This window comes from Methylocella silvestris (genome assembly GCF_002891535.1).
Taxonomy (GTDB): Bacteria; Pseudomonadota; Alphaproteobacteria; order Rhizobiales; family Beijerinckiaceae; genus Methylocapsa; species Methylocapsa silvestris_A.
The window spans coordinates 115344-164683 of the sequence record NZ_PDZR01000007.1; the positions used below are offsets into that span (position 1 = coordinate 115344).

Sequence of the window (49340 nt, forward strand, 5' to 3'; positions counted from 1 at the left end):
GATAAAAGGCCATCGCCGCAGGCAGGCCGATGACGCCGAGCGGCATCGCCCAGACAAACTGGTCGGCCTCGACGAGAAAGGCCGCCCCGAGCCACCAGAGGCTGGCGAGGAAATAGCCAAATCCCCACCACCAGCCAGCAGCGAATGCGCGCCGCGCCGCGGCCGGAATCAGGCGCGAGACGCGCGATTTCCCATGCCCTTCGGCGGCCGGCTTGGCGTCAGCTCGAGAGACCGAGGCATCGATCAGCCATATCGCCCCTGTCATGGCGATCGCGAGCGCTGGCATAAGGCCGAAGGGCGCCATCGCCAGCGCGCCGACGGCGCCCGTGAGGAGCGCGATCAGGCGGCGGCGCCAGCGCGGGGCGGCGGCGATCGAGGCGGCGGGGGAAAACATCAGCGGGCGGCCGGCGAGATGGGAGATGCGTTGCGGAGCGGCGCGCCGCCGCCCGAAACCGCCAAAACTCAGGAGCGTCCCTCGGCAGCGTCGGCGCCGCCGGTTTTCGGCGACATTGGCGCGCCGGCGCGAATCCGCACCCGTTTCACGCGCCTTGGATCGGCGTCGAGAATTTCGAATTCGATGTCGCCCTCGACGATGATCTCGCCGCGAACCGGCACATGACCAGCCAGCGTCGAGATAAGGCCTCCGACGGTTTCGACCTCCTCGGCGTCGCTGATCGCGGTGAGGTCCGCCTTGATCGCCGCGGAGACGTCTTCGAGCCCGGCCCTGGCGTCGACGATGAAGCTGCCGTCGGGCGCCTCCTCTATCTTCGGGCTCTCGTCGAAATCATGTTCGTCCTCGATGTCGCCGACGATGATTTCGACAATGTCCTCGATCGAGGCGAGGCCGTCGGTGCCGCCATATTCGTCGATGACAAGGGCCATATGGGTCCGCGTCGCCTGCATGCGGACGAGAAGATCGAGCGCTGGCATCGAGGGCGGCACGAACAGCACGGGGCGCAGGAGATTGGCCTGCGACAGCGGAATGTCGAGATCGGGAAAGGCCCAGAGATTTGCCGCCGCCACGCCGGATCGGGACGCGAGCTCGCGCGTCTGCGCTGCGCCGGATGGGGTCCCTCCGGACGCGGCCTCGCTAAAATCCTGTTCGCCGCGGTGGGCGGGCTCGGGAAGGCCGGCGGCGAAATAGGCGACAAGGTCGCGGATATGGATCATGCCGCGCGGGTCGTCCAGCGTGTCGCCATGCACCGGCAGCCGGGAATGGCCGGCGGTGCGGAAGGTCGACAGAACATCGGCGAGACTCATGTCGAGCGGCACGGCGACGATATCCGCTCGCGGCACCATGACGTCCTCGACCTGCACTTCATGCAGGCCGAGCACGTTTTTCAGCATCGCGCGCTCCTGCGGCGAGACGTCGACCGCCGTCGAGGAATCGGCGAGGGCGTCCTGAATGTCGTCGCGGATCGAGGGGCCGCCGACCCCGAAGACGGAGCGCAGCCGGTCGAACAGATTTGGCTTGCTGGGTTGGGGTCGGTCGGATCCGGCGTCGGCCGCCGGACTGTCGCGTTCGGTCATGATCGTCATTGTCACTCTTTGACTGAGGTCAGAGGACCCTCAACAGGGGGCAGACCCTCCTCCAACGACGCCAGCGGTTGCTGATAGGGGTCGTCGATCCCGAGCCGGGCAAGCACGGAGCGTTCCAGCGCCTCCATCGCCTCGGCCTCGGCCCCGACGATATGATCATAGCCGATCAGATGCAAAAATCCGTGCGCGATGAGATGGGCGACGTGGTCGCGAAACGGCTTTCCCGCCTCTTGCGCCTCACGCTCCGTGGTCTCATAGGCGATCACAATGTCGCCGAGGACGGGCGTCGCCGCGATCGGGCCGCCGCTCGGAAAAGACAGGACATTTGTCGGTTTGTCGACGCCGCGCCATTTGCGGTTGAGGTCGGCGATGAAGGCGTCGTCGCAGAGGACGATGCTGATTTCAGTCTCGGCGGCGAGCTTTGCGCCGCTCTGGTTGATCGTTTGCACGATCACGGTTTCGGCAAGGGCTGCCGCATCCTCAAAGGAATCCCAGGCTTCCGCCTCGACGGCGATATCGATGACCGGCTTCATCGCCGCGCCTTTTCGTCCTGCGTCCGGTGTGCGCTTTCATAGGCGCCGACGATACGGCGCACGAGATCGTGCCGCACGACATCGCCTTCCTTGAACACAACATGGCCGACGCCCTCGACGCCGGCAAGAAGCTGGATCGCTTCGGCGAGACCGGATTTCTGGCCCGGCGGCAGATCGGTCTGCGTCGGGTCGCCGGTGACGATCATGCGCGAGCCCTCGCCGAGCCGGGTCAAAAACATCTTCATCTGGATCGAGGTCGCGTTCTGCGCCTCGTCGAGCAGGACGCAGGCGTTGCTCAAGGTGCGCCCGCGCATGAAGGCGAGCGGGGCGACTTCGATCATGCCCGTCTGCATGCCGCGTTCGAGCATGCGCGGGTCCATGAAATCGTTAAGGGCGTCGAAGATCGGCCGCAGATAGGGATCGACCTTTTCGCGCATGTCGCCCGGAAGGAACCCCAGCCGCTCGCCGGCCTCGACGGCCGGACGCGAGAGAATAAGCCGCTCGACCGCGCCCTGTTCGAGCAGCAGCACCGCATAGCCGACCGCGAGCCAGGTCTTGCCGGTGCCGGCGGGCCCCTCTGCGAAGACGAGTTCGTGGCGTTTCAGCGTGCGCAGATAATGGTCCTGCGCAGCGTTGCGGGCGCGCACGGGCCCCTTGCGGCGGGTGCCGATCTGCTCGAAGGCGATGCGGCCGGCTTCGGCGTCCTTCGGAAACAGCGTGCCTTGCAGCGCGCCTTCCTGGATCGCGCCGTCGACGTCGCCAAGCGTCACGGCATGGCCGGTCCGCACGCGCTGATAGAGATTTTCGAGCACGAGACGGGCGTGTTCACAGGCCTCGGGCGGGCCCTTGATGGTCACGAGATTGCCATTGGCGATGGCGGCGATCCCGAGCCTTCGTTCGAGCTTGGCGAGATTTTGATCGTAATGGCCGAAGACGAGCGAGGCCAGCCTGTTGTCTTCGAAGGCGAGGTTGACTTCGGCGGCCTCCGCATCGGGCGCGGCGCGCTTGCCCTCCGTGCGGGGGGGAGGGCTGGCGAGCGGAGTTGAACGATCGGATGGTTTCAAACGAGCCCTCGCGCGCTCTGTTCGGCCGCGGCCGGAGGCCGCGCCGTCGTTTCGGATGCGAGCCTGCCGAACAAGGAGTTCGGGCCTGTCGCCACAATCTCGACTGCGACGCTCTCGCCAATCAATTGATCGCCGCCCTCTAGCTGGACGGCTTGAAGATAGGGGGATTTGCCGGCGATCTGACCGGAATGGCGCCCCCGCCTTTCGATCAGCACCTCGACCGTGCGCCCGACCATGGCGCGGTTGAAGGCCTGCCGCTGGCTCTCGATCAGCGCCTGCAGCCGCGCCAGCCGCTCTGATTTCACATCCTCGGCGATCTGATCGGTCCGCTCGGCGCCCGGCGTGCCGGGACGGGGCGAATATTTGAAAGAAAAGGCGCTGGCGAAGCCGACGCTTTCAATCAGGCGCAGCGTCGCCTCGAAATCCGCGTCCGTCTCGCCTGGAAAACCGACGATGAAATCGGAGGAGAGCGCGATATCAGGTCGAGCCGCCCGGATGCGCCGGCAGAGCGCGATATAGCCGGCGCTCGTATGCCTCCGGTTCATCGCAGCAAGCACGGCGTCTGATCCCGATTGCACAGGAAGATGCAGAAAGGGCATCAGTTTCGGCTGGGCGCGATGCGCCTCGATCAGCGCCTCGTCCATATCGTTCGGGTGGCTCGTCGTATAACGGATGCGCTTGACGCCGCTTGCGCGCGCAAGCTCGGCGCAAAGGCCGGCGAGATTCGCCTCGCCGCCGCGTGCGTCCGCGCCGTGATAGGCGTTGACGTTCTGGCCGATCAGGGTCAGTTCGCGAACGCCCGCGGCCGTGAGCGCAGCCGCCTCTTCGAGAATGGCGGCCACGGGCCGCGAAAATTCCGCGCCACGCGTATAGGGCACGACGCAAAAGGTGCAGAATTTGTCGCAGCCTTCCTGCACCGTGAGAAAGGCCGAAACGCCGCGCTTGCGCGTCTCGGCCGGCTCGGACTGCGCCAGAAAGCCGAATTTGTCCGCGACCGGAAAATCCGTATCGACGACATGCTTTTCGCTCTCGGCCCGGTGCAAAAGCTCCGGCAGCCGGTGATAGCTTTGCGGACCGACGACGACGTCGACGGCGCTCTGGCGGCGATGGATCTCGGCGCCCTCTGCCTGCGCCACGCAGCCTGCGACGACGATCTTCGTTTTGCGCCCTTCGGCCGCGCGAAGCGCCTTCAGCTCGCGCAGGCGCCCAAGCTCCGAAAAAATCTTCTCCGAGGCGCGTTCGCGGATATGGCAGGTGTTGAGGATGACAAGATCGGCGTCTTCGGCACCTTCGGCCGCGCCATAACCTTCGGCGCCGAGCAGATCGACCATCTTCTGCGAATCATAGACGTTCATCTGGCAGCCGAACGACTGCACGAACAGCTTTCGCTCCTGCGGCGGGCTGCCTTCGGCTGCGGGCGCATCTCGCGCCTCGTCCGGCCGTACCCTCAGATCGCCAATGTCGGACATCATCCCCTGAACTTAAAAGCCTGATCGCGCTTCATGCCCGCGCCTCGTTCCCGCGCATTCATGATCTCGCATCTTTACTCTAAAGCGTTGTGACGTTCAGCGAAACAGCGGTGTTTATCAGATTACGGGGCGAGGTCGAGCCGCATCAGCAAGGCGCTCGCCGGGGTTGAATCCTCTTTGCGGTAATAGGCTTTGCGTTCGCCGACCTCATGAAACCCGTTCGACGCATAGAGCGCGCGGGCCGGGACGTTGCCGGTTTCGACCTCGAGAAACAGCCGGGCGACGCCGCGCGCGCCGAGGCGGGGCAGATGCGCGGCGATCAGCGTCGCGGCGACCCCGGCGCGGCGATGCTCGGGCGCGACCGCGATGGTCAGGATTTCCGCTTCATCCGCTGCGGCGCGCGAGAGGATCATGCCGCAAAGCGCCTCATCGGAGTCGATCGCGCCGTCGGCGACGACCTCCGCGGCGACGAGCAATTGCTCGAAGTCGGATTCGGTCCAGGGATAGGCGAAGCTTTCGTTGTGGATCGCCGCGCATTCGAGGCTGCGCTCCGCGCCGATCGGCCGATAGGCGGGCGGCTTGACAAACATTCGGAAGACCGACTGGCGGGTCATGGCGCGGCCTCGGCGAGAACGCTTCCGCTCTGCGGCCTGGCGTCGGCGGCTTTGAGATAGAGCGGACGCGGCGGCGCAAGATCGGGATCACCGAGCAAGCCGAGCCGCGCAACGAAGATAATGTCCGGAACGAAGCTCTCCGCCGTGGCCTCGACCGCGAGGCCCAGCTTTTCCGCCTCGATCGCGACAAGCGCTGCGCCCGATCCAACGAGTTGCGTCGTCTCGCGCCGCCTCTCCTCCTGCCGCAAAGCCTCGGCCGCCTCGCGCGCGGAGGCGATTCGCGGCGTCACCAGCGCGCGGCCGTCCGATTCGAACGCCGCGAAGTAGACATTGCCGTGTCTTGCGTCGATCGCGACGGCGACGGGGCCGGGATTTTGATGAATGATGAGGGGCGCGGCGAGGGCGGCGAGCGTTGAGACGCCGACGACCGGGATCTCGCAGGCGAGCCCGATGGCGCGGGCGGCGGCGAGGCCGACGCGCAATCCGGTGAAGGAGCCGGGGCCGACCGTCACAGCGACGCGGCCAAGCTCCGAAAACCCGCCCTCGACCTGCGCCATGACGCGGTCGATGAGCGGCAGCAGCGCCTCGGCGTGGCCACGCTCCATCGCAATCGTCTCGCGTGTTTCGAAATCCAGGTCCTCGTCATCGACCACGCAGGCGGAGACCGCCTGCAACGCCGTATCGATCGCGAGAATCTTCATCGCCGCCTGCCCTTCCGGGAAGGACGCGGCGTATTTTCGTCAGATGGATTCGACCGACTGCACATCCGGCACATAATGCTTGAGAAGATTCTGTATGCCATGCTTCAGCGTGGCCGTGGAAGACGGGCAGCCGGAGCAGGACCCTTTCATCGCCAGATAGACGATGCCGTCGCGGTAGCCGCGGAATTTGATGTCGCCGCCATCATTGGCGACCGCGGGGCGAACATGGGTTTCTATCAGCTGCTTGATCGCGGTGACGGTTTCCGCGTCGCTTTCTTCGAAAAATTCCGGCTCGCCGGCGTCGGGCGAAACATGCGCATGCTCATTGAGAAGCGGGTCGCCGGACAGGAAATGTTCCATGATCGCGCCGAGCACCGTCGGCTTCAGCTCCTGCCAATCCTCGTTGGCGTTGGTGACGGTGATGAAGTCGGAGCCGAAGAAAACGCCTTTGACGCCCTCGAGCTCAAACAGCGCCTCGGCCAGCGGCGATTGACGCGCGTCCTGAGGCTCCTTGATATCGAGCGTGCCGGCGCTCATCACGGGGCGGCCGGGCAGAAATTTCAGCGTCTTCGGGTTCGGGGTCGTCTCAGTTTCGATGAACATGGCTCTCTCCAGAACGTCCGGTTCAAGGCCGGAGCTCCCTGCGGCCGCGCGACGCGTCAAAGCGCGCGCAAGCTCGCCTCAATAAATAAGCATGTGGATAAAAGAAAGCGAGCCTGATCTCGCGCGGCTTCGAGCGGGGAGACGCTGAGCCCGCTAGCGCGCGATCGTTGCGGCGGAGGCGCCTTCGTTGAGGCGCAACCGTCCGGTCGTGGCGCGCGCGGCGCCGTCGCCGGCGTTGACGCGAACCGGACCGCCGCTATTGGCCCAGCCATTGTCCGGCGAATCGCAGCGCGGCCCAAAGCCGACCCGCACATGGCCGCCGACCCAGATGCAGGTCGAGCTATTGGCGACCGCGGAAAAGCCCGGACCATATTCAGCCTCGCACCGCGCCTGCGCCACGCGCTCGGCCTTGCCGGAGGGAAGACCCTGGGCCTGCGCGGCGGCGCCAAGAGCAATCACGCCGCAGCCGACGCTGGAAGCCAGCAGGAGGCCATTTTTCAGCAAAATCATATCGATTCCAAAAGCCTTGGTTTGCCACTGAGTCGGCTTTTATGTGTCTTTATAATGGGGCGATTTGATGATCCCTTAACGTTGGCTTGGCCAATCGCCTATGCTCGCCTGCACCAGCGCGAGGGCGGCGACCGCCGCCGTGTCGGCGCGCAGCACGCGCGGGCCGAGCGACAGACGGACCGTGCGTGGGACGGCGAGCAGCGCTTTTCGCTCGTCTTCATCAAAGCCGCCTTCGGGGCCGATCAGCACGGCAAGGCCGCCGCCACGGTTTGATTCGCGCGCCGCCCGCAACGCCGCGAGCGCGTCTTGTTCCGGCGCATCCTCATCGCAAAACACCAGCAGCCGGTCGCCGCTCCATTGTTCCAGCGCGGCGCCGAGGCGGATCGGCGCAAAAACCTCGGCGACGGACAGGACGCCGCATTGCTCCGCCGCCTCAATGGCATTGGCTCTCATCCGGTCGAGATTGATCCGCTCGGCTTGGGTGCGCCTTGTCAGCACCGGGCGCAGCTGTCCGGCCCCCATTTCGACAGCTTTCTGCACCATATAGTCGAGCCGGGCATGTTTCAGCGGCGCGAACATATAATGCAGATCGAAGGGCGGCGGCTGAGGGCGTAGCTGATCATGGGCGGCAAGGATGGTCGACCGGCGGCCTTCCGTCTCGATTTTGGCGCGCCATTCGCCGTCGCGGCCGTTGAACGTGAGGATGTCCGCGCCATCCTTGAGGCGAAGCGCGTTGCGCAAGTAATTGACCTGCGAGGCGCCTAGAGAAACGCGGGCCTGCGGCGCGAGCGGCGCGTCGACGTAAAGCCGCGGGGAAGCAAAATCATAGCGCGCCATCACGAAATCCGGGTCAAGACATAAGGATCTGTACAATCGGCGGCGCGCGCGCCAAAATTCGGGGCTTGCTTGCTAGGACGCGCCGGTCTTTGCTATGGACATTGCAGTCGAAGCGCGAAGGCCGCGCGGCTCAAAAGGCGGCGGCGTGCCGCCCGTGAACAAGCGCCGCCTTTTCGAACTCATGCGCCGACCCGCGCGCCAAACCTTGCGCCAGGGCAGAATCAGAAGGCTCAAAACCATGCTTGCGCCTAGCCTCCTCCGTCCCGTCCGTAAAGCGACGGCGTTTCTTGTCCTCTCGATCGGCCTTGCCGGGGGCGGAGCCGCGTGGGCTGGCGACTGCAACCAGGACATTGCCACGCTGACGCAGAAACGCCAGGGCATCATCGACCAGTTGAACAGCCTCGCCAAGGGATCGAAGACCCATCAGCTCGATCCGGCTTCTTCCTGCCCAAAGCTTAAGGCGCTGGCCGGCGCCGAGCGTCAACTCGTCGATTATTTCACCAAGAACAAGGAATGGTGCAACGTTCCTGACACGGCGATCGAGAACATCACCGCCAGCTCGCAGAAGACCGGCGCCGTCGCGACCCAGGCCTGCAAAATCGCCGAACAGATGAAGAAGGCGCAGGAGCAGCAGGCGACCGGAGGCGGATTGCCGCAGGGTCAGAAACTGCCAACCGGCCCGCTTTGACCAAACCCGCGCCGGCAGGGCCGGGCGGAGAGCCTGTTGACGGCGTGACGCATCTACCCGACGCCGTCAGGAACTCGCTCATCGCGCGGCTCGCGCCAAAATCCTTTGCGCCCTTCCTTCAGCTCGCGCGCATCGACCGGCCGATCGGCTGGTGGCTGCTGCTGCTGCCATGCTGGCAATCGAGCGCGCTCGCGAGCGCGCATCAGGGCGCGGCCCCGCGTCTTGGCGATCTGGCCCTGTTTCTGATCGGCGCGATTGCGATGCGCGGCGCGGGCTCGACCTATAATGACATCGTCGACCGCGACATTGACGCCAAGGTCGAACGCACGCGTTTGCGCCCGATTCCGGCCGGGCGCGTCAGCGTCGCCGCCGCCGCCGCCTTTCTTGCCGCGCAATGCTTTGTCGGCCTCGTCGTGCTGCTAAGCCTCAACCGTTTCGCCATTGCGCTCGGCTTTGCCTCGCTGGGCTTCGTCGCGATCTACCCTTTCATGAAGCGCGTCACCTCCTGGCCGCAGGCGGTGCTTGGCGCGGCCTTCGCCTGGGGCGCCCTGATGGGCTGGGCGGCGGCGGAAGGATCGCTCGGCCTCGCGCCCGTGCTGCTCTATTGCGGCGCGATCGCCTGGACGATCGGCTATGACACAATTTACGCGCTGCAGGACGTCAAGGACGACGCGATCATCGGCATAGGCTCGACGGCGCGGTTCTTCGGCGCGCATGTCGGCGCGGGCGTCGCCTGTTTCTACGCTGCCGCGGCATTCTTCGCGGGCGCGGCATTCTTCGCGGCCGGCGTCGGCGGGCTGGCTCTCGTCGGGCTTGCCGCTTACGCGCTGCATCTTTTCTGGCAGGTTGCGCGTCTTTACGCCGGAGGGGGGCCGCGTCTCGACGGCGCCGAGGCGCTGCGCCTGTTCCGCTCAAACCGCGAGGCGGGCCTCATTCTGTTCGCCGGTCTCATCGCCGAATCGCTGCGGCTCGCGCTGGCCGGGTAGCTGTTCACGACGGGGCTGACCGGCGGCGCGCCCTAGAAAAAATTTTCGAGAGAGATGGGTTCGAAGCCGGCGCGCTCCATCTCGATGACGAAGGCGACGCTGCGGGCAATCAGCCGGTCGCGCGTTGTGATGCCGAGCAGTTCCGCCTTGGGCGAAGAGACGATCTCGGCGATGTCCGCGCCCTTCATGACGGAGGCCCCGTCGCGGGCAAGGCCGCGCACCCGTCCGGCGCAGGGCGCGACAATCTCGGTCGAGCCGATCGCGCCGACAATGTCGCCCTTGGCCAGCTTGTCGCCGAACTGCTTCACCCCATGGAACAGGCCATGATGAGGAGCCGTGATCATGCGTCCATCGGCGAAGCGCCGTTCGTCGACGCCATCCTGGCGGCTCAGCGGACCCTGCCGGATGACGCCGCCTGGATCGCGCGCGCCGATGTCGATCAAGACGTCGCAATTGGCGCCAGCGACATAGCCGTAGCCAAGCCCGATGGTGACGGCGGCAAGATGGCGCAGCCGCTCGGGGCCGCTCGAATCGGCGCGGGCGTCGACGATGATATCCCAGGGCCAGCGGGTCGTGACCTCCTCGAAGGGATGCCAGAGCACCGGGATCGACGCGCCGCTTTTCAGGGAGGAGAGGAAATCCTTGGTCTTGTCGGCGCGGCGCGCCTCGACGCCTTCGAAAGCGCAGGATCCGTCCGTCCAGGCGTCGACAAATGACATGCGGCGGCGGATCGTGCGCGGCGGGACAGGCTGGTGGATGGCGACGGCATGGCCGGCAAGGTGCAGCTTGCGCGCGACAGCCGAGGCAAGCTCGTCCATGCCGAGCACAAGAACAGAGGTATCTTCGCTCATCGCGCCAGTCTCAAAGACATTCTTATGAAGTCTGTCAGTTTGATGAAACAAACGCAAGGAGATGATCTCGCCTGGCACGCGTCACGCTGGCGCGGGGACCTTGCGCGCGGCGACCCAGGCCTCGAAGTCGCGCAGAGCGCGCGCGCTCAGCGCCGCCTTCCTGGCCGCCGCCTTTTCCGGCCCGCGCAGACGCTTGCCCTGCGGCTTTTCAAGGGGCTCCGTCAGCGGCGGAAACAGACCGAAATTGACGTTCATCGGCTGAAACGAGGAAGGGCCGGCGTCAATCGTCTCGATATGCCCCGCGGTGATGTGATTGATCAGCGCGCCGAGCGCGGTCGTCGCCGGGGGCGGCAAAAACGCCTCGCCGCTGCGGTCAGCCGCCGCCATCCGCCCGACGATGAGGCCGATCGCAGCGCTTTCGACATAGCCCTCGCAGCCGGTGATCTGGCCGGCGAAACGCAGCCTCGGCTGCGCCCGCAGGCGGAACGCTCCGTCGAGAATTTTGGGCGAATTCAGAAAGGTGTTGCGGTGCAGACCGCCGAGCCGCGCGAATTCGGCGCGCTGAAGCCCCGGAATGGCGCGAAACACCTCGATCTGCGCGCCATGCTTCAACTTGGTCTGGAAACCCACCATATTATATAGCGTGCCGAGCGCATTATCCTGCCGCAGCTGGACTACGGCATAGGCCTTGACGTCGGGGTCGTGCGGATTGGTGAGCCCGAACGGCTTCATCGGCCCGTGTCGTAGGGTCTCGGCGCCGCGCTCCGCCATGACCTCTATTGGCAGGCAGCCGTCGAAATAGGGCGTGTCCTCGAAGGTCTTGAATTCGATCTTTTCCGCTTTGTTGAGGGCGTCGACAAAGGCGTAATATTGTTCTTTGTTCAGCGGGCAGTTGATGTAGTCGGCGCCGGAGCCGCCCGGCCCCGCCTTGTCGTAACGCGACTGCATCCAGGCCTTGCTCATATCGACCGATTCGCGGTGAACCACCGGCGCGATGGCGTCGTAGAAGGCAAGGTCGCGCTCTCCCGTCAGCGCGCCGATCGCGGCGCCGAGCGCCTGGCTGGTGAGGGGACCTGTGGCGATAATCACATTGTCCCAGTCGGCCGGCGGGAGCCCGGCGATCTCCTCGCAGACCACCTCGATCAGCGGGCAGGCGCGGATCTGTTCGGTGATCGTCCGCGAAAACCCGTCGCGATCCACGGCGAGCGCGCCGCCGGCGGGAAGCTTATGGCGGTCGGCTGCGTTCAGGATCAGCGAATCGAGGCCGCGCATCTCCCGGTGCAGCATGCCGATGGCGCTTGTTTGCGGATCGTCGGCGCGGAACGAATTCGAGCAGACGAGCTCGGCGAAATCGCCGGTGCGATGCGCCGGCGTCTGCCGCACGGGGCGCATTTCATGCAGCACGACGGGCGTGTTCGCGCGCGCGATCTGCCAGGCCGCCTCGGCCCCGGCGAGGCCCGCGCCTATGATGTGAACGGGCTGCGAAGAAATCGGCATGGATTGTTCCAAAAGAGAGCGGTTCAAGTCACCGCGAACCAGGTGGCGAGTCCGGCGCCCTCATACCCGGCGATGAAGGACAGAATGGCCCATTTTCCCGGCGCCTCGGCAATGAAGGCGATCCGCTTGGTTTTCCCCGGGCCTATTAAAATGTTGTCGCGCCAATAAGGCTCCCAGCCATCGTCGAGATCGTGCAGAAGCCGCGCCTGATGGCCGCGAATATGGATCGACTGGGTCAAATTCGAACGGTTGACAAGGCCAAGCGACACGGCCGCTCCCCGCTTAACGGTAAACAACGGCTTGTCGGCAAAACCCGCGGCGGGGGCGCCGTTGACGCTAAAGACAAGCTCCCGCTCGGTGGCCTTGTCGCCCTGCTCTTTTGATGGCTCGATAAGAATGTCGAGCCGCTTGGCGGTCTCCAGCCTGATCCGCGTCGGCAGCAGGGGATTGACCGGCAGCGAGGCGATCGGCGCGAGCGCGGCGGGCGTTTGAGCTGATTCTGCCGCCGCATCCGTCTTGAACACGAGGAGATCGCGATCCGGCTCCTTATCGCCGCGCAGCACGAGGCGCGCCTCTTTGTCGGCGTCGGGGGGCAGATCGAACATCACGTCGAAACGCGCGCCGGGGCCGACGGGGATCGTTCCTCTGACCGGCTCAAAGGCGGAATCGGCCGGCTGGCCGTCGACCGCGAGGATCATCGGCGTGACGCCTTCGAAGGCGATCGACATGATCCGCGCGGCCATGGCGCTGACGAGCCGCAGCCGCACGCGGGCGCCCCGCGCCATCGTTTCCGTCAGCGGCGTTGGCCGTGAGTTGACGGTCAGAAGCCCACCGCCGCGGCCGGGGCCGAGCGCCTCTTCCTTCGTGTCGAAGCTTTTGGCGATCGCGCCCTTGTCGTCGAGGCGCCAGTCCGCGATGATCGCCAGCATGTCGCGGTCAACGCGCGGCGGATCGGTCTCCTCGACGATCAAGGCCCCGTAGAGACCCCGCGAAAACTGCGCGGCGGCGAAGGGGAGATAGCCCGGCCGATAGGCGAATAGCCCGCTGTCCGGCGGCGTGAAGCGATAGTCAAAACTTTCGCCCGGCCCGACCGGCTTCTGCGTGAGGCCGCCGACGCCGTCCATGGCGTTGGCGATCCGCAATCCCGGCCACATCAGGCTCATTGGCTGTTCAAGCTTGTTGATGAGGCGGATTTTCAGCTCCTCGCCCTTCTTGCAGCGAAGAAGCGGTCCGGGGACTTCGCCATTGAAAGCGAAGACAGGCGTTTGCCCGGCGGGTTCGGGCAGCAGCCGCAGCCGGCCGGGAGCAGCCTCCAGCGCGAAAAACCCATCCGCCGCCGGTTCGGCGCCGGCCGGCAGCTCGATCAGGCTGAGGGCGAGGCCACATCCGATCAGGCGCCGACGGGTGAGAAGGAGTGAAGGCATCGCTCGGTTTGTGCGGGACGCTGGCGGCTTTGGCAAGGGCGCGCCCGATACAGGCCCGCCCGTGCGCCTCCGCGCGCGCCGATTGCCTTATTCGGCGGGGCGGCCTAATTATCTTTTTTTTGCTGCGCCTGCCGCGCGCGATTGCTATAGACCACACCCGCAGCGGGGAACGGGCTCCGTCCGTTGCTGCGCGAGACAAAAGCGCGCGGGCGTGGCGGAACTGGTAGACGCGCCGGATTTAGGTTCCGGTGGTGAAAATCGTGGGGGTTCGAGTCCCTCCGCCCGCACCAGATCATCAGATTCAAGGTCACGTCCGCCCCGCCGATGCGGATCGAATGAACAAAGACAGGCAAGAGGAAAAGGTTACTCAGAAGATGCAAGTTACGGAAACCCTTTCGCAGGGCCTCAAGCGCGAGTTCCAGGTGGTGCTTCCCGCGACCGACCTCGCAACTCGCCTCGACAGCCAGCTTGCCGAAATGCGGGCGAAGGCCCGCATCAACGGGTTCCGTCCGGGCAAGGTGCCGGTCGCCCATCTGAAGCGGCTCTATGGCCGCTCGATCATGGCCGAGGTCGTGCAGGAGGCGGTGAACGAAGCCCATCGCAAGATCATCGAGGATAATGCGCTGCGTCCCGCCTCGCAGCCGAAGATCGACTTTCCCGGCGAGAAGGACGATCTTGAAAAGGCGTTCGAGGCCAAGGCGGATTTCGCCTTTACCGTCGCCCTTGAAGTGCTCCCCAAGATCGAGGTCGGCAGTTTCGATGGCGTCGAGATCGAGCGTCTCGTCGCCGCGGTCGGCGAGGACGAGATCGATCTTGTGGTGAACCGGCTTGCCGAGCAAAGCCGTCCTTATGCGCCGAAAGAGGGCGAGGGCGTCGCCGCCGAAAAGGGCGACAAGGCGACAATTGATTTTGTCGGAAAGATCGACGGTGAGGCGTTCGAAGGCGGTTCGGGCGAGGGCGTCGATCTAGTGCTCGGCAGCGGCAGCTTCATTCCCGGCTTCGAGGAGCAGCTCGAAGGCCTCCCCCTCGGCGACAGCCGGACGGTGACCGTGACGTTTCCGGATGATTATTCCGCCGCGCATCTCGCCGGAAAGGAAGCGGTCTTTGACGTTACGCTGAAGGCGCTCGCCGCGCCGGGCGCGACCGTGATCGACGACGATTTCGCCAAAGGCTATGGCCTCGACGATCTCGCCAAGCTGAGGGAGTCGATCAAGGCCAATATCGAGCGCGATTACGCGGCCGCCTCGCGCCGTAAATGGAAGCGGGCGCTGCTTGATGCGCTCGACGCCAAATACGCCTTCGATCTTCCCGAAGGCCTCGTCGCCCAGGAATTCGACGCCATCTGGCGCCGCGTCGAGGCCGAGCAGGCCCAGAGCGGACGCAGCTTCGCGGACGAGGGCACGACCGAAGAGGCGGCGCGAGCGGATTATCGCAAGATCGCCGAGCGACGCGTACGGCTCGGCCTGCTGCTCGCCGACGTCGGCGATGCGGCGGGCGTCAAGGTGGCTGACGAGGAGGTTAACCAGGCGCTCTTCGAGCGCGCGCGGTCCTTCCCCGGCCAGGAAAAGATGGTGTGGGACTATTATCAGAAGAATCCTTCGGCGCTCGCCGAGTTGAGGGCTCCGATTTATGAGGAAAAGGTCGTCGACCACATCCTTTCGCTCGTCAAGGTGACCGACAAGACGGTCCCGAAGGAAGAGCTCCTCGCCGCCGATGATGAGGAGGACGAGGAGGAAGCAGCCGATTCGAGCGCGGCGCTGGTCTGAGCCGGACATATTGGCGAAACAGCGCCGGCTGCTTATGTGATGGCAGCGCGAGCTGAAACGCTTCCGCGGCCGGGCAGTCGGGGTTTCGCGCAGGCCTGGCTGTCGTATAGAAACAGGCTCGATATTTGCGAGGAAAAGCGGCGGGCGCTGCGGGCCGCCGGCGAAGAGGACATTTTTGAATGCGCGACCACGATCCGATCGAAGTTTATAACAGCTACCTGATTCCCCAGGTTATCGAGAACACCAGCCGCGGCGAGCGGGGCTTCGACATCTATTCGCGCCTGCTGCGGGAGCGGATCATTTTCCTCACCGGCCCGGTCGAGGATCACATGGCGTCGGTCATTATCGCGCAGCTTCTGTTCCTCGAAGCCGAGAACCCGAAAAAAGAAATTTCGATGTATATCAATTCGCCGGGCGGCGTCGTGACGGCGGGCCTTGCGATCTACGACACGATGCAGTTCATCCGGCCGAAGGTCTCGACCCTTTGCGTCGGCCAGGCCGCCTCGATGGGCTCGCTGCTGCTTTGCGCCGGCGAAGCCGGTCAGCGGTTTGCGCTCCCGAACGCGCGAATCATGGTGCACCAGCCGTCCGGCGGCTTTCAGGGTCAGGCATCCGACATCCTGCGTCACGCCGAAGACATCATGAAGGTCAAAAGGCGTCTTAATGACATCTATGTGAAGCATACTGGACGCGATTACGACACGATCGAGAAAACGCTCGACCGCGATCATTTCATGTCCTCCGATGACGCGAGGGAGTTCGGCATCGTCGATAGCGTGATTTCACAGCGGCCGGACGAGAGCGCGAGCGAAAGAAAATCTGCCTGATTTGATGCCCTTACGAGGGCTCTGAGAGGATAGATCGGCTTTTTCGACTGAATCTTTGTTCAACCCGCCGATCGGACGCGATTTTGGGAATTTCGCCGCGGACCGGGCCTCGCGCCCGGCCGTGGCGCGCTCCGGTCGCTCCGGCTGGCCGACCCCCTCCTTGTGCGCCGCAAGCGCTGTCGCCAAGCACTCTCGCCAAACGCCCCGCAAGATCGCAAGCGACTTAAGATGATTGCGACGGGTTGCGGATGGCGCGGTTATTGCTACCTTAGCTTTTGGCCGTCATTTTGTTCGGCAGCCGACCAAAGACTTGGCTCAAAGCGAATTCGGGTGTTTTGCGTCGCGCGTCGTTTTGACGCGAGGATGGTGGGCATAGCGTCAGGGGCCGTAAACCCTTGCTTCTATGACCGGAACATGATTGCATTTCGTTTCGGGTCGCAGTTGAGGGAGAACGAGGCCAAAAAGGAGAGACGGCGGTTCGTGTGCGCGCCCGCCGCGCCAGAGGAGCGCCCGGATGATCCGGCGGCGCCGGCGTCCTAAACAAGCAAGATCGGGAATCGCACATGATCCCGGTCGCACTGGAGACTATCCATGACCAAAGTTGGCGGCGGCGACGCGAAAAACACGCTCTACTGCTCGTTTTGCGGCAAGAGCCAGCATGAGGTCCGCAAACTGATTGCCGGCCCGACCGTGTTCATCTGCGATGAATGCGTCGAGCTCTGCATGGATATCATCCGCGAAGAGAACAAATCCTCCCTCGTCAAGAGCCGCGACGGGATCCCGACGCCGAGGGAGATCTGCAAAGTCCTCGATGATTATGTGATTGGCCAGCCGCAGGCCAAGCGCGTCCTGTCGGTCGCCGTGCACAATCATTACAAGCGGCTGAACCACGCGACGAAGCACAATGACGTCGAGCTGGCGAAGTCGAACATTCTGTTGATCGGACCGACGGGCTCGGGCAAGACGCTGCTGGCGCAGACCCTCGCGCGCATCCTCGACGTGCCCTTCACCATGGCCGACGCCACGACGCTGACCGAGGCGGGCTACGTCGGCGAGGATGTCGAGAACATTATCCTGAAACTGCTTCAGGCCTCCGACTATAATGTCGAGCGGGCGCAGCGCGGCATTGTCTACATCGACGAGATCGACAAGATCTCGCGCAAATCCGACAATCCCTCGATCACGCGCGACGTCTCGGGCGAAGGCGTGCAGCAGGCGCTGCTCAAGATCATGGAAGGCACGGTCGCCTCCGTGCCGCCGCAGGGCGGGCGCAAGCATCCGCAGCAGGAATTCCTGCAGGTCGACACAACCAACATCCTGTTCATCTGCGGCGGCGCCTTTGCAGGGCTGGAAAAGATCATTTCGATGCGCGGCAAGGGCACGTCGATCGGCTTTGCCGCGGCCGTCCAGGCCCCGGACGACAGGCGTACGGGCGAAATCTTCCGAAAGGTCGAGCCCGAGGATCTGCTGAAATTCGGCCTCATCCCCGAGTTCGTCGGCCGTCTGCCGGTGATCGCGACGCTTGAGGATCTTGACGAAGAGGCGCTGAAGAAGATCCTGACCGAGCCGAAGAACGCTCTGGTCAAGCAGTATCAGCGTCTGTTCGAGATGGAGAACACGGAACTCAGCTTCCAGGACGAGGCGCTGAACGTCGTCGCCAAGAAGGCGATCGAACGGCGCACGGGCGCGCGCGGCCTGCGCTCCATCATGGAGAGCATCCTGCTTGACACGATGTTTGATTTGCCCGGCCTTGACAGCGTCGAGCAGGTGGTCATCGGGCCCGATGTGGTCGAGGGCAAATCGCGCCCCCTCTACATCTATGCTGAACGCAACGAAAAGAGCGGCACAAGCGCCTGACGACGACAAGGCTGCGGGTCGAGAGCGTCCTGTTGGAAGAGCCAAGGCTTTTCGGCTCGGCACGCTTCCGGCCGGGGGCGTAAAGGACGAAGGGCGGATTTGCGCCCTTTCGCCATCCGTCCCTTCGCCGGTCGGCGGGCTCGCCGCCTGCAGCAGGCGTGGCCGGCGCTTGAATCCGCAGGCGCTCATGTCCATCTGGTTTTAGAATAATTGCTTCACGCCAAAAGGCCGAAGCCGAAATAGCCCTGATGCAGTCGGAAGAGCCGGCGCGTGCGAGCTGGATCGCGTTTCGAGTTAGGACACATAATGACACAGAAGCGAGAGCCCGCACGTTCCGGAGCGGTCGAGAGCTACCCCGTCCTTCCCCTGCGCGACATCGTCGTTTTCCCGCATATGATCGTGCCGCTGTTCGTTGGCCGCGAGAAATCGATTCGCGCGCTTGAGGAGGTCATGAAAGGCGACAGCCTCATCCTTCTCGCCACGCAAATGAACGCCTCGGACGATGATCCCTCCCCGAAGGCGATCTTCGCCACCGGCACGCTCGCCTCCGTCCTGCAACTGCTGAAACTCCCCGACGGCACCGTAAAGGTGCTCGTCGAGGGCCAGGTTCGCGCCAAGGTGCAGGGCTATACCCGCACCGACGATTTCTATGAGGCCGACGCCGAGGTGATCGACGACGATCCCGTCGACAAGGTCGAGGTTGAGGCGCTCGCCCGCTCCGTCGTCTCGGAGTTCGAGGGCTATGTGAAGCTCAACAAGAAGATTTCGCCGGAAGTCGCGGCCGCGGTCACCCAGATCGAGGATTACGCCAAGCTTGCGGACACCATCGCCTCGCATCTCGCCGTTAAGATCGCCGACAAGCAGGCCGTGCTCGAGACGACCTCGATCACGAAGCGGCTCGAAAAGTGCCTGGCTCTGATGGAGAGCGAGATTTCGGTGCTCCAGGTCGAAAAGCGCATCCGCACGCGCGTCAAGCGCCAGATGGAGAAGACCCAGCGCGAATATTATCTCAACGAGCAGATGAAGGCGATCCAGAAGGAGCTTGGCGACGAGGACGGCAAGGACGACCTCGCCGAACTCGACGAGCGGATCAAGACCACCAAGCTCTCGAAGGAAGCGCGCGACAAGGCCCTCGCCGAGCTGAAGAAGCTGCGGCAGATGTCGCCGATGTCGGCCGAAGCGACGGTCGTGCGCAATTATCTCGACTGGCTCTTGTCGATTCCGTGGAACAAGCGTTCGAAGGTCAAGAAGGACCTGAACATCGCCGAGGAAGTGCTCGACGCCGAACATTTCGGGCTCGAAAAGGTGAAGGAGCGCATTCTCGAATATCTCGCCGTGCAGACCCGCGCGAACAAGCTCAGCGGACCGATCCTCTGCCTCGTAGGCCCGCCTGGCGTCGGCAAGACCTCGCTCGGCAAGTCGATCGCCAAGGCGACAGGGCGTGAATTCGTCCGCATGTCGCTCGGCGGCGTGCGCGACGAGGCCGAGATCCGCGGTCACCGGCGCACCTATATCGGCTCGATGCCGGGCAAGATCATTCAGTCGATGCGCAAGGCGAAAAGCTCCAATCCGCTGTTCCTGCTCGATGAAATCGACAAGATGGGGCAGGATTTCCGCGGCGATCCCTCCTCGGCGCTGCTCGAGGTGCTGGATCCCGAACAGAACCAGGCCTTCAACGACCATTACCTCGAGGTCGATTACGACCTTTCGAACGTGATGTTCGTGACGACGGCGAATACGCTGAACATCCCGGCGCCGCTGATGGACCGTATGGAGATTATCCGGATCGCTGGCTACACCGAGGATGAGAAGGTCGAGATCGCCCGGCGCCATCTGATCCCGGCGGCGCTCAAGAAGCATGGCCTCGCCGAAAAGGAGTTGGCCATCGACGATTCCGCGCTGATCCTGCTGATCCGCCGCTACACGCGGGAGGCGGGCGTCCGCAACCTTGAGCGCGAAGTGTCGAAACTGTCGCGCAAGGCGGTCAAGCAGATCCTGACCACCGAGGCGAAATCGGTGAAAGTTACGGCTGACAATGTGCCAGATTATCTCGGCGTGCCGCGCTTCCGCTATGGCGAGGCTGAAACCGAGGATCAAGTGGGCGTCGTCACCGGGCTTGCCTGGACCGAGGTCGGCGGCGAGTTACTGACGATCGAAGGCGTGATGATGCCCGGCAAGGGCCGCATGACGGTGACCGGTAATTTGCGCGACGTGATGAAGGAATCGATTTCGGCGGCGGCGTCCTATGTGCGCTCGCGGGCGGTCGATTTCGGCATCGAGCCGCCGCTGTTCGACCGGCGCGACATCCACGTCCATGTTCCCGAGGGCGCAACCCCGAAGGACGGCCCGTCGGCGGGCGTCGCCATGGCGACCGCGATCGTCTCGATCATCACCGGCATCCCGATCCGGCGCGACATCGCCATGACCGGCGAGATCACGCTGCGCGGCAGGATTCTGCCGATCGGCGGCCTCAAGGAGAAGCTGCTCGCCGCGCTGCGCGGCGGCCTCAAGAAGGTGCTGATCCCGGAGGAAAACGCGAAGGACCTGGTGGATATTCCAAACTCGGTCAAGAACGCGCTGGAGATCGTGCCTGTCGCGCGCATGGATGAAGTTCTCGCCCATGCGCTGGTGCGCCAGCCGCTGCCGATCGTCTGGGAAGAGGATCTGAAGCCGGCCCGGCCGCTGGCGGGCGACGACGACGCCTCAGCCGCCATCGCGCATTAGAGCGGGACGGCAGGAAAGCTTGAAAGGGGCCGCGAGCCGATCGCGGCCCCTTTCTTTCGGCCGCCGCATGGAAAACGCCCGCCCGGTCTCGCGTTGACCGGAACCGCTGGCCGTGCGATTGCGTGCCGGCCGGGCGGTTAGCTCAGTTGGTAGAGCATCTCGTTTACACCGAGAGGGTCGGCGGTTCGAGCCCGTCACCGCCCACCAGCGCTTCCGTCGCCGACATCTTTTCGCCGCCGCCCGAACTCGGCCGAAGTCCGACTGCGAGCGCCGCGTTCGCATCATTTTTTGTGCAGCCCTGCTCACAATATCGGCGCGCCAAACTTGAGCTTCGCGCGCAAAATCAACGGACTGTCTCGCAACTGAGGGGTTTGCGATGGCCGCCGTCCATCCAGTCGATGAAGTCTTGCCGCCGCCGCGCCTGTTCGCGCTCGGCCTGCAGCATGTTCTGGTCATGTACGCCAATGCGGTCGCCGTGCCGCTCATCCTCGGCGGCGCCCTGAAGCTGCCGAAAGATCAGATCGCCATGCTGATCAATGCGGATCTGTTTGCTTGCGGCATCGCGACGCTGGTGCAGACCATCGGCATTGGCCCGTTCGGCATCAGGCTGCCCGTGATCATGGGGGTCACCGCCGTCTCGATCTCACCGATGCTGGCCATGGCGGCGATGCCCGGCGTCGGCCTTACCGGCATCTATGGCGCGGTGATCGTCGGCGGCCTGTTCGGCCTCGCCGTCACGCCTTTCGTCAAATATGTGCTGCCTTTTTTTCCGGCGGTCGTCACCGGCACGATCATCACCATGATTGGCGTCGTATTGACGCGGGTCGGGGTAAACTGGGCGGGCGGCGGCGCCAATGCGGCGGATTTCGGCGCGCCCGGCTATCTTCTCGTCGCCGCGCTGGTGCTCGGCGTTATCCTGATCGTGATCCGCTTCGCCAGCGGCTTTCTCGCCAACGCCGCAGTGCTGATCGGCGTGACAGTCGGCTATCTGACGACGATCGCGCTGGGCTGGACCGATTTTTCCGGCATCCACGAGGAGCCATGGCTCCGGGTCGTCCTGCCGTTGCAATTCGGCCTGCCGACCTTCCATCTCATCCCGTGCCTGACCATGTGCCTCGTCATGACGATCGTCTTCATCGAAGCGACGGGCATGTTTCTGGCTCTTGGCGCCATGACCGGACGCGAGGTTGGCGCAAACGACATCAAGCGCGGCCTGCGCGCCGACGCCCTCGGCACCATTATCGGCGGCGTCTTCAACACTTTTCCCTATGTGTCCTATTCGCAGAATATCGGCCTTGTCGCCGTGACCGGCGTATTCAGCCGCTGGGTCTGTGTCACCGGCGGCTGCATCATGCTCGCGCTCGGCCTGATCCCCAAGCTGGCGTTCATCGTCGCCTCGGTGCCGCAATGCGTGCTGGGCGGGGCCGGCTTCATCATGTTCGGCATGGTTGCGGCGACCGGCGTGAAGATCCTGAAGAGCGTCGATTATGTTGCGGCGCCGCGCAGCACGCTGGTCATCGCCATTTCGATCGGCTTCGGCCTGATCCCGATCGTGTCGCCGAATTTTTTCCACATCATGCCGCCCGAGCTGCGTCCGATTTTCGGCGACGGCATCATTTTGACTTCGATCGCGGCGGTGTTCCTCAACGCGATCTTCAACCGCACGACGCGGGAAGCGGCCACCGAGGACGCCGTGCTTGCGGCACAAGGCGCGAGCCACATCTGAGCCTCTTTGCGCCACGCGGCGCAGTCTCTTGGCGCGGCGCCCGCGTCATCACGCTTGACTTGCGCGCGCGCCTATCCTATCCGGCTCCTCTCCGGTCCGCGCGGCGCTTCGCGCTTGCGGCTGCGGGGGAGTAGCTCAGTTGGTTAGAGCGCCGGCCTGTCACGCCGGAGGTCGCGGGTTCAAGTCCCGTCTCTCTCGCCATTCGGCCGCCGACGATGCGGCTCAGGGCCGCGCCTGACGATCGGAATCACGAGCTTTCGTCCCGCTCAATGGGCGGTACGACTTTGGTCGCGGCTTCGCCTCCTGCGACAAATTCGCCTCTGCTGATGCAGGTTTAGGCATTCGCGCGCGGCCGAGCTTTAGAAGCGTTTAAAACATCATCTTGCGCTGCGATTGGCGCTGGGCTACGCATCGCTCGAACGTTGCAGCAGGATCCCAACCGGCGCGCTGTTCCCTTGGCCCGCCTTGAAGCGTCAGAGCTTGCCCATGCCGAGCCTTCTCGATCAATATCTTCCGCTCGTCGTCTTTATGGCGATCGCCGCTGTTATTTCCGGCGCTCTCCTCGTCGCCCCTTTTCTCGTCGCCTTCAAGGCGCCCGACAGCGAGAAGCTGTCCGCCTATGAATGCGGCTTCAACGCTTTCGACGACGCCCGCATGCAGTTCGACGTGCGCTTCTACCTAGTCGCGCTGCTGTTCATCATCTTCGATCTTGAGGTCGCTTTTCTGTTTCCATGGGCCGTGGCGTTTCATCAGGTCGGAGTTTTCGGATTCTGGGCGATGATGCTGTTCCTCGGCATCCTGACCGTCGGCTTTGTATATGAATGGAAGAAGGGCGCTCTCGAATGGGATTGACCCCCGCGCCGCAGGAAGGCCTTGTGATCAGCCCGACGACCGACCGGCCGCTCGCCGCCAACGATCCCTATTTCCTGTCGATCAACGACAAGCTTGCCGACAAGGGCTTTCTCGTCACTTCGACGGACGAGCTCATCAACTGGGCCCGCACCGGCTCGCTGATGTGGATGACCTTTGGCCTTGCTTGCTGCGCCGTTGAAATGATGCAGGCTTCGATGCCGCGTTACGACGTCGAGCGCTTCGGCTTCGCGCCGCGCGGCTCGCCGCGCCAGTCGGACGTCATGATCGTCGCCGGGACGTTGACCAACAAGATGGCCCCCGCGCTGCGCAAGGTCTACGACCAGATGCCCGAGCCGCGCTATGTGATCTCGATGGGATCCTGCGCCAACGGCGGCGGCTATTATCACTATTCCTATTCCGTCGTGCGCGGTTGCGACCGCATCGTGCCGGTCGACATCTATGTCCCCGGCTGCCCGCCTTCGGCGGAAGCGCTGCTCTACGGAATTCTCCTTTTGCAGAAGAAAATCCGCCGCACCGGCACGATCGAACGATAGGCCGGCCGCCTGCGTCGGGCAGGGCTCGATGCGGATCGCGGCAAAGAACCAGGGCGGGCGGCAGCGCTCTCTGGGCTGGATCGAGCTGCTGGCCGCGCCGGACCATGTTCGCGTCAATGCATGAGCTGCGCATTGACGCTAAAGCTTGAGAAGCGGGGCGATCGCGACCTCCGCTTTGGTGGTTGACGCCGAAAGGTTGAGATGGACGAGGATCTGAAACAGTTCGCGGAAACGCTCTCGGCCGCGCTGCGTGGTTGGGTCGAGGACGCCAGCCTCGCCTACGGCGAGCTGACCCTTACCGTTCGGGCGGACTGCCTCGTCGAGACCGTGACCTTCCTGCGCGACGACCCGTCCTGCCTGTTTGTCTGCTTCATCGATCTGACCGCCGTCGATTATCCCGTCCGCGAAAAACGCTTTGACGTCGTGACGCATTTGCTCTCGCCAAAGCATAATCGCCGCATCCGCGTCAAAGTCGCCGCCGATGAGCAGACGCCGGTTGCCTCGCTGAGCGGCCTTTATCCCGCCGCCAATTGGTTCGAGCGCGAAGCCTATGATCTGTTCGGCGTCTACTTTTCCGGCCATCCCGATTTGCGCCGCCTGCTCACCGACTATGGCTTCGACGGCCATCCGCTGCGCAAGGATTTCCCGATGACGGGCTATGTCGAGGTCCGCTACGACGACGAGGAAAAGCGCGTCCTCTACGAGCCGGTGGAGCTGGCGCAGGAGTTCCGCAACTTCGATTTCTTGTCGCCATGGGAAGGCGCGGTCGACTATGTCCTGCCGGGCGACGAAAAAGCCAAACGCAACCCGATTTGAGTTGACCGCAGCCCTCTCGCTCCCAAACGCCCCGCGAAAAAAAAGCCCATGAACGATCAGGTCCGCAATTTCACGATCAATTTCGGTCCGCAGCATCCGGCGGCGCATGGCGTGTTGCGTCTGGTGCTCGAACTCGACGGCGAAGTGGTCGAGCGCGTCGATCCGCATATCGGCCTCCTGCATCGCGGCACCGAAAAGCTGATGGAGGCGCGCACCTATCTCCAGAACATCCCCTATTTCGACCGGCTCGATTATGTCGCGCCGATGAACCAGGAACACGCTTTCTGTCTCGCCATCGAAAAGCTTGTCGGCCTTGAAGTCCCGCGCCGCGCCCAGCTTTTGCGCGTGCTGTTCTGTGAGATCGGCCGCATCCTGTCGCATCTTCTGAACGTCACGACGCAGGCGATGGACGTCGGCGCGCTCACTCCGCCGCTATGGGGCTTTGAAGAGCGCGAAAAGCTCATGGTGTTTTATGAGCGCGCTTCGGGGGCGCGGCTGCACGCCAATTATTTCCGGCCCGGCGGCGTGCATATGGATATTCCCGCGCGGCTGATCGACGATATCGAGGCTTGGTGCGATCCCTTCCTGAAAACCTGCGACGATCTCCAGGCGCTGTTCATCGATAACCGCATCTTCAAGCAGCGCAATGTCGATATCGGCGTCGTCAGCCTCGAGGATTGCTGGGCGTGGGGATTTTCCGGCGTCATGGTCCGCGGCTCGGGCGCGCCATGGGATCTGCGCAAGGCGCAGCCCTATGAATGCTATGAGGAGATGGAGTTCGATATTCCGGTCGGCCGCCATGGCGACAATTACGACCGTCAGGTCATTCGCATGGAGGAGATGCGCCAGTCCGTCTCGATCATGAAGCAATGCGTGGCCAAGCTGCGCGAACCGGCCGGGCAGGGGCCCGTGCTCGCCAAGAGCAAGTTCGCGCCGCCCTCGCGCGGTGAAATGAAGCGTTCGATGGAAGCGCTGATCCACCATTTCAAGCTCTATACCGAAGGCTTCCACGTGCCGGCTGGCGAGGTCTATGCCGCGGTCGAGGCGCCGAAGGGCGAGTTCGGCGTCTATCTCGTCTCCGATGGCACCAACAAACCCTATCGCTGCAAGATCCGCGCGCCAGGTTTCGCCCATCTCGCCGCGATGGATTTCCTGTGCCGCAAATCCATGCTGGCCGACGTCAGCGCGATTTTGGGATCGATCGACATTGTCTTCGGCGAGGTCGACCGGTGACCTTGATGCGCTTTTGTCTCAAAACTCCGGCCGCTATGGCCCTGATCGTTGAGTGTCGCTGATATGACCGTTCGCAGGCTCGCCGAAGTTCAGCCCGACTCCTTCGCCTTCTCCGCCGAGAATGAGGCTTGGGCCGACGCGATCATCGCCAAATATCCGCAAGGCCGGCAGGCGTCGGCGGTGATTTCGCTGCTGTGGCGGGCGCAGAAGCAGAATGACTATTGGCTGCCGCGTCCGGCGATCGAAGCGGTCGCCGAAAAGCTCGGCATGCCCTATATCCGCGTGCTTGAGATCGCGACCTTCTATTCGATGTTCAACCTGTCGCCGGTCGGCGAGTATTTTGTACAGCTCTGCGGCACGACGCCTTGCCTGCTTGCCGGTTCGGACGGCATCAAATCCGTGCTGCGGAACCGTATCGGCGAGCCAGGCGTGGTGACGGCGGACGGCAAGTTTTCCTGGAACGAGGTCGAATGCCTCGGCGCCTGCTGCAACGCGCCGATGGTGCAGATCAACGACGATTATTTTGAGGACCTGACGCCCGATAATTTCGCCAAGCTGCTCGACGATCTCGCCGCTGGACGGCCAGTGCGAATCGGATCGCAGACTGGGCGCGTCTCCTCCGAGCCCGCCGGCGGTCTGACGGCGCTTGCCTCCTTTTATGGCGTGAGCGGACAGAGCGGCCCCTATTGCGTCACGGAGGCGCCAAGCATGGGCGATCCGGCGGCGGCGCGGGCGGAACTCGCGGCGCAGTCAAAAGCGCCGGCCGAGCCGGGCCATGAACGCTTGAAGCAGGAAGAGGCGCTGTCGTCGGGCAAGCCCGAGCCGAGCGTCTCCTCTTCCGACCAGACCTTGAACTGAGGACGCATCCGATGCTTGAAGACAAGGATCGCATCTTCACCAATCTCTATGGCTTCGGCGATTGGGGCCTGAAGGGCGCGCGGGCGCGTGGCGCGTGGGACAACACCAAGGGCCTGATCGAGAAGGGCAAAGACTGGATCCTGACCGAAATGAAGGCCTCGGGGCTGCGCGGGCGCGGCGGCGCTGGCTTCCCGACGGGACTCAAATGGTCGTTCATGCCGAAGGCCGATACGGCGCGGCCGTCCTATCTCGTCGTCAATGCCGATGAATCCGAGCCCGGCACCTGCAAAGACCGTGAGATCATGCGCAATGATCCGCATCTTCTGATCGAGGGCTGCTTCATCGCCAGCTTCGCGATGGAGGCGCACGCCTGCTACATCTATATTCGCGGCGAATATATCCTCGAGGCCGACCGGCTCGACGCGGCGATCGCTCAGGCCTATGAGGCGAATCTGCTCGGCAAGGACAATGTCCACGGCTGGCCGTTCGACATCTATGTCCATCGCGGCGCCGGCGCCTATATCTGCGGCGAGGAGACGGCTCTCCTCGAATCGCTTGAAGGCAAGAAGGGCATGCCGCGGCTGAAGCCGCCGTTCCCCGCCAATATGGGCCTCTATGGCTGTCCGACGACGGTCAACAATGTCGAATCGATCGCCGTCGCGCCGACCATCTTACGCCGTGGCGCAGCCTGGTTCTCGAGCTTCGGCGCGAAGAACAATTCCGGCACCAAGCTTTTCTGCATCTCCGGCCATGTCAACAAGCCCTGCAACGTCGAGGAGGCGATGTCGATCCCGTTCCGGGAGCTGATCGACAAGCATTGTGGCGGCGTTCGCGGCGGCTCGGATAATTTGCTTGCGGTCATTCCGGGCGGGTCTTCGGTTCCCTGCGTGCCGGCCGCGCAGATCATCGACGCGGCGATGGATTTCGACACGCTGCGCGATCTGAAGTCGGGCCTCGGCACGGCGGCCGTCATCGTCATGGATAAATCGACCGACATCATCCGCGCCATCGCAAGGCTCAGCTATTTCTACAAGCATGAGAGCTGCGGCCAGTGCACGCCCTGCCGCGAGGGTACGGGCTGGCTGTGGCGCGTCGTCACCCGCATGGCCGAGGGGCGCGCGCAAAAGCGCGAGATCGACATGCTGCTCGAAGTCACGACGCAGATCGAAGGCCACACCATTTGCGCGCTCGGCGACGCGGCGGCCTGGCCGGTACAGGGCCTCATCCGCCATTTCCGGCCGGAAATCGAAAAGCGCATCGACCAATATGCCGCAAATCCGCATTCGGAGCCTGCGCGCGGCTACCACGCGGCAGCGGAGTAGCATCGTGATCGATCCAAAAGGACGTAGCGTCTGGCCGACGAGCCGCCGCATCAAGGACAAGGCATGACCAAGCTGATCGTCGACGACGTCGAAATCGACGTGCCGCCCGAATATACCTTGCTGCAGGCCTGCGAGCAGGCGGGCGCCGAGATTCCTCGCTTCTGCTTCCATGAGCGCCTGTCGATCGCCGGCAATTGCCGCATGTGCCTCGTCGAAGTGAAGGGCGGTCCGCCGAAGCCGTCGGCCTCCTGCGCCGTCGCCGTGCGCGACCTGCGGCCCGGCCCGGACGGCGCCCCGCCCGTCGTTCTGACCAAATCGCCGATGGTGAAAAAGGCGCGTCAGGGCGTGATGGAGTTTCTCCTGATCAATCATCCGCTCGACTGCCCGATCTGCGATCAGGGCGGCGAATGCGACCTGCAGGATCAGGCCATGGCCTTCGGCTTCGAGGGCTCGCGCTACGCCGAGAACAAGCGCGCCGTTGAGGACAAATATATCGGGCCGCTGGTTCGCACCTCGATGAACCGCTGCATCCATTGCACCCGCTGCGTCCGGTTCACGGCCGAAGTCGCCGGCACGGGCGACATGGGCGCGATCGGCCGCGGCGAGGATATGGAGATCACCACCTATCTCGAAACCGCGATGGGCTCTGAATTGCAGGGCAATGTCGCGGATCTCTGCCCCGTCGGCGCGCTCCTGCCAAAGCCCTATTCCTTCAAGGCGCGCTCGTGGGAGCTCGTCAAGACGGAATCGATCGACGTCATGGACGCGCTCGGCTCGGCCATCCGCATCGACACGCGCGGGCGCGAAGTGATGCGCATTCTGCCGCGCGTAAACGACCGCGTGAACGAGGAATGGATCTCCGACAAGGCGCGCCAGATCGTCGACGGGCTGAAGTCGCGCCGGCTCGACCGGCCCTATATTCGCGAAGGCGGCAAATTGCGCCCGGCAAGCTGGCGCGAGGCCTTTGCCCTTATCGCCGAAAAAATCAAGGCGGCGCCGCCTCACCGCATCGGCGCGATCGCCGGCGATCTTTGCGCCGTCGAGGAGATGTTCGCGCTGCAATCGCTCATGGGCGGTCTCGGCGCCGTCTCGCTCGACTGCCGTCAGGACGGCGCGAAGCTCGATCCGGCGTTCGGCCGGGGCAGCTATATTTTCAATCCGACCATCGCCGGGATCGAGGCCGCCGACGGTCTCATGATCATCGGTTCGAACCCGCGCATCGAAGCGCCGGTGCTGAACGCGCGGATCCGCAAGCGCTGGCTAAAGGGCGGCTTCAAGATCGGGCTCATCGGCGAGAAAGCCGACCTCACCTATGATTACGCCTATCTCGGCGCCGGCCCCGATACGCTCGCGTCATTTGCTGATCATGCGCCGGCGCACATGGAAAAGCCGATGTTCCTGATCGGCCAGGGCGCTCTTGCCCGGGAGGATGGGCTTTCGGTGCTGGCGCTCGCCGCCAAATCCGCGGGCGCGCTTGGCGTGATCAAGGACGGCTGGAACGGCTTTGCCGTGCTGCATACGGCGGCGGCGCGGGTCGGCGGCCTCGATCTCGGCTTTGTGCCGCGTTCGGGCGGCCTTGACGCCGCGGGAATGGCGCAGGCCGGCGCGCTTGACGTTCTCTATAATCTTGGCGCCGATGAGATCGATATCGAGCCGGGCGCCTTCGTCATCTATCAGGGCTCGCATGGCGATCGCGGCGCCGCCCGCGCCGACGTCATCCTGCCGGGCGCGGCCTATACCGAGAAATCGGGGCTCTATGTGAATACCGAGGGACGCGTGCAGCTCGCCGACCGCGCCAATTTCCCGCCCGGCGACGCCAGAGAAGATTGGGCGATTTTACGCGCCCTGTCTGATGTGCTTTCGCGCAAGCTGGCGTTTGATTCCCTCAAGGGCCTGCGCGAACGGCTGTTTGCGGCCCATCCGCATTTTGCAGCGATCGACGCGGTGTCAGACAACGCCTCATTCGATCTCGATCGGCTGACCGGCGCCGGAGGGGCGGCCGGCTCGGCGTCGTTCGCCTCGCCGATCACCGATTTTTATCTCACCAATCCGATCGCAAGAGCCTCGGCGGTGATGGCGGAATGCTCCGCCATGCGCCTCGACCTCGCGCGCCACGCGGCGGAGTAGAGCCATGGAAGAAACCGGCTGGTTCCTGGCCTTGCTGCTGATGGTGATCAAGAGCGTCGTTCTGCTCGTCGTGCTGCTGATCTTCATCGCCTATATTCTTTACGCCGACCGCAAGATCTGGGCGGCGGTGCAATTGCGCCGCGGCCCCAATGTGGTCGGTCCGTGGGGGCTGTTCCAGAGCTTCGCGGACATGCTGAAATTCGTCTTCAAGGAGCCGGTCATTCCGGACGGCTCCAACAAGGGCGTGTTTCTGCTGGCGCCCTTTGTCATGGGTCTGTTGTCGCTTGCCGCCTGGGCGGTGATCCCGGTCGCCGAGGGCTGGGCGATCGCCGACATCAATGTCGGCATTCTCTACGTGCTCGCGATCTCCTCGCTCAGCGTCTATGGCGTCATCATGGGCGGCTGGGCGTCGAACTCGAAATATCCGTTCCTCTCAGCATTGCGCGCCGCGGCGCAGATGATCTCCTATGAAGTCTCGATCGGCTTCGTCATCATCACCGTGCTGCTCTGCGTCGGCTCGCTGAACCTCACCGACATCGTGCGCGCGCAGGACAATGGCTGGGGCATTCTCGGCTGGTACTGGCTGCCGCTGTTTCCGATGTTCGTCATCTTCTTCATTTCGGCGCTGGCCGAAACGAACCGGCCGCCGTTCGACCTCGCCGAGGCCGAGTCCGAGCTCGTCGCCGGCTTCATGGTCGAATATTCCTCGACGCCCTACATGCTGTTCATGCTCGCCGAATATGTGGCGATCATCACCATGTGCGCGCTGATGACCATTTTGTTCCTCGGCGGCTGGCTGTCTCCGATTCCCTTCCCGCCCTTCACTTGGGTTCCGGGCGTCATCTGGTTCGTCCTGAAGGTTTGCGCGGTTTTCTTCATGTTCGCCATGGTGAAAGCCTTCGTGCCGCGCTACCGCTATGACCAGCTGATGCGTCTTGGCTGGAAGGTCTTTCTGCCGATCTCGCTCGCCATGGTCGTGCTTGTCGCGGCCGTGTTGCAGATCACCGGCTGGGGCGCGGAGATGGCGCAATGAGGCCGCTTGAAAATTCACTGCGAAAGGGACGGACATGAAGCTCGACCAGGCCGCCAAGGCTTTGTTCCTGTCGGAGTTCGTCGGCGCGTTTCTCCTGTCGATGCGCTATTTCTTCAAGCCGAAACCGACGCTGAACTATCCGCACGAGAAGAACCCGCAATCGCCGCGCTATCGCGGCGAGCACGCGCTGCGCCGCTATCCGAACGGCGAGGAGCGCTGCATCGCCTGCAAGCTGTGCGAGGCGATCTGCCCGGCGCAGGCGATCACCATCGAGGCGGGGCCGCGCCGCAACGACGGCACGCGCCGCACCACCCGCTACGATATCGATATGGTGAAATGCATCTATTGCGGCTTCTGTCAGGAGGCCTGCCCGGTTGACGCCATCGTCGAGGGGCCGAACGCGGAATTCTCGGTCGAGACGCGCGAAGAGCTTTACTACGACAAGGACAGGCTGCTCGAAAACGGCGCAAGGTGGGAGCGCGAGATTGCGCGGAACCTGGCGCTCGAAGCTCCATACCGGTGAGGCTGCGCCTGACCCTGCGGGAAGAGGCGTCGCCGGGGTCGCCGTGCGGCGAAGGACGACAGTGGGCGCGCTGCGCCGATGGGGATCTTTGATGATTGCGGCGCTGTTCTTTTATCTGTTTTCCGCGGTTCTGATCGCCTCCGCCTTTCTGGTGATCACATCGCGCAATCCGGTCCATTCGGTCCTGTTCCTGATCCTCGCCTTCTTCAATGCGGCGGGCCTGTTTCTGCTGCTTGGCGCTGAATTTCTGGCGATGCTGCTCGTCGTCGTCTATGTCGGCGCGGTTGCGGTGCTGTTCCTCTTCGTCGTGATGATGCTCGACGTCGATTTCGCCGAATTCAAGCAGGGTTTTATGCGCTATCTGCCGGTTGGCGGCGCGATCGGCGCGATTGTCCTGCTCGAACTCGTGCTGGTCGTCGGCGGCTGGCGGGTCGACGCCGCTTCGCTGGCCAATGTCGCCTCCCCGGCGCCGCCGGCCATGAGCAACACGCTCGCGCTCGGCCGGGTGCTCTATACGCAATACGCCTATCTGTTCATCGCGGCCGGCATGGTGCTGCTCACCGCCATGATCGGCGCGATCATCCTGACGCTGCATCACAAGGTCGGGATCAAGCGACAGGACGTTGCGGCGCAGAATGCGCGCACGCCCAAGGACGCGGTGGAGCTTCGCAAGAAGTCCTTCCGGCAGGGCGTCTGAGGGGCGATCAAGATGAAAATCGACATGATGAGCAACGATTCGCACCCGGCCGGACGAAAAAGATGATCCTTTCCCTCAGCCATTTCCTGATCGTCGCGGCGATGCTGTTCACCATCGGCGTCGCCGGCATCATCCTCAACCGGAAGAACATCATCGTCGTCCTGATGTCGGTCGAGCTGATCCTCCTGTCGGTCAATATCAACCTCGTGTCCTTCTCGAGCTTTTTCGGCGACCTCACCGGCCAGGTGTTCTCGCTGTTCATCCTGACCGTCGCCGCCGCGGAAGCCGCGATCGGCCTCGCCATTCTCGTCGCCTACTATCGCAATCGCGGCTCGATCGCGGTCGAAGACATCAACTTGATGAAGGGCTGAGCCGATGTATGCGGCAATCCTATTCCTTCCGCTCATCGGATTTCTGATCGCGGGACCGTTCGGACGACAGCTCGGCGCGCGGCCTTCGGAGCTGGTCACGACCAGCCTACTGTTCGTCGCGGCCCTGTTGTCCTGGATCGCCTTCGCCAATGTCGCGCTGGGCGAGGAGCCGGGCAGCGTCGCGCTGCTGGGCGAATGGTTCTCGTCCGGCGCGCTGCGCGCGGAATGGACGGTGCGGGTCGACAGTCTGACCGCAGTGATGCTTGTCGTCGTCACCACCGTGTCGGCGCTCGTGCATCTCTATTCGATCGGCTATATGAGCGATGATCCCTCGCGGCCGCGCTTCTTTTCCTATCTCTCGCTGTTTACCTTCGCCATGCTGGCGCTGGTCACCGCCGACAATCTTCTGCAGATGTTTTTCGGCTGGGAAGGCGTCGGCCTCGCATCCTATCTCCTGATCGGCTTCTGGTATCAAAAGCCCTCGGCCAACGCCGCCGCGATCAAGGCGTTCGTCGTCAACCGCGTCGGCGACTTCGGCTTCCTGCTCGGCATCTTCATGGTGTTCGTGCTGACCCGCTCGATCAATTTCGAGCAGATTTTCGCCGCGGCGCCGGGCCTCGCCAACACCACGATCCATGTCTTCGGCGCCGAGTGGGACGCCATGACGATTACCTGCTTGCTGCTGTTCATGGGCGCCATGGGCAAGTCAGCGCAGTTCCTGCTGCACACCTGGCTGCCGGACGCCATGGAGGGGCCGACCCCCGTGTCCGCCCTGATCCATGCCGCGACCATGGTCACCGCCGGCGTCTTCATGGTGGCGCGCCTCTCGCCCCTGTTCGAGCAGGCGCCGCATGCGCTGTCCTTCGTCATCTTCATTGGCGCGACCACGGCCTTTTTCGCCGCGACCGTCGGCCTCGTACAGAACGACATCAAGCGCGTCATCGCCTATTCGACCTGTTCACAGCTCGGTTATATGTTCGTCGCGCTCGGCGTCGGCGGCTATTCGATCGGCATTTTCCACCTCTTTACCCATGCCTTCTTCAAGGCGCTGCTGTTCCTTGGGGCCGGTTCGGTGATCGTCGCGATGCACCACGAGCAGGACATGCGCAACATGGGCGGGCTGTGGCGGAAAATCCCGTTTACCTTCGCCATGATGACGATCGGCACGCTGGCGCTGACCGGCTTTCCCTATACGTCCGGCTATTTCTCCAAGGACGCGATCATCGAGGCGGCCTATGCCTCGCATCGGCCGATGGCCTTCTACGGCTATCTCATGACTGTCATCGCCGCCGCGCTGACCTCCTTCTATTCCTGGCGGCTCGTGTTCCTGACCTTCTTCGGCAAGGCGCAATGGGCGGATGAGGGCCATGGCGCCGCGGCCCATTCGGTCGGCGCCGCCGCGGTCGCCGGCCACGCGCCGGACGCCCACGCCGCCGATGCGCATGACGACCATGGCCACCACGGTCCGCTCAATCCGCATGAAGCGCCGATCGTCATGCTGATCCCGCTCGCCGTCCTCGCCGTCGGCGCGCTCTTCGCCGGTCTCATTTTCCACAGCGACTTCATCGGCGAGGGTTTTAATGAATTCTGGAAGGGCTCGCTCTTCCTCGGCCCCGACAATCACATCCTGCATGAGATGGAGGAAATCCCCCATCTCGCCGCCCTGATGCCGACCATCATGATGGTCGCCGGATTCCTCATCGCGCTCTACATGTATATTCTGGCGCCAGCGACCCCCGCGCGGCTCGCCGCGGCGATGCCGGCGCTCTACCGCTTCCTGCTCAACAAATGGTATTTCGACGAGCTCTACGACAAGATCTTCGTCCGCCCGGCGTTCTGGCTCGGCAATCTGTTCTGGCGCGGCGGCGATGGCGCGATCATCGATCGCCTTGGTCCTGATGGCGTCGCCGCCCGGGTCGTCGACGTCACCGGCCGCGTCGTGAGGCTGCAGAGCGGCTATATCTACCATTATGCTTTCGCCATGCTGATCGGGCTCGCCGCCATCATCACCTGGTATATCGTCGGGGGTGTGCGCTGATGTTTGGCTTCGGCATTCTCTCTTGCATCGTCTTCCTGCCGCTGGTTGGCGCGGCTTTCATCCTCTGCCTGCGCGGCGAGGATGAAGCGACGCTGAACAACGCCCGCTGGGCCGCCTTCGCGACGACGGTGATCGTCTTCCTGCTTACCGTCTTCGCCTATGCGAAGTTCGATACGTCGTCGGCCGGGTTCCAGCTCGTCGAGCAAAAGGGCTGGTTCGGTTCGGGGCTCATCTACAAGCTCGGAGTCGACGGCGTCTCGATGCCCTTCGTGCTGCTGACCGGTTTCCTGATGCCGTTCTGCATCGCCGCCTCGTGGAAATCGATCACCTATCGCGTCAAGGATTATATGATCGCGTTCCTCGTGCTCGAGACCATGATGCTCGGCGTCTTCTGCGCGCTCGACCTCGTGCTGTTCTATCTGTTCTTCGAGGGCGGCCTCATACCGATGTTTCTCATCATCGGCATCTGGGGCGGCAAGCGGCGCGTCTACGCCAGCTTTAAGTTCTTCCTCTATACGCTCGTCGGCTCGCTTTTGATGCTGCTCGCCATCATGGCGATGTACGGTTTCGCCGGCACGACGGACATCGTCCAGCTGCTGGCGACGAGCTTCCCGGCCTCGATGCAGAAATGGCTGTTTCTCGCCTTCTTCGCCTCGCTGGCCGTCAAGATGCCGATGTGGCCGGTGCATACCTGGCTTCCGGACGCGCATGTCGAGGCGCCGACGGCGGGCTCGGTGATCCTCGCCGGCATCCTGCTCAAGATGGGCGGCTATGGCTTCATCCGCTTCTCGCTGCCGATGTTCCCCGACGCCTCTGCCTATTTCGCGCCGCTGATTTACGCGCTCTCGATCATCGCCATCATCTACACCTCGCTGGTCGCGCTGGTGCAGGAGGACATGAAGAAGCTGATCGCCTATTCCTCGGTGGCGCATATGGGATTCGTCACCATGGGCCTGTTCACCATGACGGAGCAGGGGGTGCAGGGCGCGATGTTCCAGATGATCTCGCATGGTCTCGTGTCGGGCGCGCTGTTCCTTTGCGTCGGCGTCGTCTACGACCGGATGCATACGCGCGAGATCGCGGCCTATGGCGGCCTCGTCGCCCGCATGCCGCTCTATGCCGTCGTCTTCATGATCTTCACCATGGCCAATGTCGGCCTGCCCGGCACATCCGGCTTCATCGGCGAATTTCTGACTCTTCTTGGCGGCTTCCGGGTCAACAGCTGGATCGGCCTTTTGGCGACGACGGGGGTTATCCTGTCGGCGGCCTATGCGCTGTTCCTCTACCGCCGCGTCGTCTTTGGCGTGCTCGACAAGCCGGCCTTGCGCAATATCCTCGATCTCTCGCCGCGCGAGGCGGCGATCTTCGCACCGCTGGTGGCGCTGACGCTTTATTTCGGCTTCCATCCGAAGCCGGTCCTCGATAGCTCGGCGGCGTCCGTCGCCGCGCTCATCCAGAATTACGACGCGGCGATCGCAAGGACGCGGACCGCCGAACTGACGCAAAATGAGGCGGCGCGCCGCATCGAACCCCGCACTGCCTCATCCGACTGAAGAATCGCGCTTTTTAAGGCTGCCGCACATGACGCCGCTCTCTCTCGCCCTCGCCCATTCCCTGCCGGAAGTGATTCTGGCCGTCGGCGTTCTTGGCCTCGTGCTCTATGGCGCGCTTCGCGGCAAGGCTTCGGACGGTCCGGTCACCGAAATCGCCGTTGGCCTTCTCGGCGCGGCGATCCTCGTCATTCTGCTCGGCTTCAAGGAACAGGCGATCCTGTTCGATGGGGCGGTGATCGACGACGGCTTCGGCCGCTTCATGAAGGTTCTGGCGCTGATCGGCTCGCTCACCGCGCTCGTCATGGGCCAGGATTTTCTCGCCCGTGAACGCATCGACAAATTTGAATTCCCGATTCTGGTGCTGCTCGCGACGCTCGGCATGATGGTTCTGATTTCCGCGCAGAACCTCATTTCGATGTATCTTGGCCTTGAGCTTATGTCGCTCGCCCTTTATGTCGTCGCCGCCTTCAATCGCGACGATCTTCGGGCCTCGGAAGCCGGCCTTAAATATTTCGTCCTCGGCGCGCTGTCGTCGGGGATGCTGCTCTATGGCGCCTCGCTGATCTATGGCTTTGCCGGAACGGTCGATTTCGCCGGCATCGCCGCGGCGACGCAGGGCCATGTCTCGATCGGAATCATCTTCGGCCTCGTGTTTCTGATGACCGGCCTCGCCTTCAAAATGTCGGCCGTGCCGTTCCACATGTGGACGCCCGACGTCTATGAAGGCGCGCCCACTCCTGTCACCGCCTTCTTCGGATCGGCGGTCAAGATGGCCGCGGTGGCGATCACGGTGCGCGTCCTGATGACCGCCTTTCCCGGCGCCGAGGCGCAATGGCGTCAGATCATCGTCTTCATTTCGATCCTCTCCATGGCGCTCGGCGCTTTCGCGGCGATCGGCCAGACCAATATCAAGCGGCTGATGGCCTATTCGGCAATCGGTCATGTCGGCTTCGCCCTTGTCGGCCTCGCCGCCGGCACGCAGGAGGGCGTCTTCGGCGTCATGGTCTATATGGCCATCTATCTCGTCATGACGCTCGGCAGCTTTGCGGCGATTCTGTCGATGCGCGTCGCCGGCCATGCGGTCGAGCAGATTTCGGATCTCTCCGGGCTCGCCAAGAACAATCCGCTGATGGCGTTCTTCTTCGCGATGCTGATGTTCTCGCTTGCCGGCATTCCGCCGCTCGCGGGCTTCTTCGCCAAATGGTATGTGTTCAACGCCGCCATTCAGGCTCATCTCTATCCGCTCGCCGTCATCGGCGTGCTGTCGAGCGCGGTCGCCGCCTACTATTATCTGCGCGTTGTGAAGATCATGTATTTCGACGAGGCCGCCCCGGCCTTCGATCCGCCGACGCCAGCCCTGCGCGTCGTGCTTGCCATAACGAGCCTGTTTGTGCTGTTCTTGTTCGCTTATCCGGCTCTGTTCATCGACGCTACGGCGACGGCGGCCAAGTCTTTGTTCTAGAACGATTTAGCTTCGACGTCGCGCTTGCGGCAAAAAAAGCTGGGGCGACTCGTCCGGCGCTGCGCCGCCGGGAAGAGCGCCCGCATGCTCGAATTGGTGGGTTATTCTGTCGCATCTTGCAAGATCGGTTGAAGCATCGGGTTTCCGGCTATCCGTCCACGGCGAACTCGGATCGACCAATGACGAGGCGCTGGCGCGCGCGCGGGCTGGCGATCCTGGTCGCCTCTGGATTGTCGCCGAGCGCCAGACCAGCGGGCGCGGCCGGCTTGGCCGCAGCTGGACGTCGGAGCCCGGCAATCTTTTCGCAAGCCTCCTGCTGATCGATCCGGCGCCGCTCGCCCGCGCTCCAGAACTCGGCTTTGTCGCGAGCCTCGCGCTTGCCGTCGCGCTGGGACGACTGCTCGGCGCGGATCCGGGCCTTAAAATCAAATGGCCCAACGACATTCTGTATAAGGGCGCCAAAATTGCCGGCGTCCTGCTCGAGGGCGTCACGATGGACGCCGGCGTCGGCTGCGTCGCCGGAATCGGCGTCAATTGCGCCTCGCACCCCTCGGACACGCTTTATCCGGCCAGCGACCTTGGCGCGATCGCCGGCCGCGCTATTTCGCCCGAGACGGTGCTCGAGGCGTTGGCCGCGGAAATGGCGCGTTGGCTCGCCGTTTGGGCGCAAGAGGGCGGTTTTGTCCTCATTCGCGCCGAATGGCTGAAACGCGCGGCGGGCGTTGGCGAGCAGATCAAGGTTTTCCGCGGCGAGGTCGCGACCGATGGCGTTTTCCGCGGGATCGACGCTGCCGGACGACTCCTCCTCGACGGCGCGGCCGGCGAAATCGTGATCGAGGCCGCCGATGTCTTCCTCGGCGCGCAGCCGGCGCGCCTGTCGTGACGACGTCGACAAAGCCGCAGCAAAAGAAAGGTATTCATTGATGAATGCGGCAAATGACGAGCTCGTCTTCGCGCCGCTTGGAGGGTTGGGCGAGATCGGCATGAACCTCGCCCTTTACGGCTTCGGCCCGAAGGGCCGGATGAAATGGCTGATGGTCGACTGCGGCATCGCCTTCGCGGGCCCCGAGCATGCCGGCATCGACATCATCATTCCGGACGTCTCCTTCATCGAGAAGATGCGCGAGGATCTGGTCGGGCTGGTCATCACCCATGCCCATGAGGATCATATCGGCGCCGTCGCCGACATCTGGCCGAAGCTTGGCTGCCCTCTCTATGCAACGCGCTTCGCTGCCGAACTGCTGCGCACGAAACGTCTGTCGGAGCCTGGCGCGCCGGAGGTTCCGATCGAGGTCGTGCCGCAGGGCGGACATATCAAAGTCGGCCCCTTCGCCGTCGAATTCATCGCCATGGCGCATTCGATCCCGGAAAGCTGCGCCCTGGCGATCCGGACGCCGCTCGGCACGGTGATCCATTCCGGCGACTGGAAGATCGACGCCGAGCCCGGTCTTGGCGCGCCGACCGACGCCAGGCGACTGTCTGAAATCGGCGATGAAGGCGTGCTCGCGCTGATCTGCGATTCGACCAACATCCTGCGCGAGGGAATAAGCCCCTCGGAGGGCGAGGTCGCACGAACATTGCGCGAGGTGATCGCGGGTTCGACCGGGCGCGTCGTCGTCACGACCTTCGCCTCCAATGTCGCGCGCATTCGCGCCGTGGCCCTCGCCGCGGCGGCGGCCGGCCGCAGCGTCGTCCTTGCCGGGCGCGCCATGGAGCGGGTCGTCGCGGTCGCGCGTGACTGCGGCTATCTCGACGGCGTGCCGGATTTCTTCGGCATCGACGCCTTCGCCCATTTGCCGCGCGACCGGGTGGCCCTGATCGCGACCGGAAGCCAGGGCGAGCCGCGCGCGGCCATCGCCCGCATTTCCGAAGGCGAGCATCCTGCGATCTCGCTGACCGCCGGCGACAAGGTGATATTTTCCTCGCGGACGATCCCCGGCAATGAGCGCGAGGTGGGGCGCATCATCAATAATTTCATCCGCTCCGGCATAGAGATCGTCACCGATCGCAACGCGCTGGTGCACGCCTCCGGCCATCCGCGCCGGGGCGAGGTGTCGCAGCTTTACGGCTGGGTGCGGCCGCAAATCGCAATCCCGGCGCACGGCGAGGACCTTCATCTCGCCGAACATGCGATTTTCGCGCGGGCGATGGGCGTGCCTCATGTCATCCCGGCGCGCAATGGCGATATCGTCGCGCTGGCCCCCGGACAGGCGGCGATCGTCGGCGAGGCGCCGTCCGGCCGGCTGCTCAAGGACGGCAATATCTTCGTCTCGGCGACCGACGAGGCGCCGCGGATGCGCCAGAAACTCGCGGCCTCGGGCATCATCACCATCGCCCTCGCGGTGACCGCGAAGGGCGATCTTGCCGGCGTGCCGGATGTGATGACCGCCGGCATTCCGACACGAGGGCATGGCGGCGCCCCGATGGACGCCATTGTCGACGACGCCATGTTCCAGACCTTCGATCATCTGCCGCGGCAAAAGCGGCGCGACGCCGACGTTGTTTCGAGCGCGATCGAAAAGGCCGTCCGTAACGCGGTCGCCCAAGCCTGGGGCAAGCGCCCTTCCGTGCATGTGCTCGTTGTCGAAATATGACCTTTGACGCAATTGCCGCCGCAGGTCCGCGCCGGTAATCACGTCTAGGATCAAAGAATCGAGCGAGGGGCGCCCGCATGATCGGACGACTGAATCACGTCGCGATCGCGGTGAAAGAGCTCGGTCCGGCGGCGGCGCAATATCGTAACGCCCTTGGCGCCAAGGTGAGCGAACCCGAGCCTTTGCCCGAACATGGCGTTACAGTGGTCTTCATCACGCTGGACAACGCCAAGATCGAGCTGCTCGAGCCGCTGGGCGCGGCCTCGCCGATCGCCGATTTCGTCGCGCGCAACCCGAAGGGGGCGATTCACCACATTTGCTATGAGGTGGAGGATATTCTCGCCGCGCGGGACCGGCTGCAGGCGAGCGGCGCGCGCGTGCTCGGCGGCGGCGAGCCGAAAATCGGCGCGCATGGCAAGCCGGTGCTGTTTCTTCATCCCGGCGATTTTTCTGGAACGTTGATAGAACTTGAGCAGGCCTGAGCGCCGCGTTATGAAAACATTTCGCGAACCTCTTGTGGTATCGAACAAAATGTGAACAAATATCACTCAGCAGTTGTAGGCGCGCCCGAATCGATGCAAAGGGGAGCGCGCGCTTTGGTTGAGTGATTCGCGATGGTTCGTTCTTTCCAAGCGTTTTTGGATGCCGTTGCGGCGCCGCTGCGGCATAGGGCTGAGGCGGCGGCCGAAGCCGAACGCATGATCGCCTGCTATGACGATCGCGCCTATTTCGAAGCGCGCGACCGGGCCAAGGGCCGCTGCATCGACGGCGACGGGTCGACGCGTCACTGGACGCGCGTCAAGCGTGAAATCGCCAGACGGCAAAATATCTCCATTGGCCTCGCCGGCGCCGACCTTCGCGCCTAAAGCGATTCTTGTCGCGCGAATGATCCCATTTGGTCGGACAGCGCTCTGAAGCGCGACGGTCAGGCGCCCGGCTTCGCCGCTGCAAAGCTCTTTCTCATTGGCCTTCCTTGCGCGTCGTCGTGACCGCCCGGCGCGGCGAAGCGGGCGGCCCTGGCGCAGGCGGGCGGCCGTCCTATTGAATAGAGAAAATGTGATGATCGTCGGCGCGGTCCCGCCGCTATCCTGAAGCAAGCTCAAAATGGCGGACCGAACGCGCGGCCATGGCGGAAGCTGAGCGCGGCGGGCGTCGGTCTGACCGAGCCTCCGGCGACCAGGATAGTCAAGCATGCAGAAATTGGGGCTCATCGCTGGCATCTGCGCCGCGTTCATCTTTGCCGGCGCAAAGGCCGCGCCGGCGGCGCCTGTCGCCGACGCCTATTTCTCCGCGAACGGGCGCGATGCGCGCGGCGATGCAATTGGCGCCGATTGCACAAAATCTGCGCCTTGCGCCAGCGTTCGCAAGGCCCTCGATTTTCTCAAGGCCAATGTCGCCCGCAACCCGGATCGCGATTATACGCTGGCCTTCAGCGACCGCGGCGGTCCGTTCGTCCTTGACGACACGCTGCTGTTCACGACGGCGCACACGCCTGCGCCGGGCCATTTCGCCAATCTGATCGGCTTTCCGGGCGAGACTCCGGTCTTCAGCGGCGGCACGGATATTTCGGGGTCGTTCAAGGCGGAGACGCTGCCGACGAATGGCGCGCCGGCCTGCGTATCGCGCTGGCTCGCGCCTTATGCGCCCCTGACCAACGCCAATAAAACCTCCTGGCGCTATGTCGGCGTGATGTGGGTCGATGGGCGCCGCGTGCAGCAGGTCATCAGTCCGCGCAAGGGCAATCCATGGAAGGTCATTCCCGGCGCGCCGGGAAGCCCCGTCGGGGCAAGCGTCCCCTCGATCCTGACGGCGACGTTTAGCGCCGGCAAGCCGGAAATTGCGGTCAGCGATCTGTCGAAAATCGGCGATGTCGGCGAGACGATTGGCTTTGATTCCAGCGTCGGCTCCTTCAAATGGATCATCCGCTACTGGATCTTGAGCAAGAGCGCCGCGGCCGGAAGCGGGACGGTTACGCTTGCTGGCGCTCCGAACGGGGCGCCCAGAATCGCCTCCGACAGCGGGACGTCGATTGTTCAGGATCCGGTTCAATCGACGAACGCCGGCGACAGGACGCGGATCGGCGGCGCCAACCGATTTCCCGTCAACGGCGATGACGCGCTCAGCGCCTACAATCAGACGGATGTGAAGATCCAGCTGCCCGGCTCAGCCTCGCAGTCTTCGCTCGTGCCGGTCGAGGCCGCAGAGGCCGGCATGGTCACGCTGAACAGCCATCTGCATGCGTGGCCGAAGATCTATGGCGGAACGGCCTACCGCGTCTGGAACCGCTTTGAGGATCTTGGCGCGGGCGGCTACGCCGGCGAACTCTATACCGACCGGACGACCGGCGCGATTTATTACACGCCGCGGCGCGGCGAGGATTGCGCCTCGATCAAGGTCGTGATCCCGCGCCTCAAGCAATTGCTGCGGATTTCCAACGCGAAGGCCGACATTGCCCGCGCCGGGGGCAAGACAGGCGCGTTGGTCGGCAACCTCAACATCGCTGGCATTTCGTTCCAGCATACCAACAGCACAGTATTTACCGGCGAAAATGATCTTGCCGGCGCGACCGGCGGCTTCATGGGCACACCTTCCGCGACCGTGTTGACGCTGACGCCGTCGGTTGTCACAATCGGAGCAAAGCAGGTCGTCTTCGACGGGATCGAAGTCGCCCATTCCGGCGGCGCCGGCCTCTACATGGCGTTCGGATCCTCGCATATCACATTGAAGAACAGCCGCATCCACGAGGCCGGCGGCACGCTTGTCGGCTCCGGCTCGGCGGTGGAGTATTACCTCAAATATCAGCACAATAACGACGCTGGCTATTACGGCGTCAGCGACTTCGGTCCCTCCACCAAATCGAGCCGCGCCGATCTCTCGGGCTGCTGCCAGACGCTGCATAACAACTTCATCTTCGGCGCGGGCGAGGTCTCGACCGGCGCAAGCTGCGTTTCTTTCGCCGGGCTGCTCAAATATGATGTGACCCATAACACTATTCACGACTGCACCAGCTTCGGCCTCGCCAACGCCCAAAGCCATGTGGAGCGAGGCGCGCCTTATTTCAGCGGCTTGTACGATCCCTATTCCTATGAGTCGAATATTTCCCACAATGAAATCTATTATTGCGGATATGAGACAAATCTCGACGGCGTCTCGGTTCCAGGTTCGTCGATGGCGAACGACTTCGGCTGTCTCTACAGCAATGGACCGGTCGATGGCGCAGGCGATGGAACGCAGCAGGGTCTCACCATCAGCTACAATAGCGTCCATGACGTGAGTTCAGGCGCCTATCAAACCGTGATCTGGAACGGTCGGGTCAGGCCGCATGGCTACGATGGCGTGCTCGACTACCATGACGGCAATATTTCCTTTGGCCTCACAGTGCATCACAATCTGTTCTACAATCGGGCCACGGTGAATGGATATACGCCCTACGGGAATCGGCTTGCCCAACATACAGGCAATTTGCGCGGCAAGATCTACAATAACATCTTCGCCGGCGTCTTTCCGGAAGGCTACGTCTATGGCGCCGACTATGCGGTCCAGCTTACCGTCCCGCCCTGGAATTTCAGGTGGTTCACCGGCGAGCGCTGGGGCGAACCGAGTTGCGGGCTCGCCGAAAAACAAAGCTGCTATGTCATCAACAACGGCGTGCTCTACGTGCTCAGGGCCGTCTGCGACAAGGCTGCGCCATGCATTGCGGGCGACAGGCCGCCAAGCTGCGCGCCGGGAGAGACATGCTCGGATGGCGCGCTGAACTGGACCGCTTTGCAGACGCTTTATGATCCGGTCCTGACCGCAACGCGGAATATCTTTGCCTGGCAAGTCGTCAATTCGCAAAAAGCGGGCGCGCCGCAAAACGGAAACGAGGTCCCGCCTTCCAGCCAATTCTTCAAATATGATTTCAATCTCTATTATCAGGCGGGCGCGACGCTGGTCGACTATGTGCGCCTCGGTAAGCCGCCGACGAGCTTTGCCGACTGGCGGACCCTCTACGGACAGGACGTCCATTCGATCGTCAACGAGGATCCGAATTTCACCGATCTCGCCAATGGCGATTTCAATTTCCGGACAGAGGGGCGCGGCGCGCCTTGCAAGGGCGGGCGCGGGGGCGTCTCTCCGGCCTGCGCGCTCGGCTTTGAGCCGTGGGACTATAGCGATGTCGGCGCGCGGGAAGGCGACGGGCAGGCCATCGCCGAAGATTCGCGCTCCGGCGCGCCGGCGAAGGCCTCGTCGCGAACCGATCGCCCTTGACTTCGCTTCGGCGCTCCGTAAGAAGAGCGGCGGCGCAGCAGACGCAGCGTAGCGTGCGTCACAGTCAGCGCAAAGCGGGCGCGTAGCTCAGCGGGAGAGCACTCCCTTCACACGGGAGGGGTCACAGGTTCAATCCCTGTCGCGCCCACCATTAAATCAAAGACTTAGACGATCTTTCAAACATTACCCTTGCCGCTGGGTAGCACCTGGGCAGCACGGGATTTAGGGCTCCGGTCGGCGTTCTGTATGATGCCGATGGCCTTCTGAATACCAGCCTGTCTCTCGAATATGAACCTGCAAGTAAGCCAATTTAGCAAATACGAGGGGCGCGGCGCAATTGATTGGGCCGCAAGCTAAGCGATAGATTTCAATTTCTAAGGGAAAATATGATGGCCAATATTCCTACTCCAGAAGAGAACGCGCGACATGTCCTGACAATTTTCAGAGGCCATGGAGTTCGCGCAGGCGAAATGCTAATGCAACAAAATTTTATGCCAAGCAAAGCCTGGTCTGCCGACGATATTGCCCATGGTCTGAAGTTTGCCATAGGCTGCGGCTGGGTTGAATTCAAAAATACGCACTTTTTTCTGACGGAAGCTGGTTTCAAGGAAATCTAGATCGAGCAATTGCTCGGCACCCACACCTCCGTCGCCCTCAAGCGAGAGACCGCTCCGGCGTTTGTCGAGGCGGCCTTCAATCCGCAGCAGGCGACGGATCGCCTCTTAGCCTCCAAGGAAGGGAAAGTTGTAGCTGCCGGCGCCGCCCGTCCGGCTATAGCCGAACAGACTGGACAGGGTGGATGCGCGAAGTGTTTTGCCAGAACTGGTAGCCGGGGCCTTGATGCCAATGCCGCCGAGGCGGCCGGCGAGCGCCTCGTCAAACTCTATTGCAGCGCGACGTCGACCCAGGGTGGGGGGCGTGACCACAGCCGAGGAGAAGACGCTGTGAACAGCGGCGAGGAGAATTGCGCGAGCTCATTCGCGGCGGCCCACTTGATCGGCGCGCGTTTCGGCGACCGCTTCTTCGATCGGGCAACGGATCGGTCTTCGTTGCGGAAAGTAAGAGCGGCAAGATGCCCGCCGCCAGTCGTCGGCTGGCGCGTCGCGCTGTACGAGCGGCCTTCGGCCGGCGAGAAAAGGGCACTCTGTTTACCTACGCTGGCCGCAAATTAAAGGCCGCCGCCTCCCGGCGTGAGTTCAAGGGGGCGGTTGCCCGCCCGAGCTCAGCGGACACTACGCTTCACGAATTGCGCCACTCCCAACGCCATACAATGTCCGCATGGGCATTCCCCTGATAGTGTAGCGCAGGCGCCCGCCCATTACGACGCCCGCATAGCTGAAATACACTATGAACGGAGGCCGGGGTAGGGGCACGGTTTCATAGAGCAGCGCCTTCAATTGCGCTATATACAAGAAGTTAGCGGCAGGCTGGGATGAAGGCCTCAGGCACGCGCCTAACACTTAGAAATAAAGGCCAATATTGATCAGATGTTTTAAATCCTTAACATCTTAATGGCATTACTTTGTGCTGAAGCCTAGAGCTTTGTATAGATCAAAGTCTCTCATCCAGGAGACGCCGACGCTGTTGCAAACATCGGGAACTTTTCGGTTGGCGCGTTGCTTGCTTGGCGCTGAGACCTCCTTGGTGACAACAAAACGACCTTCCCGCGCAAGGCCATACGCTACCAAAAAAGGGTCTTGGCCGACTTTTTCCAGCTCGCTATCAGTCAAGTTCGGGCCGTAGCCCGTTGCAAGGACGTGTTCGACCAAATCCTGATCGACCTCCTCGTCGAGGACAAAATGCTGCTTTACGGAAGTAGCGCAGACCCACTCACGCAAGGGGCCTTTCGAGATCGCAATTTCTTGATGAATTTCGAGCGGCATTTTCACAAGGTTGGCAGCCGCTTGCGCCAACAACCAATCCCAGAATTGAGGAACTTGGTCGATGCCATAATAGTCTTCGTGGGCTCGGATCAACACGTTTGCATCGAGAAGGTGCACTAAATCTTGCTCCCGAAGTCGGGAACCACGGCTCCGCGTCTGCTCTCGAACCGGCGCAGAAGTGGCTCCACCGAACCGGGGTTAACACCAAGGACTTTAGCTGCCTTAGTGTGGCTCAGCTCATTGTTTCTCACTGTCCGCCGCACAAGGTCGACCAGCGCATTGCCCAGCTTAAATTGTTTGACCACATAATATGACGGGCCACCTTCTGTTTCATTAGCCTTGCTCTTGTCTTTTAGCTTAATGGCGTGCCAACGCGCGGCGTAAGTCGCCTGCAGCTCGCGATAGACTGTCGGGGTGATCCAACCAAGCCGATTAAGTCGGTAGGCCACCATGGGTTCGCTAACGCTCCACGACGCGGCAATCCTCTCGATCTCGTGCATGACAGCATTTCTGTCGGCCTTGAAGTCATTCGATTTTTCTGAAGGAAAAGCGCTGTCGGGCAGCAGAAAAGCGCCGGCCACATCGTTACAAAACTGCTCGATTTTGCTTATCGCAGCTCGCGGTTCGCCCACGTAGGGGGTGCCGCTCACGCCAGTCTGTCCAAGCCAAATATGGGCCAGTTCGTGCAGCAGAGTGAACGCGCGTGCCGACTTAGCGTCCTGGTCATTGATGACGACGAAAGGAGCGATCCTGTCCGCTATCGTGAAGCCCCTGAATACAGTCTCGCTGATGGCGGAATGGTGCGATCCTAGATCGCCCACGAGGAGAACAAAGACGCCTATTCGCTCGGCGCGGTTGCGCAGTTCGCGGAAGAAGTCATCAGGCGAGCCGTTTCTCCCATCCTTGCGACCTTCCGAGACGCCAAGGGCTTTGGAAATACTCTCGACGACAGAGGGTACACCATCCCTGATATTTCTGGAGCCGACGAAGGCTAGAGGCTCAACGTCTTCTTCGTCCTCCCGAAGACTTCTAACCATCTCCTGCCGAGCGTGTATATCGCGCAGTAGGGCGTCGAGCATCGCATTTTCACGATTTGAGACGTTCCCCGTCAGTGTACGGAAATCTTCGCCTCTCTCTCCTTTCTGAGGAGGTTGCTTCATATAGAATGTGATGAGAGGGCGACGGTAAACAGCGGCAAATTTGGCGAGCTGGCTCCGCGTTGGAAACTTCGCTCCCGTCTCCAGTTCCTCAAGTTTATCGGCAGCTGAAATCGTCTCGGTCGATGCAATACCAAGCCGCGTGGCTGCATCGTCAAGGGACAGACCTGCCGACTTTCTCGCCCACGCGAGAATGTCCGAATTGATGTTTTCAGCTTTCGCCATCACGGCGCACCCTTGACCAAACCCTACCTATGGCGTTGAGCCCACACGCGGGGCAACCATTTTGTCCCGAGCGCCCTTAAACCTTCTGCCCCTCCTATATGCGTAGCTCGCGACATGGGCCTTCTCTTTCGGCACATTTAGATGAAATGGTAGCGCCTTCTCGGCAGCCACCTTCATCAGCATGATCCGAATGGCGTCGGAAACCGTCAGGCCCATATCGGCCAACACGGCAGCCGCGGCGTCCTTGACATACCCGTCTATCCGAGCCCGCACTACGCTATCTGTCCCCATTGCAAAATCCCTTTCGTAGTTACAATGTAGCTACAAAGGGGAAATATGCCACGCATTTAAGGTCGGCCGCCGAAACTTTTAGGAAGCGGAAGCGCTGCGTCTCTTGAGGCGCAAACATATCTGGGAGCGCGCGGCTTACAACTGCCCGTGTGCCGGCGGCGGGGGTTGAGGCAGTTAAGTCACTCGCGAGCAAATTCTAAATTAATTAAGTCGGTGATGGTTGCATCGCAGGGTTCTTCGTCTAGACTTAATTTATGCATTTCAGTCAATTGGACGCGCAGAGTATTTCATGCCGTCAATGCGAGCGCGGCGTGGCCGCATTGGGAAATTAATTAATAAAATGGAGCAATTTCATGCGCCGTTTTTTCATTTTGTGCCTAACATTATTACCTCTTTTTGGATGTGCGTCTTCGCAGTTAAATTATAATGCGCTAGACATTGCTGCTAACACAGATACTTTGCTAACAAGACAAGTATTATATAATTTATCTAACTTCATCGATAATGAGTTTGCGATCCCTGCTCAGATTGTCGTCTCGTCCGGTGTAGCTTCGACGACTAATACTATATCACCTGGATTAACTGCCCCCCTTACAAGCAGCTTCAACCTCGCTCAGGCTGCCGCACTTGCTGCTACGGGTTTTAGCGGCGGCAATACATGGACTACCACTACGGCTGCCGCTGGCGGTACTCTGAGCGGAACCAATGCTGCAGCGCAAAATTACGGGTTCTCCTTGGTCACAGACCCATTCGTTCTGCACCGTCTCCTCGCGCTCTATCGCTTTGCTGTTGATGGCAACGAAAAGGCTCTGATCGAGGCGTATCCTTTAGTCCAAAAGTCAATTTCTCTATCTCAGAATACGTGCATAAATACTGAATTTAATGCCAAGCTTGGGTGTGCCAAATCAGAAAGAGAGATAACTGGTACAAAAAGCTTCTCTACAGTGGTCCCTGATGAATATTATTTGAAATATCCGGTATGTGTAGTTTGTATCCCAACTAATAAAGGGCATTCTTTCAGGAATCTTGATGGGGTGGTGCTTGAGGTAAACCATTATTTCCAGGGGCGCTGGCTACACTGGCGCAAGCTGGCAGTCGTGAGCGGACGAGACGACAATTACAGCCCCGGAGACGTGTATATTGGACAATCAGGCAGGTACGAGCTTTTTGTCAGTAGGAACGCGCCTCTCGCATATCAGCAATTTGTCCTTGGTGTCCTCGCCGCGACTACAGAGTCCGCAACATCAGCCCGGCGGCGGCGGCTGATGTTGCGGACTCTGTAGT

General features: G+C 62.6%; 45 protein-coding genes and 4 tRNA genes (1 of these 49 only partly in view). 33 read left to right on the forward strand and 16 right to left on the reverse strand.

Annotated elements, in window-relative coordinates:
- From lnt to CR492_RS08585, 10 genes are all read right to left on the reverse strand, one after another.
- Nucleotides 1-394, reverse strand: the 5' portion of a protein-coding gene (lnt, locus tag CR492_RS08540; RefSeq protein WP_102843326.1) for an apolipoprotein N-acyltransferase. The gene continues 1337 nt to the left of window position 1, outside the view; the window shows 394 of its 1731 coding nt (coding positions 1-394); the start codon lies at nucleotides 392-394; its stop codon lies off the left edge, out of view.
- Between the two features lie 68 nt (nucleotides 395-462).
- Nucleotides 463-1539, reverse strand: coding sequence for a hemolysin family protein (locus tag CR492_RS08545; protein WP_102843327.1), 1077 nt, complete (start codon nucleotides 1537-1539; stop codon nucleotides 463-465).
- A 2-nt stretch (nucleotides 1540-1541) separates the two neighbouring features.
- Nucleotides 1542-2072: an rRNA maturation RNase YbeY gene (ybeY, locus tag CR492_RS08550; protein ID WP_102843328.1), complete on the reverse strand. Its 531-nt coding sequence runs from the start codon at nucleotides 2070-2072 to the stop codon at nucleotides 1542-1544.
- Nucleotides 2069-3136, reverse strand: coding sequence for a PhoH family protein (locus CR492_RS08555; RefSeq protein WP_102843329.1), 1068 nt, complete (start codon nucleotides 3134-3136; stop codon nucleotides 2069-2071). The genes ybeY and CR492_RS08555 overlap by 4 nt, the downstream gene beginning before the upstream one ends.
- Nucleotides 3133-4605, reverse strand: coding sequence for a tRNA (N6-isopentenyl adenosine(37)-C2)-methylthiotransferase MiaB (gene miaB, locus CR492_RS08560; protein ID WP_102843373.1), 1473 nt, complete (start codon nucleotides 4603-4605; stop codon nucleotides 3133-3135). Before miaB ends, CR492_RS08555 begins: the two co-directional genes overlap by 4 nt.
- 122 nt (nucleotides 4606-4727) lie before the next feature.
- Nucleotides 4728-5219, reverse strand: coding sequence for a ribosomal protein S18-alanine N-acetyltransferase (gene rimI, locus CR492_RS08565; protein WP_102843330.1), 492 nt, complete (start codon nucleotides 5217-5219; stop codon nucleotides 4728-4730).
- Nucleotides 5216-5920, reverse strand: a complete 705-nt coding sequence (gene tsaB, locus CR492_RS08570) for a tRNA (adenosine(37)-N6)-threonylcarbamoyltransferase complex dimerization subunit type 1 TsaB (RefSeq protein ID WP_102843331.1) — start codon at nucleotides 5918-5920, stop codon at nucleotides 5216-5218. The genes rimI and tsaB overlap by 4 nt, the downstream gene beginning before the upstream one ends.
- A 39-nt stretch (nucleotides 5921-5959) precedes the next feature.
- On the reverse strand, nucleotides 5960-6523 hold the full coding sequence (locus CR492_RS08575) for a NifU family protein (protein ID WP_102843332.1): 564 nt from the start codon (nucleotides 6521-6523) through the stop codon (nucleotides 5960-5962).
- 153 nt (nucleotides 6524-6676) lie between these two features.
- Nucleotides 6677-7033, reverse strand: coding sequence for a hypothetical protein (locus CR492_RS08580; RefSeq protein ID WP_102843333.1), 357 nt, complete (start codon nucleotides 7031-7033; stop codon nucleotides 6677-6679).
- Nucleotides 7034-7108: 75 nt separating this feature from the next.
- Nucleotides 7109-7870, reverse strand: coding sequence for a 16S rRNA (uracil(1498)-N(3))-methyltransferase (locus tag CR492_RS08585; RefSeq protein ID WP_102843334.1), 762 nt, complete (start codon nucleotides 7868-7870; stop codon nucleotides 7109-7111).
- 238 nt (nucleotides 7871-8108) lie between these two features.
- Here CR492_RS08585 and CR492_RS08590 point away from each other — a divergent pair, with 238 nt between their 5' ends.
- Both CR492_RS08590 and ubiA read left to right on the forward strand, forming a co-directional pair.
- Complete coding sequence (locus CR492_RS08590; RefSeq protein WP_102843374.1) at nucleotides 8109-8558, forward strand: hypothetical protein; 450 nt, start codon at nucleotides 8109-8111, stop codon at nucleotides 8556-8558.
- Nucleotides 8559-8602: 44 nt separating this feature from the next.
- Nucleotides 8603-9544: a 4-hydroxybenzoate octaprenyltransferase gene (ubiA, locus tag CR492_RS08595; RefSeq protein WP_245412020.1), complete on the forward strand. Its 942-nt coding sequence runs from the start codon at nucleotides 8603-8605 to the stop codon at nucleotides 9542-9544.
- A gap of 32 nt (nucleotides 9545-9576) precedes the next feature.
- Here ubiA and CR492_RS08600 read toward each other — a convergent pair whose 3' ends face one another.
- The 3 genes from CR492_RS08600 to CR492_RS08610 all read right to left on the reverse strand — a co-directional run bounded on the left by CR492_RS08600 (nucleotide 9577) and on the right by CR492_RS08610 (nucleotide 13316).
- Nucleotides 9577-10395 carry a hypothetical protein gene (locus CR492_RS08600; protein WP_102843375.1) on the reverse strand — a complete coding sequence of 273 codons (819 nt, stop codon included), beginning with the start codon at nucleotides 10393-10395 and terminating at the stop codon, nucleotides 9577-9579.
- 81 nt (nucleotides 10396-10476) lie between these two features.
- Nucleotides 10477-11892 (reverse strand): methylenetetrahydrofolate--tRNA-(uracil(54)-C(5))-methyltransferase (FADH(2)-oxidizing) TrmFO, encoded by a 1416-nt coding sequence (trmFO, locus tag CR492_RS08605; RefSeq protein WP_102843376.1) that lies wholly within the window; start codon nucleotides 11890-11892, stop codon nucleotides 10477-10479.
- A gap of 23 nt (nucleotides 11893-11915) precedes the next feature.
- Nucleotides 11916-13316 (reverse strand): multicopper oxidase family protein, encoded by a 1401-nt coding sequence (locus CR492_RS08610; RefSeq protein ID WP_102843336.1) that lies wholly within the window; start codon nucleotides 13314-13316, stop codon nucleotides 11916-11918.
- 205 nt (nucleotides 13317-13521) lie between these two features.
- Here CR492_RS08610 and CR492_RS08615 point away from each other — a divergent pair.
- From CR492_RS08615 to CR492_RS08755, 30 genes are all read left to right on the forward strand, one after another.
- Nucleotides 13522-13606, forward strand: a tRNA-Leu gene (locus CR492_RS08615).
- An 84-nt stretch (nucleotides 13607-13690) separates the two neighbouring features.
- Nucleotides 13691-15082 carry a trigger factor gene (tig, locus tag CR492_RS08620; RefSeq protein WP_102843377.1) on the forward strand — a complete coding sequence of 464 codons (1392 nt, stop codon included), beginning with the start codon at nucleotides 13691-13693 and terminating at the stop codon, nucleotides 15080-15082.
- Between the two features lie 179 nt (nucleotides 15083-15261).
- Nucleotides 15262-15909, forward strand: a complete 648-nt coding sequence (locus CR492_RS08625; RefSeq protein WP_012591898.1) for an ATP-dependent Clp protease proteolytic subunit — start codon at nucleotides 15262-15264, stop codon at nucleotides 15907-15909.
- A 591-nt stretch (nucleotides 15910-16500) separates the two neighbouring features.
- Nucleotides 16501-17766 carry an ATP-dependent Clp protease ATP-binding subunit ClpX gene (gene clpX / locus CR492_RS08630; RefSeq protein WP_102843337.1) on the forward strand — a complete coding sequence of 422 codons (1266 nt, stop codon included), beginning with the start codon at nucleotides 16501-16503 and terminating at the stop codon, nucleotides 17764-17766.
- Nucleotides 17767-18072: 306 nt separating this feature from the next.
- The gene (gene lon / locus CR492_RS08635; RefSeq protein ID WP_102843338.1) at nucleotides 18073-20490 is read left to right on the forward strand and encodes an endopeptidase La; all 2418 of its coding nucleotides are present in this window, start codon (nucleotides 18073-18075) and stop codon (nucleotides 20488-20490) included.
- Between the two features lie 131 nt (nucleotides 20491-20621).
- Nucleotides 20622-20697, forward strand: a tRNA-Val gene (locus tag CR492_RS08640).
- A gap of 169 nt (nucleotides 20698-20866) precedes the next feature.
- The gene (locus CR492_RS08645) at nucleotides 20867-22216 is read left to right on the forward strand and encodes a nucleobase:cation symporter-2 family protein (protein ID WP_102843339.1); all 1350 of its coding nucleotides are present in this window, start codon (nucleotides 20867-20869) and stop codon (nucleotides 22214-22216) included.
- A 124-nt stretch (nucleotides 22217-22340) separates the two neighbouring features.
- Nucleotides 22341-22417 (forward strand) — tRNA-Asp (locus CR492_RS08650).
- A 285-nt stretch (nucleotides 22418-22702) separates the two neighbouring features.
- Entirely contained in the window at nucleotides 22703-23068 is a 366-nt protein-coding gene (locus CR492_RS08655) for an NADH-quinone oxidoreductase subunit A (protein ID WP_102843340.1), read from the forward strand.
- Complete coding sequence (locus tag CR492_RS08660; RefSeq protein ID WP_180982481.1) at nucleotides 23059-23622, forward strand: NuoB/complex I 20 kDa subunit family protein; 564 nt, start codon at nucleotides 23059-23061, stop codon at nucleotides 23620-23622. Before CR492_RS08655 ends, CR492_RS08660 begins: the two co-directional genes overlap by 10 nt.
- Before the next feature lie 201 nt (nucleotides 23623-23823).
- A complete protein-coding gene (locus CR492_RS08665; RefSeq protein WP_102843342.1) occupies nucleotides 23824-24438 on the forward strand; it encodes an NADH-quinone oxidoreductase subunit C in 615 nt (204 codons plus the stop codon).
- 48 nt (nucleotides 24439-24486) lie between these two features.
- Complete coding sequence (locus CR492_RS08670; RefSeq protein WP_102843343.1) at nucleotides 24487-25671, forward strand: NADH-quinone oxidoreductase subunit D; 1185 nt, start codon at nucleotides 24487-24489, stop codon at nucleotides 25669-25671.
- A 63-nt stretch (nucleotides 25672-25734) separates the two neighbouring features.
- Entirely contained in the window at nucleotides 25735-26529 is a 795-nt protein-coding gene (gene nuoE / locus CR492_RS08675; RefSeq protein WP_102843344.1) for an NADH-quinone oxidoreductase subunit NuoE, read from the forward strand.
- Between the two features lie 11 nt (nucleotides 26530-26540).
- Entirely contained in the window at nucleotides 26541-27851 is a 1311-nt protein-coding gene (gene nuoF, locus CR492_RS08680; protein ID WP_102843345.1) for an NADH-quinone oxidoreductase subunit NuoF, read from the forward strand.
- A gap of 63 nt (nucleotides 27852-27914) precedes the next feature.
- The gene (gene nuoG, locus CR492_RS08685) at nucleotides 27915-29978 is read left to right on the forward strand and encodes an NADH-quinone oxidoreductase subunit NuoG (protein ID WP_102843346.1); all 2064 of its coding nucleotides are present in this window, start codon (nucleotides 27915-27917) and stop codon (nucleotides 29976-29978) included.
- 4 nt (nucleotides 29979-29982) lie between these two features.
- Nucleotides 29983-31011, forward strand: coding sequence for an NADH-quinone oxidoreductase subunit NuoH (gene nuoH / locus CR492_RS08690; RefSeq protein WP_102843347.1), 1029 nt, complete (start codon nucleotides 29983-29985; stop codon nucleotides 31009-31011).
- Nucleotides 31012-31045: 34 nt separating this feature from the next.
- Nucleotides 31046-31534, forward strand: a complete 489-nt coding sequence (gene nuoI, locus CR492_RS08695) for an NADH-quinone oxidoreductase subunit NuoI (RefSeq protein ID WP_102843348.1) — start codon at nucleotides 31046-31048, stop codon at nucleotides 31532-31534.
- 88 nt (nucleotides 31535-31622) lie between these two features.
- Nucleotides 31623-32231 (forward strand): NADH-quinone oxidoreductase subunit J, encoded by a 609-nt coding sequence (locus CR492_RS08700; RefSeq protein ID WP_102843349.1) that lies wholly within the window; start codon nucleotides 31623-31625, stop codon nucleotides 32229-32231.
- Nucleotides 32232-32293: 62 nt separating this feature from the next.
- Entirely contained in the window at nucleotides 32294-32602 is a 309-nt protein-coding gene (nuoK, locus tag CR492_RS08705) for an NADH-quinone oxidoreductase subunit NuoK (RefSeq protein ID WP_102843350.1), read from the forward strand.
- A 4-nt stretch (nucleotides 32603-32606) separates the two neighbouring features.
- Nucleotides 32607-34640, forward strand: coding sequence for an NADH-quinone oxidoreductase subunit L (nuoL, locus tag CR492_RS08710; RefSeq protein WP_102843351.1), 2034 nt, complete (start codon nucleotides 32607-32609; stop codon nucleotides 34638-34640).
- Nucleotides 34640-36193, forward strand: a complete 1554-nt coding sequence (locus CR492_RS08715; protein ID WP_102843352.1) for an NADH-quinone oxidoreductase subunit M — start codon at nucleotides 34640-34642, stop codon at nucleotides 36191-36193. Before nuoL ends, CR492_RS08715 begins: the two co-directional genes overlap by 1 nt.
- Before the next feature lie 28 nt (nucleotides 36194-36221).
- Entirely contained in the window at nucleotides 36222-37655 is a 1434-nt protein-coding gene (nuoN, locus tag CR492_RS08720; RefSeq protein ID WP_102843378.1) for an NADH-quinone oxidoreductase subunit NuoN, read from the forward strand.
- A 106-nt stretch (nucleotides 37656-37761) separates the two neighbouring features.
- Nucleotides 37762-38538 carry a biotin--[acetyl-CoA-carboxylase] ligase gene (locus CR492_RS08725; RefSeq protein WP_280951531.1) on the forward strand — a complete coding sequence of 259 codons (777 nt, stop codon included), beginning with the start codon at nucleotides 37762-37764 and terminating at the stop codon, nucleotides 38536-38538.
- 40 nt (nucleotides 38539-38578) lie between these two features.
- Entirely contained in the window at nucleotides 38579-40249 is a 1671-nt protein-coding gene (locus CR492_RS08730) for a ribonuclease J (protein ID WP_102843379.1), read from the forward strand.
- A 77-nt stretch (nucleotides 40250-40326) separates the two neighbouring features.
- The gene (gene mce / locus CR492_RS08735) at nucleotides 40327-40731 is read left to right on the forward strand and encodes a methylmalonyl-CoA epimerase (protein ID WP_102843354.1); all 405 of its coding nucleotides are present in this window, start codon (nucleotides 40327-40329) and stop codon (nucleotides 40729-40731) included.
- A 132-nt stretch (nucleotides 40732-40863) separates the two neighbouring features.
- A complete protein-coding gene (locus tag CR492_RS20470) occupies nucleotides 40864-41115 on the forward strand; it encodes a hypothetical protein (protein ID WP_146030218.1) in 252 nt (83 codons plus the stop codon).
- A gap of 325 nt (nucleotides 41116-41440) precedes the next feature.
- On the forward strand, nucleotides 41441-44500 hold the full coding sequence (locus tag CR492_RS08745) for a hypothetical protein (RefSeq protein ID WP_102843356.1): 3060 nt from the start codon (nucleotides 41441-41443) through the stop codon (nucleotides 44498-44500).
- Between the two features lie 76 nt (nucleotides 44501-44576).
- Nucleotides 44577-44651: transfer RNA gene (locus CR492_RS08750), tRNA-Val, on the forward strand.
- A 238-nt stretch (nucleotides 44652-44889) separates the two neighbouring features.
- Nucleotides 44890-45117 carry a hypothetical protein gene (locus CR492_RS20475; protein ID WP_146030219.1) on the forward strand — a complete coding sequence of 76 codons (228 nt, stop codon included), beginning with the start codon at nucleotides 44890-44892 and terminating at the stop codon, nucleotides 45115-45117.
- 9 nt (nucleotides 45118-45126) lie between these two features.
- Complete coding sequence (locus tag CR492_RS08755; protein ID WP_102843357.1) at nucleotides 45127-45672, forward strand: hypothetical protein; 546 nt, start codon at nucleotides 45127-45129, stop codon at nucleotides 45670-45672.
- 345 nt (nucleotides 45673-46017) lie between these two features.
- On the opposite strand, the gene CR492_RS08760 is transcribed toward CR492_RS08755, so the two are convergent.
- The 3 genes from CR492_RS08760 to CR492_RS21365 are packed head-to-tail and all read right to left on the reverse strand — an operon-like array spanning nucleotide 46018 to nucleotide 48056.
- Nucleotides 46018-46500 carry a DUF4411 family protein gene (locus tag CR492_RS08760; protein ID WP_102843358.1) on the reverse strand — a complete coding sequence of 161 codons (483 nt, stop codon included), beginning with the start codon at nucleotides 46498-46500 and terminating at the stop codon, nucleotides 46018-46020.
- Nucleotides 46500-47765: a helix-turn-helix domain-containing protein gene (locus CR492_RS08765; protein WP_102843359.1), complete on the reverse strand. Its 1266-nt coding sequence runs from the start codon at nucleotides 47763-47765 to the stop codon at nucleotides 46500-46502. Before CR492_RS08765 ends, CR492_RS08760 begins: the two co-directional genes overlap by 1 nt.
- A 27-nt stretch (nucleotides 47766-47792) precedes the next feature.
- A complete protein-coding gene (locus tag CR492_RS21365) occupies nucleotides 47793-48056 on the reverse strand; it encodes a type II toxin-antitoxin system RelB/DinJ family antitoxin (RefSeq protein ID WP_102843360.1) in 264 nt (87 codons plus the stop codon).
- Between the two features lie 353 nt (nucleotides 48057-48409).
- Here CR492_RS21365 and CR492_RS20480 point away from each other — a divergent pair, with 353 nt between their 5' ends.
- A complete protein-coding gene (locus CR492_RS20480; protein WP_146030220.1) occupies nucleotides 48410-49339 on the forward strand; it encodes a hypothetical protein in 930 nt (309 codons plus the stop codon).
- The last annotated feature ends 1 nt before the right edge of the window (nucleotide 49340 follow it).

Excerpts from the sequence above, each read along its gene's own strand:
- CR492_RS21365 (WP_102843360.1), bottom strand. The coding sequence starts at position 48,056 with ATGGGGACAGATAGCGTAGTGCGGGCTCGGATAGACGGGTATGTCAAG.
- nuoF (WP_102843345.1), top strand. The coding sequence starts at position 26,541 with ATGCTTGAAGACAAGGATCGCATCTTCACCAATCTCTATGGCTTCGGC.
- CR492_RS08590 (WP_102843374.1), top strand. The coding sequence starts at position 8,109 with ATGCTTGCGCCTAGCCTCCTCCGTCCCGTCCGTAAAGCGACGGCGTTT.
- CR492_RS20470 (WP_146030218.1), top strand. The coding sequence starts at position 40,864 with ATGGTTCGTTCTTTCCAAGCGTTTTTGGATGCCGTTGCGGCGCCGCTG.
- CR492_RS08645 (WP_102843339.1), top strand. The coding sequence starts at position 20,867 with ATGGCCGCCGTCCATCCAGTCGATGAAGTCTTGCCGCCGCCGCGCCTG.
- CR492_RS08715 (WP_102843352.1), top strand. The coding sequence starts at position 34,640 with ATGTTTGGCTTCGGCATTCTCTCTTGCATCGTCTTCCTGCCGCTGGTT.
- nuoH (WP_102843347.1), top strand. The coding sequence starts at position 29,983 with ATGGAAGAAACCGGCTGGTTCCTGGCCTTGCTGCTGATGGTGATCAAG.
- CR492_RS08745 (WP_102843356.1), top strand. The coding sequence starts at position 41,441 with ATGCAGAAATTGGGGCTCATCGCTGGCATCTGCGCCGCGTTCATCTTT.
- nuoI (WP_102843348.1), top strand. The coding sequence starts at position 31,046 with ATGAAGCTCGACCAGGCCGCCAAGGCTTTGTTCCTGTCGGAGTTCGTC.
- CR492_RS08575 (WP_102843332.1), bottom strand. The coding sequence starts at position 6,523 with ATGTTCATCGAAACTGAGACGACCCCGAACCCGAAGACGCTGAAATTT.
- tig (WP_102843377.1), top strand. The coding sequence starts at position 13,691 with ATGCAAGTTACGGAAACCCTTTCGCAGGGCCTCAAGCGCGAGTTCCAG.
- clpX (WP_102843337.1), top strand. The coding sequence starts at position 16,501 with ATGACCAAAGTTGGCGGCGGCGACGCGAAAAACACGCTCTACTGCTCG.
- CR492_RS08655 (WP_102843340.1), top strand. The coding sequence starts at position 22,703 with ATGCCGAGCCTTCTCGATCAATATCTTCCGCTCGTCGTCTTTATGGCG.
- CR492_RS08625 (WP_012591898.1), top strand. The coding sequence starts at position 15,262 with ATGCGCGACCACGATCCGATCGAAGTTTATAACAGCTACCTGATTCCC.
- CR492_RS08585 (WP_102843334.1), bottom strand. The coding sequence starts at position 7,870 with ATGGCGCGCTATGATTTTGCTTCCCCGCGGCTTTACGTCGACGCGCCG.
- lon (WP_102843338.1), top strand. The coding sequence starts at position 18,073 with ATGACACAGAAGCGAGAGCCCGCACGTTCCGGAGCGGTCGAGAGCTAC.
- nuoN (WP_102843378.1), top strand. The coding sequence starts at position 36,222 with ATGACGCCGCTCTCTCTCGCCCTCGCCCATTCCCTGCCGGAAGTGATT.
- CR492_RS20480 (WP_146030220.1), top strand. The coding sequence starts at position 48,410 with ATGCGCCGTTTTTTCATTTTGTGCCTAACATTATTACCTCTTTTTGGA.
- CR492_RS08765 (WP_102843359.1), bottom strand. The coding sequence starts at position 47,765 with ATGGCGAAAGCTGAAAACATCAATTCGGACATTCTCGCGTGGGCGAGA.
- CR492_RS20475 (WP_146030219.1), top strand. The coding sequence starts at position 44,890 with ATGGCCAATATTCCTACTCCAGAAGAGAACGCGCGACATGTCCTGACA.
- mce (WP_102843354.1), top strand. The coding sequence starts at position 40,327 with ATGATCGGACGACTGAATCACGTCGCGATCGCGGTGAAAGAGCTCGGT.
- CR492_RS08610 (WP_102843336.1), bottom strand. The coding sequence starts at position 13,316 with ATGCCTTCACTCCTTCTCACCCGTCGGCGCCTGATCGGATGTGGCCTC.
- CR492_RS08665 (WP_102843342.1), top strand. The coding sequence starts at position 23,824 with ATGGACGAGGATCTGAAACAGTTCGCGGAAACGCTCTCGGCCGCGCTG.
- rimI (WP_102843330.1), bottom strand. The coding sequence starts at position 5,219 with ATGACCCGCCAGTCGGTCTTCCGAATGTTTGTCAAGCCGCCCGCCTAT.
- trmFO (WP_102843376.1), bottom strand. The coding sequence starts at position 11,892 with ATGCCGATTTCTTCGCAGCCCGTTCACATCATAGGCGCGGGCCTCGCC.
- ybeY (WP_102843328.1), bottom strand. The coding sequence starts at position 2,072 with ATGAAGCCGGTCATCGATATCGCCGTCGAGGCGGAAGCCTGGGATTCC.
- CR492_RS08600 (WP_102843375.1), bottom strand. The coding sequence starts at position 10,395 with ATGAGCGAAGATACCTCTGTTCTTGTGCTCGGCATGGACGAGCTTGCC.
- CR492_RS08670 (WP_102843343.1), top strand. The coding sequence starts at position 24,487 with ATGAACGATCAGGTCCGCAATTTCACGATCAATTTCGGTCCGCAGCAT.
- tsaB (WP_102843331.1), bottom strand. The coding sequence starts at position 5,920 with ATGAAGATTCTCGCGATCGATACGGCGTTGCAGGCGGTCTCCGCCTGC.
- CR492_RS08660 (WP_180982481.1), top strand. The coding sequence starts at position 23,059 with ATGGGATTGACCCCCGCGCCGCAGGAAGGCCTTGTGATCAGCCCGACG.
- CR492_RS08545 (WP_102843327.1), bottom strand. The coding sequence starts at position 1,539 with ATGACGATCATGACCGAACGCGACAGTCCGGCGGCCGACGCCGGATCC.
- miaB (WP_102843373.1), bottom strand. The coding sequence starts at position 4,605 with ATGTCCGACATTGGCGATCTGAGGGTACGGCCGGACGAGGCGCGAGAT.
- nuoL (WP_102843351.1), top strand. The coding sequence starts at position 32,607 with ATGTATGCGGCAATCCTATTCCTTCCGCTCATCGGATTTCTGATCGCG.
- nuoG (WP_102843346.1), top strand. The coding sequence starts at position 27,915 with ATGACCAAGCTGATCGTCGACGACGTCGAAATCGACGTGCCGCCCGAA.
- nuoE (WP_102843344.1), top strand. The coding sequence starts at position 25,735 with ATGACCGTTCGCAGGCTCGCCGAAGTTCAGCCCGACTCCTTCGCCTTC.
- CR492_RS08580 (WP_102843333.1), bottom strand. The coding sequence starts at position 7,033 with ATGATTTTGCTGAAAAATGGCCTCCTGCTGGCTTCCAGCGTCGGCTGC.
- CR492_RS08730 (WP_102843379.1), top strand. The coding sequence starts at position 38,579 with ATGAATGCGGCAAATGACGAGCTCGTCTTCGCGCCGCTTGGAGGGTTG.
- nuoK (WP_102843350.1), top strand. The coding sequence starts at position 32,294 with ATGATCCTTTCCCTCAGCCATTTCCTGATCGTCGCGGCGATGCTGTTC.